This window comes from Hydrogenoanaerobacterium saccharovorans (assembly GCF_003814745.1).
Classification (GTDB): domain Bacteria; phylum Bacillota; class Clostridia; order Oscillospirales; family Ruminococcaceae; genus Hydrogenoanaerobacterium; species Hydrogenoanaerobacterium saccharovorans.
Genome location: NZ_RKRD01000001.1, coordinates 115,344 through 173,014, shown reverse-complemented (window position 1 = coordinate 173,014; position 57,671 = coordinate 115,344). Strand labels below are relative to the sequence as shown.

Sequence of the window (57,671 nt, the reverse complement as noted above, 5' to 3'; positions counted from 1 at the left end):
TTGAAACCTTGCAGTATCTGGTGGATATGCAGCGTAAAAGCAATGTAATGCCTACCTCAGAACAAATGGGTGGTATGGGCGACTGGGATTTGTTTAAATCAGGACGCCTTGGCATGATTATAAACGGTATTTGGAGCTTTCCCGATTTTGCACGCGACTGCGATTTTGAATGGGATATTGCCGTTGAACCAAGCAATACCCAAAAGGCAACTCACTTTTTCTCTAACAGCTATGTTATCAGTAAAGACAGCAAGGTGGCAGAAGAAGCTGCCAAATTTATTGCTTTTATCTCTTCTGACAAAGCAGCAACTCAAATCCGTTTAGATGCCGCTTGGGAACTGCCACCGGTAAACGATGCCGATATTATTGACCAGTACATTCAAAAAACCCCGCCGGCAAACCGCAAAGCCGTGTTTAAAAGCCTCGACTACCTCATCACACCGCCGGTGGTTTCGCAGTTTACAGAGATGCAGGATATCGTCACCCGCCATCTGAAAGATGCCGCTGACGGCAACGTTACACCACAGCAGGCACTGGATGCTATGCAGGCGGAGTGCCAGGAGAAAATCCAACTCACCAAATAGCACAGCATGCAGAAAAGCATGCCCTTAAAAAAGGAGTTTCTACATGAAAAGTTCAAAAACGACTGGATGGAGAACTGCTGCGGCATTTCTGCTTCCAAGCATGATAGGTTTTATCGTTTTTAGTGTCCTGCCAATGATTACGTTGCTGTTCATCAGCGTTACAGAGTGGGATGGATTAAGTGAATTAACAGTTTTCTCTGATTTTGGCGGGTTTATGGATAAATTTTTTGTAGGGCTCGCGAATTACACAAATATATTGCAAAGCAAAGAGTTTTATCAGGTTGTTGGCAATACCGTTAAATATGTTGGGCTTTATATTCCGCTTATTTTGTTGCTTTCTTTAGCGGTGGCAACCGTACTTAACAGCAAAATAAAAGGTGTTGGCTTTTTCCGAGTGGTATATTATATCCCGGTTATCACCTCTTGGGTTGCCGGCTCGCTGATATGGAAATGGGTACTTAGCCCTGAGTTCGGAATTATCAATGAAATGCTGCGGGTCATTGGCATAGAAGGGCCAAAGTGGCTGCAAAGTTCTTTCTGGGCGATGCCGGCAATTGTGCTGGCATCTGTCTGGAAAGATATGGGCTATTTTGGATTGATGCTGCTTTCCGGCCTGCAGGGCATTAACAGGCAGTATTACGAGGCAGCCGAGATAGATGGTGCGGGTAGATGGAATAAGTTTTTGCATATTACCCTGCCTTTACTTTCGCCAACCCTTTTCTTTGTTATGATTATCAGCCTTATCACCTCGTTTCAAATCTTCCCGCAGGTTATGATTATGACACCGGACGGCGGCCCCGGCGGTTCTACCATGGTTATGGTTGAAAGAATTTACAAGTACGGCTTTAAATACTACGAAATGGGCTATGCTGCAGCATACAGCTGGATATTGTTTGCCATTATTCTGGTGCTTACTCTTATCCAAATGAAATTACAGAAAAAGTGGGTGACCTATGATGGCTGATTCAATAAAAACAAAACGCATAGTAAGCAAAATTTTGCTTTACATTTTTGCGTTGCTGATTGCAGTTGTAGTGTGTATCCCATTTTTTTGGATGATAATAACAAGCCTGAAGAGCCGCGGCGCACTTATGAGCATCCCTGTGGAGTGGTTCCCCAAAAGCCCTACACTGGATGCTTACAAAAAGCTGTTTACAATACCAAACTTTACTTCGTCTGTCTTTAACAGTTTTTATCTTTCTATCACCTGCACTGCCGTTCGTTTGCTTTGTGCTGCTATGGCGGCATTTGCGCTGACGAAAATTAAATTTAAAGGCCGCGAAACAATTTTTAAAGTTTACATTACGGCGTTGATGATTCCCATGCAAATTACGTTTATCCCTTTGTTTATTGTAATGACAAAAATGAACCTCACCAACAGTTTGAATGCATTTATGTTTATACAGCTGTTCAATGGGTTTTCTATTTTTATGCTGCGCCAAAGAATGATGTCAATCAACGATGCTTATATTGAAGCTGCTGTAATTGACGGGGCGTCTATGGGCAGGATTTTCTTTAAAATTTTTCTGCCGTTGTCATCGGGTACATTAGCGGTTCTTTCCATTATTGTGTTTATGGATTTATGGAACGATTATTTGCTGCCGCTTGTGCTTTTAACCGAACGCAGCAAATACACTTTGCCCTTAGTACTGAGTACGCTTTCAGGGGAATATAAAAATCAATACAACTTAATGATGGCAGGCAGTTTGCTTTCCATTATTCCAATTCTGATTGTATATATTGCTATGCAAAAATATTTTAAAGAAGGATTAACGGTTGGCGGAGTAAAGGGCTAATCGGTTGGGTAGTATGATGGAGCGAATTCTTTTTGATAAAAACAAAACAGAACACAGCATGGTACTTGGCAACAGTGCGGCACAGCTGCGATGGAAAGAACAGGACGACTGTGCAGAGCTGACAATTGAGCTGGCTTACAGCCATGTTTACGGCATGGGTGAAAAATACAATGCAGTGAGCCAAAAGGGCTTGACCGTGGTAAATGAGGTAGAAGAAAAATTTTGCTATCAAGATGAAAAAACCTATTGCCCGGCACCGTTTTTCTTTACCGATACAGGCTTCGGGCTTTATGCAGATACCGCCTGCAAGACGGTGTTTGATTTTACGGGCAAGCATATAAAAGTAACTTTACCGTCAAACACACCTATAGTTGTATTCAAAGGTGAGCCGAAAGACATCATTTCAGAATACATGAACCTGTTGGGCGTTGCGAAGCTGCCCCCCAAATGGGCTTTTGGCCCGTGGATCTCCGCTAACTCTTGGAATACGCAAGAGCAAGTGGAGCAGCAGATAGAAAATCTAAAGAAATATCAGTTCCCTGCAACGGTTCTTGTAGTAGAGGCATGGAGTGACGAAGCAACTTTCTATATCTTTAACGGTGCAAGCTATCAACCAGTGGAAAAAGGCGGCGCGCTGAAATATGATGATTTTGATTTTTCTCACAGCGATTACTGGAAGAACCCCAAAGCGATGATTGAGCGTTTGCATCAAGCGGGGATTCATCTTGTGTTGTGGCAAATTCCTGTTTACAAAAAGCAAGGAAATGATGAAATCCTCAATGAGCAAAATGAACTTGACCGCGCAGATGCCGTGGAACGTAAACTATGCGTACATAACAGTGACGGTACCCCTTATACCATTCCTGAAGGGCATTGGTTTGCAGGCTCAATGATTCCCGATTTTACAAATCAGGATACATGTGCTGCATGGTTTAATAAAAGACAATATTTGTTTGATATTGGAGTAGATGGCTTTAAGACGGACGGGGGAGAATTTATATACCGCCCCGATGTAGGCTTCAAGAACGGGATGACGGGAAAAGAGGCCAAAAACCGTTACGCGCAAAGCTATACCGAGGCATATACATCCTTTATAGGTGAAGACCATGTGCTCTTCAGCCGTGCAGGTTTTACCGGCCAGCATACCACGCCCATTCTTTGGGGCGGCGATCAGCAATCCACAAACGACGAATTGAACAGTGTGCTCAGAGCAGGGCTTTCGGCTGCGCTGACAGGCATCCCATTTTGGGGCTTTGATATTGCAGGTTTTGCGGGCGCACTGCCTACTCTTGATTTATACCGCCGCGCAACACAAACTGCTTGTTTCTGCCCTGTTATGCAGTGGCATTCCGAACCAAATGGCGGGCAATTTAAGGAGCTGATGCCCGGTTATGACGGGAACAACGAGCGCAGCCCATGGAACCTTGCAGCGGTTTATAACGAGCCCCAATTTATAGATGAAATGCGATTTTGGCACAATCTGCGCATGAATCTACTGCCCTACCTTTATAGTGAGGCACTTAAATGCGTAAAACAGGCAAAGCCCATGATGCGCCCGTTGGTATACGATTGGTGCAATGACAGAATAGCAGCTGCTGTAGAAGATGAGTTTATGTTGGGAGACAGCCTGCTGATTGCTCCGTTTTTAGAGGAAAATTCGCATCAGCGTAAGGTGTATCTGCCACAGGGCGAATGGGTTTGTTTGTTTACCCTTGAGGTGCTCGCAAGTGGAGAACATAATGTTGCCTGCAATAAAAAGCAGCTTCCGGTTTATATCAAATCTGGTTGCGGAATAGCACTTAACCTTAATGAGAACAAAATGCTTGGCAGCAGCGTTGGTAACAGAACCGATTCCTATCATCACCTGCACATTTTATTGGCAGGCAGTAAGGGCAGCTACACCTTCCAAGATGATTTGGGCAACGACTTTACTCTAAACTGGGATAACGGCAGAATCGAAAAATCAGGTAAATCCGCAATGAATTACACTTATGAGTTGATAGGCTAAACCGTCGGATTTCGGTAGTTTCTAATAGCCAAATTAAAAACGATAAATCTGAGTACGGCATGATTGAGCGGTACTTTAGATTTATCGTTGTTTTTTAGGAGAGAGTTTATGAAATATAAAGCGATTATTTTCGACTTGGATGGCGTTATCTGCCATACGGATCAGTACCATTATCAAGCATGGAAAGCTTTGACCGAGCGCTTACATATCCCCTTTGATGAAACCATTAATAATCGTTTGCGCGGTGTCAGCCGTATGCAAAGCTTAAACATTATTTTAGAAAAAAGTAAAAAGCAATATACAGCTCTAGAAAAAGAGGCATTTGCGGAGGGAAAAAATAAGATCTATCGCAACCTTCTTGCAGGTATGACGCCAGATGATTTAAGCGACGAGGTGCGCAAAACATTGAAAGCATTAAAAAGCAAAGGGCTTAAACTGGCAATTGGTTCTTCCAGTAAAAATACACCGATTATTTTGCATCAGATAGGGCTTGGTGATTTTTTTGACGCAGTCAGTGACGGGAACAACATCACGAACTCTAAGCCCGACCCGGAAGTCTTTCTCAAAGCTTCCGCTATGCTGAAGCTTGCCCCGCAGGAATGCCTTGTGGTGGAGGATGCTGTCGTAGGTATTGAGGCGGCTAGCCGGGGTGGATTTTTCAGCGCGGCAATCGGAGACGCTCAAACTTGTAAATCGGCAACTTATGTGTTGCATCATTTTGGCGATTTGCTTAATATATAACAACATAGCCCTCCTTCAGCATAATCGGGGACAACGCCGTTGATTAGTATAGAGCAGAAGCCCTCTCCGTCCACGCCGACAATATTGCAAAAATCTCTGTCGGGAAATACTTGCAATAGCTTGATCTGCTCGGAACTCTGATTCTCATCTATATCCCAGTAAAATAAACCACAGTATGCCTCCCCGGCATCCGTATAGTTTTCAGCCATAATATAGACATGATGGTCACTAATTGCTGCCTCAAACGGCACAAATTCACCGGAATAATTTTTGTCAACAAAGTTATGCGGCAATTCCTGAACTGTGGCACTCTCCCTGCCATCAAAATGCAGGAGTGCCGACTGTCTGCGGTTGCTTTCATAATTTGAGGCAACAGCGAAGGCAGTTTTGCCATCGGCAGATAAGCAAAGCGCGTCGCCGTAGGGTAATTCTTGGATGCTTTGATCCTTCGGAGACAAAACAAGTAACAACAGGTCTCTATTTCCTCCTGCCTTTTGCGCAGTTAGCAAGATGTGACCATCCTCTGTTACCATAGGATTATTAGAGTACAAAGCCAATATGTTTCTTGAATACGGGGACTGGTATTCCTTCGGTATTGGGATTTCGTGAACCAATACACCTTGAGAATTAAACACGGAAAGAATTAACTGGTTGGCTGCAAAGGGGTCAGCACCCAATGATTTGTTTATCGCGTGCGTAAGAGTGTATTGTTTTTTAGTTCTGTTGTATCCAATCCCAACAACCGTGTCGTCTTTATTTGTAGAAAGCTGAAAGGAAGTGTTTATGGGGGTGTATCGGCTATCAAACAGCTGAATAGATTTCCATGTACCTTCCTGACCGCCTATTACATCGGAATCGGCAAAACCAATTAGGTTGTCATCCAGCCAGATATGATCTTGATAACCCCATTGTATACCGTTATAGTCGTGGATTCCGGCAGGATTTGTAATCAGGCTTACAACAGAATAACCGCACCATCGGGATTCCCCCGCGCCACCAGAATTGGTTTTACACAAGAGATGATTGCCGTCCGGGGACATCTGCGCATCTGAGTAATTGACCCGTGGAAAAAGCAACTCTCTATGCTCACCCGCTTTGTTAAAAAATAACAGAGCGCTGCCATCCAAACCCATTTTTAAGTACTTCGCGGCCTGTTCTGGGTAACAACTACCTTCATTACCAGCCTTATTTACAGTACCACATCCAGTCAGTGCAAAGAGCATAAAAATTAGCACACACGCTGTTACAATTTTTTTCATATTCTTTCTCCTTGAACTTCAATAATATCGTACGATTAATTTAGACATCTTGGTTTGCCCCTGCAACTGAAACATCACAAGTTTTTTCATACAAATATCTATAGATACGGCGTCCCGCGAGCAATCTTTCTGGTATTTCAATTCTAATCCATACCGCAAACAAGCTGGGAAGTTTATTAAGTTATTTGGATTTCGCAGTTTTTCTCATAATCTCCATGAGGTCATTATAAGAAATAGAGCCACAATAACAGACATATCGGTCACTGTGCTTTTCCTTTTAAGAACCAATTTTCCATATTTTAGGCAACCGTTAGTCCTCCATGATGTAATAGCGTGGTCTACCTTTGGATTTGTTTTTGTATTCAATTGCTTCTGTCGGGCAGCCGCCTATGCAGGCCATGCAGTGGGTACATTTACCATGCCATTTCGGTTTTTTATTCTCCATAGTGATGTTTCCCAGCGGACAGCGTCGAGCACAAAGACCGCAGGAAACGCAGGTATCCGACGCTGCAAAACCCTTGTTGCTAACTGAAAAGCGGTAGAACAGAGGATTGACCGGACCGCTTTCCAGCTTTCCAATCACCGAGACCTTCATTTCAGGAAAAGGTTTACCTTCCGAAATTTGTGCAGCTAAAGCAGTAATCCGAGGTTTTGCACGCTCCAGAATGACCTGCGCCTCAGCCTGCTCGGGCGTGGGGAACATTGCAAGGTAGTTTTCCGGCATCACCACAGGCGCTAATCCACAAAAGCGAAATCCATTCTCTGCACACAGTTTTTTTGTATAGGCAGCGGCATTGCCACAACTGTCGCCGCAGGTCAGCACAAAATAGGTATCCCTGCTCCCGGTAAACTCCATCGCGCGAATCCACTGTGCCACCACCTTGGGTAGCCTCCATGCATAGGTGGGTGTAACGAATACCAGTGGGCGCTCTGAGTAGAATGTCTCTTTTTTGCGCTCTTTCAGGTGCTGGTTAATACAAATAATATTGTCACCGATAGCTGCTGCAATTTGTTTTGCTGCCAGCTGGCTGTTGCCGGTTCCGCTAAAATAAAAAACCATAAGATCACTCCTTCATAAAGTCTCGCAACCAAGTTTGATAACATTGCAACTGCTCTGGTGCGTGGAAAAAACGTTTGCCCCGTTCCAGTACCGTCAGGCGGCAACCGAAGCAATCCGCAAAATTGGTGACAGTCTCCCTCACGCAAAGGTCATCGGCGGATCCGTACAGAAATATCTGTGGTACAATTGGATGCTCTTTAACATAACAATAATAGTCCCAATAGAGAGTCTGTCCAATTGGTGTAGAGATTTCCCGCGCTGATTACCGGCGTTGCTCACTAACAGAAAACCAGTTCATCATGCTTTGGATGATGCGTTCCATATCTAACACCGGAGACAGGAAAAAGGTATGCTCCTGTGTTTCATCGTGATAGGCCAGTAAGCTGAAATAACCGCCCATACTACACCCAAATAAGCTACTATTTTTATCTCATAGATGGGCTCACTCACTTTCTATTTATGTTGTACAGTAACCTTATATTGTTCAGTGTAGGTGAGTTTTCTGCCAATACGTTCAGAGCACATCAGGTTCATAGTATTCACATCAGCACTAAAAGAATCACCCAACAGCGCTGTGCAGTCGGGTACCGCTTGCAGCTCAACCTCTCGTGCCAAGGTAATGTGGGGAGAAAATCGGCGACTCTCCAGTAAAAAACCTTGTGCAGCCAGATTACGAGAAAGGGTGCTTTGCAGGTCTGTCAGCAGCTTGTTTTCAGCAGCGCCAATCCACCAGATGTCGCCGCCATCTCGCTTAAAACGACCTACTCGATCAAAGGTCAATTTTATGGGATAGAAGGGTGTGTCGTTCATAGCGCGGCACAACACCGAAATTTGGTTTGGATGAACCTCGCCTAGAAATGCCAACGTCAAGTGAAGATTTTCGAGGCGAGAAAAGTTACCCCGACCCAGCTCGCGCAAGCGACTTTGCACTGTAAGAATCTTCTCTTTTGTCTTTTCATCAAAGTTGATGGAAACAAAAAGGCGCATCCTATTTCCTCCAATAATAAAGCTGTCAAAGCAACAAAGGCTTTGCCTTGTACAGCAATTTGTTTGCTAAATCTGTAATTGCAAGGAGCAATAATATGCAAACATTTATTTTCTTAATATTTTTTCCATTACTTTCCCTTTTGCTAGTTCATCGATTAATTTATCTAGATAACGAATTTTTTGCATTAACTCGTCCTTTATTTCTTCTACACGATATCCGCAAATAACCCCTTTTATAAGTGAAGCATTCGGATTAATATGCGGTGCTTGTCTAAAAAATGTTTCCAAATCCACTCCACTTATCATCTGTTGCTGTAAGGACGGTTCATCATAACCAGTAAGCCAAAAAATAATTTCATTCACTTCGCTTTTGGTTCTTCCCTTTTTCTCTGCTTTTTGTACATATAACGAATAAATACTGGCAAAGGGCATCATAAGAATACGTGCTTTTTCCATCAGAACATCTCCTTTGTTTTTTATAAAAAACACTATATTGGAAAAACAAGTACAAATGTCATATTATCTATTTATCTTGCTTGCCTATCATAAACATTATACGAAATTCAATCTGCTACAGCTAATGCTCATAATAACATGATCATATTGCGCAATGTTGACCAGTTCCTAGCCAGACAAGAGTTCATCAATAGGCACGGAAAAGAAACATACAATCACCTTCAGGGAATCGATGCTTGGGTAGCCGCGTCCAGACTCCCATTTCGATACAGCACTACGTGATACGAACAGCGCCACCCCAAGCTCCTCCTGCGTGAGACCTTTCCGCTTTTTGTGGTGGATATTGTTTCCTGTCTGAAGCAACATCTGTTACTGTGACATGTGGATTGTGATATTTTTTTCGTTCCCGCGTATATTTTGGAAAATTGATTGCTTGCTTTGGACAGAAAGAAATACAAGCCATACACTGGCTGCAATGATGATGGAAAGTTGGTTTGCCATTTTCAAAACTGATATTATGGCAGGTGCAGACCTTTGCGCACAGTCCGCAGGAAATGCAGTCATCCCAGACAGAAAAGTATTTGTCGTTTGACGGGCAATGCTCAATAAACTTCTGCATCTTTCGTGGTGCGAGCCATCGCGTTATTGAATTGGCGTGAGGATGATTCCGTAGCTTCTTTTCAGCAATTTCTTGAGCAATGTATTCAAGCTGTTTTTCAGTCTTTGGAACGCGCTTGTCAGGATTAGGAAACGCCGGATACATTGCCACATAATTGGCAACACTGTACACTTTCTCTCCATAGGAAAGTATACAGTGCTTTTTTTGCAGCAGTTCCGCCAGTTTATCCTGACATCCTCCGTTGATCAACCCTGGCGTGGAGACCGCAAAAATGTATGCCTTCGCATTCAGCTTTACCCGTTCAACAAAATGGATCGCATACGCTGGCATCGTCCAGTGATGCACCGGGAAAACAAAACCAATCCTTTCAGCACTCTCTGACAGAACATCCTTTGGGTCACATCGCATGGAGATAATTTCAGTATCGCCTAGGCGCTCGGCAATAACCTGCGCTGCGCGAAGACTATTTCCTGTCCCTGTAAAATAGTAGATCACATTTTTCATAATATCGCCTCACAATTGTAGATGTCTCACTTGTGACATTTGATTATTTCCATTATAATGAATATACAACAGTAATTCAAGATTTCAGGGACAAGTGCTACATCTGGTCATTTTTGAGACATTTAAAGGAGCCGATATGAAAGATACACAAAATCCAATTGCTTTACGTTCTAAGGAATGGTTAACGAATGCCCTTTTGGAATTGATGAAAAACAAACCATTCCGGAATATCAGTATTTCAGAGATTGCGGAGAAAGCCGATTTGTCCCGCCGAACTTTTTATCGTTCTTTTTCCTCGAAAGAAGAAGTAATTTGCTTTTATCTGCAGACGATTTGGCGCACAGGAGTGCTAAAGCTTTCCACTGATGAAGATTACAGCTATTATCATACGATTCGTTGGTATCTGGAGCTTTGGTATGAGCATCGGGAACAGGCTCTTTTGCTTTACCGTAACGATTTGCTATCGCTGTTATTGCAGGAATACAACCATCTGTTTCGTGAAGTTTACCTGATGCGTAAGGGTAATTATCCTTTAGCTAAGCAATCAGAGGCAATGAAATATGCTCTTTCATACAGTGCCGGGGGCCTCTTAAATGTCCTCTGGCAATGGGCAAGCGAAGGAATGCAGAAATCACCGGAAGAAGTTGCAAATCTGTTGATGGTTGCCATCCAGCTACCTGATAGAGAGTAACACTAAATTACAATCTCAAGTTTTCTTCTGTACTATTGCATTTCTTATTATCCTATGTACTCTGCTATCCACTTTTTAAACATAACTAGAAGTTGCATAACACTGCTGTTTTTATGAATAGCTATAATTTCATTTGCAATATCTTAATATCTGCGCACCTGAGAAGAGGGGATTAATTAACTTTATGGTCTTATAATCTTTTGTAAATACCGGTAACTATTTGTTCGCCTTTTGCCATGATTTTTTCTGCATCAAAGCACGTAAAGCACTTGTTTTTTAACAATACTTTGCCATTACACAATACTGTATCTACTTGTAATCCCGTTCCGGCGTAAATGATATTGCTTAATCGGCAATCCTTGTTTAGTAAAGAGATATCGTGCATATCCAGCAGCAAAATATCGGCTCGGTATCCTACCCTAGTTTTGCCTAAATCATCATACCCCAGTGCTCTTGCACTGTTAGCCGTCATCATTTGGTAGCAGGTAGATACCGGCATAACCTGTGCTTTACCCGAAACGACCTTTTGCAGATATGCTCCGCATCGTGCTTCTCGAATCATATCACGGTTGGAGCTGGACGCCTCTCCGTCACAACCAAAAGCAACATTCACTTTACGCTCTAACATTTTATAAATCGGTGGAATGCCGTCACTGATTTTCATATTCGTACTGGGGCAGTGTACTACAGTTGCACCGCTTTCCGCAATCAGATCCAACTCATAATCCTCAAGCCAAATACTATGCGCCAGCATCGTTTTGGCATCCAGTATTCCATAGCGGTACAATGCCTCGCCCTCACCGTATCCGGTTTGATGCTTTACCCATTCGGTTTCTTTTTTGCCCTCTGCCAAATGCGTGTGAAAAACAAGTCCCTTTTGCTTCGCAAAAGATTTCAGCCCCTGCATCAGCTCTTTAGTGCATGCGGGTAAGCCTTGCGGTGCAACACTTGTGCGCAGCAAACCATGATTGGTGTTGTGGTATTTATGATAAATGATTTCCGCCTGTTGTAAAGCATCCTCTACACTCGTAGTGAGTGTGCTTTGGTTTTCTGCAATGTCGGTTGCACCTAACCCAAAGGTAACACGCAAATCAGAATCTTTATAAGCTTGAACTACTGCATCAATGTATGAAAAATAGGTCATTTCATTAAAAGTTGTAACACCAAAGCGCAAGCCTTGCAGTAAACCAATCAGAACACCATAGTACCATTCTTCTTCGGTAAGCCTATGCTGAGTGGATAGCATTTTAATCAGCCAATCCGTTATGCATAAATCATCCAGACAACCCTTTTGCAGCGATTGCACCAAGTGGGTGTGTGCATCGGTAAATGCAGGGATACACAGCATCCCTTTAGCATTTAAAATTTCTTCGCCCTTGGGAACAAGATTGCTGCCTATTTCTGTGATAATTCCATCTTCAATGCGGATATCACAGCTTGTTATACTCATATTGGAAATATCTGCAAGATCACATCTTCGGATAATGATGTTGTTTTTCATATCAGTTCATCCTTTTCGCCGTATCAATTGCAATGCGGTAACAAATGTCGAGTCTTTGTTTTAGTGCATCTTCGGATAATAAGGTGCCGTCTGTATAATTTTCTCCTGAAACAGCTACGGATTATGCTTATAATTTCATTGTCTGGTTACTATGTCTGAATATCTCATTATATTGCACCTGAATTCTATCAAAACAGGCTTGTATCGTATCTTTTCTCAAACCCGATAATGCCGCTTCCATGTCATTTGCAAAATCTTTTGGGATATATGCTTCTTTTCGCCTTAGCAGTCGCCCCAGGCTGCCTTTTTCGTTGAGCATATACATCCTATTTATGGCATACAGTACATGTATTAAGCTAACCGTACACCTAAACAGTGAACCGGCAGCATATAGAATATCTTCTTTTCCGATTGCCTTCCTTCCGCACTGTTGGGAAAACTCACATTCCCATAGGAATTTTTCTATGGAAGCTTTCTGGTAGTTTTCAGGGAATTCTATAAGCCTTTTTTTCTGTTCTGAAATAATGTTGTTATTGCTGCTCAAAATTTTGCAATATGCGACTTCGCCCATGTAGATAGAGTTCACGAACCCAAACGGATGACCACATTGATAGTCAATCGAGATTTTTCCATTGATGCAGTCATCGATCACGGTAATGACTTTCCGGGTATCCCTGAAAAGAATATCCACAGCAATACCATCAATATTCAGCCATCCTCCGCCATTGATCCATGGTCCCCAGTCGTCGGGATCGGTTATTACATTTTTTCGATGCTCATCATCAAGTGAGACAGCTTTTTGTTTGAATGATGAAAGGTCGAATAACGCCTTATCATAATAGATTCCTATATCTATGTCGGAATCCTTGTTCGCCGTACCTGTTGCCCAAGAACCGCCCAAAACGATGGCGTTAATACCGGTAACTCCGTTAAAGACATGTGCAATTTGTGTTAATATATTTTCTGTATTATCTTTATCAGACATATAATTCTCTCCAACTCTATTACACCCCAAAGTGTAACAAAATATCCTCAACGGATTGTTCTGGGGACTGTTCCGAGGTATCCAGCCAAAAGCCGATTTTTGGAGTCTCCTTCATGAAATCCGCATACAGATCCTCTACTGTAAAACTGGTATAACCAACCTTTTCTCGCATTGTTTCACGCTTTTTTACTGTCTCCACATTTGGGTAGAGTACTATTACATGAACAGGACGACCCACATAATTCATCCCTTAATTTTAGCATCGAAGTTTATATTCTAAAAATTTCGAATATTTTTTGTCCAAAAACCACCGATAAAATTTTTAGGTTCGTATGAAATAACAAAAGCATTAGGGACTATTTCGCTTACTAATTTGATAAGCTTTTTCTCATTGCTCCGTTTCGCCAATACATGCAGGACAAGTCGCAACCCATTTTTTCCTTCTGCAGTCCATGAAGTCACCCCGAATCCTTTTTCTCTTAATATATCTGGTAGGTCGTGGACAACAGAATCAACAATAATTTGAACATCTACATATCCAAGCGCAAGATATTGTTCTATTAAGCTTCCAACATAAACCCCTACCCCATATCCAATACAGTAAGCAATAATATTAATTGGACTATCAAGGTTTTTCAGCACAATAGTGAGTCCATATAAATACACCCCTATTTCGAATACAGAGATAATAGAAGCTAAAAGACGTTGACCTTTTATAACAAGAATTGTCCGCAAGGTATTAATTGAAACGTATACAATATTAATACCAATTATTAAAAGTATAAGTATGATTATTTCCTCCTATTTTGTACAATAAATTTTGTTAGCTCTTATTTGGGTTGACAATTTTCTTATGATAAACATATTGGGGAGTCCAAGGTTTTGTGAAAAGCCTTCTAAATATAGAAAATTGGGAGCTCACGTCGTACACACTTTATAGATAATCTTATTAGCCCCTGGTATGGGCTTTTAGTGATAATCGAACTCCTTTTTTATGTAAATAAACAAAAGTAAAGATCACAGCCGCAACAGTATATAACACTGCTAATGAGGCGAGTAAATACACATCTTTTCCAATAAAGAATGTTAAAACAAAATTAAACAAAAAATGCATCCAAAATGATAAAAATAAGTTATTACATTTTTTCATACATACACCAATTATGATTGAAAATGCAGTTAATCCAATGATAAATGAAAGAATATATATTAATAAATGCAATCCGCTATAATTTGTAGAAACAAACCATAACGGTAAATGCCAGAATGCCCAGATTAAACCTAAAATCAGGTTGCCTTTCACAAAGCCATATTTGCCTTCCATCTCTGTCATCAAGAATCCTCTCCACCCGGATTCTTCACCGCTTGCACCCTGGATAGCAGTAAATAGAATGTTGCCCAATAATCCAGTAGCTGCAAATTGGAGCTGTGCAGTTTTTTCAAAGACGGATAAAACCCCTGTTGATATCAGAAACACGCCTACTATCACTAAGGATGCAATAAAAAAAACAGAAAAATTTAGTTTTTCTTTAAAAGCCTCTTTATAAAAGTTTTTTATGGAAGTACCTGGTTTTAGCTTTTTTAGCATAATCAGAAGCACTATTGTTGGCGCCCAACTGCATAAAGTTGTTACACAACTCATACCAAAAGGCGTAACATCAAAAACAAAAATTGCTATTCCGCCAAGGCCTAAAACCATAAACCAAAACAACAGATATGTAAACATTACATATTGCCACATTGTATCCATCTTTTTAATTTTCATATTATTCTTTTCCTCTCAATAAGTGGCCTATGATTGCATGCTCTTTGGGAAATGGCTTATATCCGTTAAATTTCAATCCGCGAGCAAACATGGATCCACTTCTTTCATTATTTGCATTGTGCCCAACTGCACATCATTGCGATTAGCAAGCCCAGGTGCCAAGACCTTGGGCGTGTCCACGGTTGAAACATAATGCGCAATTTAATTAACTACAGATAATACTCATTAGCTTTAGTGTTGTTTAAAAACAATATCAACACAATCTGCTTTTGCAGCAATTGTTACAGTTCCACCGATAGGGAAAGTAACAAATGGAAATACGTGACCAAAGTCTGTATTAAAAATTATCGGTATATTTTTTAACTGCCTTTTACTTTTTACAATTTGAGTGATTTTATCAACAGTTAAGTTACAATCATCTGAAAAGCGTCCAAAGACGACTCCGTTTATTTTGCATTTGTCAATTTGTAATAATGATTGCAAATTACGTTCAAATTCACCAATAAAGTATTTGCCCATAATATTATCATCTTCAATAAATAAAATTACATCTTTCATTTTCGGCATAAATTCTGTGCCTTGCAAAAGGTTTAATGTACAAAGATTTCCACCAATAACTGTCCCTTCACAATTGCCATCCTGTATCACCACATAACGATTTGCTTCAAAAGAGGGAGTTATTTTATATTCACTATCGCTATTAACACATTTTTCAAAATACTCATATGTATAATTCCTATTATTTCCAAATCCAAAAGAACAAAAATGCGGTCCATGATATGTAATAAGACCAGTTTTTGCATGAATCGCATTTAGTAAAGCGGTTATATCTGAATATCCACAAATAATTTTGGGATTGTTCATTATAATAGAATAGTCTATGTATTCAAGAATTTGATTTACATTAAAACCTCCTATCGAGGTTAAAATCGCTTTGACATTATTGTCTAGAAACGCATTATGCAAATCCTCTACTCGTGATTTAATACTTGCAGATTCATCGTATTCAATTTCTCGGCTATTATCAGAAAAAGTAATATTATATCCTTTTTCTTTTAAAAATTTATTAGCGTTATTGTAAACGTCTTCTCTAACAACACTTAAACTTCTTGATGGCGCAATTACTCGAATTTCGTCACCAATTTTTAATTTACTTGGATACATTATTTTAATCACCTTTCTGCACCTAATATAAATTTTCGTTAGTTGAACTCTGTTTAAACATTAGACGCAATTCAATATAATTTAAATAAAATATAAAACAAAATAGTGCTATTGCATTTTTGAAAGTTTATATTTGCATTCGTTACATATTACAAAAATGAAGCTATCGTTTCTTCTGATTTCTCTAATGTCTCCTTCGTCTATCGCTATAAAATTATTTGAATATTCAAATATGGTAATATCTGCTTTTACATTCGCAAACATAATCATTCTCGTTTTTCTCACATGATTTTCAGATAGAATGGGCATATCTGGGTATAATGGACCTCTTTCTATTTTATCGCTATTTAGAGTTGCATAAATAACAATTCTATTATCTCTGACATAATTCCACAAATCATCAAAATTCATAATACAATCTCCTTTTATAAACAGTTTTTTATTTTCCCGTTGGTACTATATAAGCACAGACATTTACCTTAAGCTGGTGGTGTTTGTGCTTATTTCTTATAATAAGGGGAAAACATGGTCTGGCGTACTTCCCATTGGATTTCGCATCCGAGCAATAATCTGCCAGCCATCCCCTTGTTATGAGAATTCGATTTAGCAGGTTGAAACCATACGGCTTTCGTGTCACTAACCAATCTGAATGGTAATAAGCAAGGATGGACGCCATGTGATTCTAAGGAGGAACTTTATGATTAGTGTTGGAGTTGATGTTTCCAAAGGAAAGAGTATGGTTTGTTTTATGAAGCCGTATGGTGAAGTTCTGATTTCTCCATACAATGTGCAGCATTGTGAGAATGATTTAATGCAGTTAGTTGAACAAATACATAGGCTGAACGACGAAGTTCGAGTGGTTATGGAATCAACCGGTGCATATCATTATCCAATACTGGCATTTCTGAAGCAACATGGTGTATTTGTCAGCGTCGTAAATGCCTATCTCATGAAAAAGTACGCCATGATCGCGATTCGCAAAGGAAAAACGGATCCGCTTGATGCAATAAAGATTGCAAGCTATGGAATCGACTACTGGTACAAGCTAGTAGACTTTGAACCGACATTGGATGTTTACCAGGAACTAACGGATCTTAACAGGCAGTATCTAGGCTACCTATCCATGCGTATAAAAGCAAAGGTCTCAATGACCAATCTGACAGATCGGACGATGCCTGGGATTAAGACCGTTCTATGGAATCGCTCTGATGTCCCTGACAGGGATAAACTTTGCGACTTCATACGCGAATACTGGCATTATGACAATATAACCTGTATGCCAGAGTGTGATTTCATCGCAAGCTACAATGCATGGGCTAAAGAGAAGGGATACCATGCCAGCACACAAAAGGCAAAGACGATTTATACCTTGGCTTTAGACGGTATCCCAACGATGTCATCCAAAACCCCGTCCACTAAAATGCTCGTTTTGGAATCTGTTTGGGTCTTGCAGATGATTGACAAGACTCTTGCGTCTATTCTAGCACAAATGCGTAACCTTGTAAGTGGATTAAAAGAATACGAAGTTGTTATGGCAATGCCAGGAGTAGGCAACATTCTTGGCCCACGGATTATTGCAGAGGTAGGGGATGTGCGACGTTTTCATAGCGGCAGTGCATTGGTCGCCTACGCTGGCTTAGACGCCCCTCCCTACCAATCTGGCACTTTTATCGGGACTAACAGGCACATTTCCAAGCGAGGATCGTCCTCTCTACGCAAAACTGGTTATGAAATAATCCGTTTTGTAAAGCAGGCCAAGCCAACGACAGATACTGCTGTATATGACTTTTTGTTGAAGAAAGAGGCGGAAGGGAAACCTTTGCGTGTAGCTAAGATAGCAGCATTAAATAAATTCCTGAGAATTTACTATGCCAGAGTAAAAGAGCTTTATTGTTGAGTCACAACTCAGATCTCTATCGGCCAGCTGCCGCCGATACGGCTGGTCATCTTTGCTATACTTATTTTCAGATTCATCACAAAGTATCACCGTACCGAAATTTGTGCTTGACTTTTATTAGCAGGATTATTGCTATGATACTTGTATGGATTACATAAATAAAAGAAGTTAAATTATTCACTAAAATCAATATGTTGTCTTGGACTAAATCCTCGTTTCTTGAACTCTGAACAAAGATAATCTATTCTGGTTGGTATTATTTTAATAAGATAAAGTGGATTTTCCTTCTTTTTTAATGCCTCAGCTGGTATTCTTTTGAATGATAACATATTCAAATATTCGTCAGACCACATTTCTACTACTTCTGCTTTACCGGTTACCTGCATTCCAGCTAAAGTGTCAAAACCTTTATAGGAATCATATATTGCAAGGCTTACATTGTTGTTTTCTGACAAGGCCTTAAATTTTAAGCCTCCTTCAGAAAATATCCAAAAAGAACTTGTCTATAGCTATATTCAATAGGTGTACAGCGTACAAATTCATCAAATCCGGTAGCTAATGCGCAGGTGTTGTGTGCTAATATAAATTTCTCCATTTCCAACAAAAGTGAAGAACATTCCATTTTAACACTCTGCTTTTCTCGACTTTCCCAATATTTTGATGCTTTTATCATACTACTTTTATCCATAGTTCTCCACCTTTCGCTTTTATGATAGCATTTTGCCATAAGCAAATTCCAAACTAATCCTTTATGTTCCATAAAGTTTTTAGCCGTTCCACCGTAAATTTCCACTTCTTTTCACGCGGACGGCATACAGTATTCTGATTACCAAAAAATCCAATTTCCTTTACAGCTTGTTTTTCAGTAGTTGTTTTAGTCCATTTAATTTTAACATTATATTCTGCTTTTTCTTCATCGTCGATAGAATATAAATAATTGCCTTCAGTTGTAATATCTTTAAACCCGAGTTTTTTTCCGTTAGTATCAAATAGGGCGTTTTTAGCGAGTTGGAACTCTTCTGTAACAATACCTACTCCTACATAGCCTGTTTGAGGGATGTTAGCCCATACTCTATCCCCGACACTTAACATTTTCAAGGTATTTGAATACCATGGTCCACCGCCTCCAGAAATAAACCCGTATTTACAGGCATCGTTCCATCTTCTCTCTCCCTCACCAAACGATACGTAGTACTCGTGGTTCCAAGTATTATTTGATATATTACAAGGCATTTGAGTTTCAACATCTTCTTCAAACCAAACACGACTAATAAACCGTTTTTCCTCATATCCAAAAACATTAAAAAACAGTATGTTTATGTCAACTACATATTTATTACGCAAATACCTTATAATACGTTCGGTACTAGCATCCATTTTTGACGCTACTACAACCATTTCCACATTTTGATTTACGGAATCAGAATCAAGTTTCGTACCATATTTCTTTTCGTAAGCTTGATTTAATGTATATGTATTATTAGTGAACTCTAAATATAGTTCTGCCAGCTCTTCTAATTTCATATCTGACACGCAAGATGCGTAATCAATTACTTGGGCTGTAACTTCACGAGGTGTTAAATCTTTTTTTAATTCGACAACTACTAAATCGCCGTCATGGTCCATACAAAGTAAATCTATGTATTTGCCTGCGCTTGTTTTGACTTGACGACCTATTATAATCCAATCACTATTTAATATTTCAATGTGCTGAGCAAGTAGATCTAATACCAACACGATAGGCATCTGATTCGATAGAATCATTTACAACAGGAGCTCCCCTTACTCCGAAATAAATATCAATGTCATGATTATTTTCTATTATTTTCTCGATCAGAATTTTATCCAAACATATTTCCCCGCAATTGTCACCAATATATAGCAATGTTTTGCTTTTGGTAATATCTCGAATAAGATTCTTCGTATGGTCGATTGTGAGAATCAGATTTTCTACGTTATCAAAATAATTCATAATATCATCAAGCTTGACGCCATGAATTGGATTAAAATCGATGATATTACCTATAATTGCATACTTAATGGCTGCTTCGAAAGAAAGATTTGATTGATTAATTCTCTGTTTGAGCATGTCAGTCATATTCAAAAACATATCGTTATAGTAATTCCTTACTTCTAAATATGGATCATCATTTTTAATGTGGTTTTTCAATAATCTGAAAGTGGAACCAATTATTTCTGGATTTGTTTCCGTATAATCTATTTTGCTTAGATATCGAAATACATCTTGAAATAATACTTCCTTATGATCTGCATTTGTCATGCCGGCTACTTTAACAACTTGATTTATCAAGCAAGGTAAACAACTATAATTTATTTTCATCTAAGTCTCCTAAAGCATTGGTGATGTAATGCAGCTATACAAAATTTATAGCTGTGTAAAGTAACTGGTCTACTGCGAAGTTCATAAGTACATCTGAATGTAATGGTCAAGCAATTTTGCAACACCACTGTCTTTCAAAAAATAATTGATAATTCTTTTTTCCCCACGAGTATTCTCTTTGAAAGCGTGGAATCACAAATTGTCTTTTGGAACCAAGAAGATCTCTAATTGTTTTATCATATGGCTTAATATTCATAACATTGTCTCCTTTGATAGGTCAATTTTTTTCTTCCGCCAGCCTCTGTTGTAATGGAAATACGCATTTCCTAAATTACGCAGGTTTGCTACAATAACACGATTCATTATGAACTTCCTCTAATGTTATTACCTACAGTTAAGCGAATTGTATATTATGGTACTAATATTGTCTTACAAAATCATTGCTGGAAGCTTCCAGCTTATAATATACACTATTATCATACCATCACCACAATTAGAAATCTATAACTAATGTTACAAAATAATACAGCACAATTCTACATGTTTTGATACGGCAAAGGGCTGAGGTATTAACCTCAGCCCTTTATCTTTACACTTGATAGAATAATGAATTAAACAAACTTGGAAGTTCGCCCTCTAAGCTATGTTTCTTTCTCAGCAAATTCAGTCGATATGTAAAATAGGTGTCCTCTGTCAAGATTGGATATCTGTTACCTCTTTTTCATATTCTTCCATTATAATTCTAACTTTTGCAGTAAATTTATTCGATATGTAAAAGATGACGGACACATCGCCTTGCCGTTTGTCTGTGCGAAAATGTATCCGTCATCTTTTCTTTAATTATGTTGTTGATATTCAATTATCTTAAATAAATACAATGGTGACCATTCTGTTATGGCAATTTCAGTTTAATCAGATAAGTACGATCTTTCTTTCCAACCTGTAAGAGTACGCATATTACAATTACTTAAATGTGCGTACCCCAACATTTTTTATAGAACCTTATTTGTCAGTCGATGACTGTGAGGTTTCATCGTCATCTCTTGTTTTATGGTGGTTGCGCAAGAACAAACAAATGATAATGGTAACCAAGCTCAACATCAAGAATAGTGAGCTCCATACATCCCAAAGCACCATGGGGGCACTAAAGGTTTGTGTACATATCAGTAAAATCACACTGCCGATGGCAATAACAGTTGCAGGAATAATGCCTAACAGAGTTCTTTTTTTGCGTAGCAGTATGATAACTTCCATTGCGATTGTAAGCAGTGTACATAGCAAGTCAATTAGGCTCCATTTGCCATACACTTTACCAACATCAACAGCCTGTACATCCTGTTCCTTATTGTACACTTTTTCCTCATCAACAGCCTGTGCATCCCCCTTGCCAGCTTCTTCACCGCCATTTGAAGGATTTGGTTGAGTGGACTGAATCGGTCGGTCGGCAGAAGAACTGGCAGTGTCTACTGTGTTTTCCTCGTATGGTTCCGGTGGTGTTTCAGGCTCAATCTCCCTATCCGAATTCTTTGACGACTTGTTCACAGCCGCAATCGCAAACAGCGAAAATCGGTCGCTGTAAAAGTTGATGACTTTGCTGTCAGTTGTGAATTGCAAGTTGGAAATTTCATCCCGGTGCATGCGAAGCACCCTATATCCGCGTGGATTCATAACCTCAGGCAAAATGTTAAGCGTAATCTTCAGGTTTTCCTGCAAATTGGTTAACTTTTGTATCGTCTTTTTACCTTCGCTTTCCGTGGTCATCAGCAGGCTTATATCCATCAGGACAGAACGTCTGCCTGCCGCATTCTTTAGCCTTGTAATTTCATCTGCGGTTGCATCCCCATGTTCCGCCTTTGCGATAATAAGCTCTATTAATATTTTTTCAGCATCCGTAGGTGGATCAATAAGGCTGACCAGCATGTTCTCATCCACTTGCGCATCGACATTTAATTCATCCCTAACAACTACCTTCATCTCGGGATTTAAGAAGTTGACGATAAACGTAAATGTGTTTGTGGATTTACCTAAAGTGATTTTAATTACTGCTCTACCCGTTTCTCCCTTGGGGAAGGTTGCCAGGATGGCTTCTTTTTTCTCATCCAGCTGGGTTTGTACATTGCCTTCTGCCACCGTTACCGTAAGGTCAGAGGGCTTGCTGTCAAATATAGGCTTGATACTCAACCGCACATCATTTGCCGAGCGCAGAAGCGTAAGACTTTGTGTTTTTTCCATATTCGGCACAATTGTGGAATACACGCGTTTTAAGGTGTTCTCATCAAAAATGCGATATACTTCAAATTCATGCAGACGAATATCTTCATCCGGAATGGGCTTTTCTTCTTCGGTACGAAAGTACCATTGCTTATCCTTTGCCATGCCAAATGGCGTTTCCAACGTGTTTTCTGCCCAGTCTACCGCAAAATCATCGTCAACTACCAAGTAGTAATCTGTGCTGTGTTCCAGCAGATAAGGCAGGGTAAAGGTCACGGTTTTGCAATCACTGGAAAGCTTGGCACGACGGTTACTCGAGGAAAAATCAGCTAACAGCTGCTTATTGCTCTTGCGGTACAGTTTGATAGAGCCACCGCCCATTTTCATGCGTTCGCTGTATTCTATCGTGAACACATCCGCTATGCCTACATCAACGCTTTCATTGGATGGTTTTATGCTCACAACGGTGGGACGGATTTGATCGACCGTAAAATAAGCTTCGTATACTGTAGATACATTGCCCGCGCAATCCTGAACCTTCACAAATAGCTTTCCACGGAAATTATCCGCAACGTTTACGGTGATGGACTGGGCTGCGTTTATCTTTGTAAATGGTTCCTTGCCGCTGAGCAGATAATTTGCATCCTCTGTTTCAACAAAGCAATAGGAAAACTCAACAACATCGTCATCCGACGTATGAACCGTTACCTTGGTTGGTTTGTTGTAGAATACGCCGTTTACAGTGTTATCCTTGACGCCGAGCGTTTCCTTGCTCTTGGAGCCGTCTGTCGTCAAAATGGAATCCACAGCTGGTGCAACTTTATCAAGTTTTACGTCATACGCTTTGCTTTCATCCGTAAGGCCTTTTTTTGTGATAATCTTAAAGCGATAGGTGTGCACATTGGTATCGTTAAGGGTGAGTGTGTTATTGGCGAAATCCCAGTTCGATAAACCGTCTAGTGACATATATTCTCCGCCGTCTATGCTAACATAATATGCGTATGGCACACGATTTGCAAATACCGCATCGTTACCAAGCGTAAACGTTATATCTTGATTTGTCCATGCTCCAATTACTCCGCTTGTTTTGATGCTGAGGATTGGCGTTACACGGTCAATCAAATAATCTACACGACGCGTTTGCTCATCATACAGATTACCGCCCATTTCCTCGCCTACCACAACCTCGCCTATTGCAAGTGGACCGCCGTCAGAATCAGAATCATTCTTGACAGTAACATCATAGTTGCCATCAGGAAGAAGAATTTGATATTCGCCATTGTCGTCAAGGGTGGTGGTATGCGTGTTTCCGCCCTTATCCTTAAACTGAATTTCCCAATCCTTCTTGGTCGAAATCGTGCCGTCGGCGTTCCGTTCCTCTACCTTGCCCATGATTACCGTAAGCGCAGGGGAGTCGATGTCCAGAGTGTTATCTGCGGCGTCTGTAATGGATTTCAGTTGAAAGCGTGTTGCGGCGGGATCGTCAAAGGGGATGGTAAACATATAAGCGTCCGCACCGCTGCCATTTGTAACGGCTGACGTAATCTTTGGTTCCATCTTTTTGCCAGTGCGGTTATACAACAGGTAATCCGCCTGCATAGCACCGCTGATGGTATCGGTTGTCAGCACCTCCAAACGCATCTGCGTATCTTTCTTCACAAGGCGCATGGTAGCGTCTTTGCCCGCAAGTACCTGCTTAAACAGCGGCAAGGTATTGTCGTAGCCAAAAAGGAAGAACTTGTCCGGATTTTCGCTTGTATTGCCGGCTTCGTCGCGCGCAAATGTGTTGATTTGATATGTACCGGGCTGTGTTACAATAGGTGCATTGCTACCATTGTACACCACAGGGGTTGTTTCTGTGCCCGTTGTACCAAAGCGATAATAGGTAGAAACAGGGCTTTGTGCACGCTCCGCTTCATCTGTGGGAGGGGTTACGGTGATGATGGGGGGTTCCTTTGCCCAAGCCCGGGCATTGAGGCTGCTTACTGCAACGGCAGACATCTCAGGTTTTTGTGCGTCTACCATGCAATGATAGGCAATGCTTTCATTACCCTCAATCCCCACCATAGATACGCTTCGGAACTTATGGTAGGCATTGGAATTTATCTGGTTATTGATTAAATGCTGCGCTTCCAGTGGCATATTGATTGGCGTCCACGCCGACCATTCCGTATTGTCTTGTGAAACGGAAACCTCAAAGCGCTCAATTCCGGATAAGGTTTGCAGTTTTGGATCATCTGCAATCAGGGTAGCAATGGACGTGTTGGTCCATGTGCCAACAGTGTAATTCGCACCATCTGCATTCCCCAGCTTATGGGTTACAATGGGTGTTGCGGGTATGCAGCCATCCACATAGACACAATACAGCGTACTTTCGCTGTTGCCGTTGTAATTGGTGGCTTGAATGGTGAATTCATATCGTCCGGTATCCGTAGGGGTATTATCGTTGTGCACGAAGTCCTTCACGCCGTCCGAAATCGTAATCACCTGCGTGCGTCCCTCGCCGTTTTGCACAACGCTGATCCCCAGTTGCTGTGCCGTCACAATTTCTGCCTCGTTCTGCGGTGTGGGATAGTCTTTTTGGTAGACGGGCACACCGTTATAAAGCACGGAGACCGACTTAAGCCCCGAATTCTCCTCCAGAATATCTGCCGTGAGAACAGATTGTGTTTTAAACCAATCACGATAAACAGGCGATGTATTGCCTGTTACAGTAATAATGGGCTTTTTCACACTGATATTGAGGTAGCCGCTTACCTGCTCTGCTGATGCATTGCCGGCTTTGTCATACACCACATAGTGCAGATAGCCTGCAAAGTTCTTGCGCTGGTAGATAGTTGAGGATGATTTAAGCCTCAAATCTTCAGTCATCCACGTCGGGTTTTCCGAAGGCTTTGCAGAATTAGAGAAGTAATATTTCATATTCATCAAGCCCGAACCGCTTACGTCGTCGTTTGCTTTAATAGTGATGCCAATCTCCTGCTGGTAGAAGCCAAGGCTATCCAAAAGTGGATTTAAGGATGTTTCGTCATCCGGCAGATGATAGGTGATGTCTTCCACTGTGGGAGGAATGCGGTCTACCTGTAAATTCAGGTATTTCACAGCACTCTCATTTTTTGCATCATCTACCGTTTTGTATGCGATAGTATGTGCGCCATCCACATTGGTAGGTATAGCAGGCAAACTGATGCCGTCATATTTCACCCAATCTGCTGTTTTATCCCCAATTAAATGGTAATAGGTAGAAATGGGGCTGCCGTTGTCCGCTTGGGGAGGATGTATGGAAATTACTGGCGTATCACTAAACCACGCATCATCACTTATCGTACCTTGCGCTGTAAACAAAGCGTTTAAGGGCGGTGTATTATCCAGCTTCACGTTTACGCTGCTGGCAGTACTGCTCTTGCCCGCCTCGTTCTTTGCAAAGACAAATACTTTGCCGTTGTAATCTTCCACAATGGATAACTTGAGAGTACCTACAGCATCCAGCTTCTGATAGCTTGCACCATCGTCTATACTGTAATAGTAGGTGACAGGCGATTTCACAATGTTTGTCGGTGTTGCCGTTACCTCTGCCGTTCCGTTAATCCAAGTTTCGGCATTGCTATGCAGCGTAAAACTTGGTACGGTTTTATCAATACGTAAATTTTGATAGGAAATTTGCCCTGCGACATGGGTATTGCTTACCACGCGGGCAGAAATACGGTTGAGCCCCTCTGTCGTAACGGTCACATTGCCATCCTCGGGCACTGGCAGCCATGTGCCATCCAGTGAATATTCTAAACGCTTTATACCGGCAGTGGGCACTGCCCCGTTGTACATAATGTGTACCGTAACATCCTGTGCGTACCACTGCTCCTCCGAAAGCGGCGGTGTGGGATTAACCACCGTAATGATTGGGGCTTCGGGTGCGGTGCTGTCCACAAGATAAGCGTAAGAAGCTATGGCAGATTGGTTCCCCGCCATGTCATACGCACGCGCGTAGAGCACGCCATTAAAAGACGAAGGAATGGTTACGCTGCTGCCGGTTACCCATGCATCTTGTGCAGGCTCTTCTGTGCCGTTGATGAGCTGATATTCATATCGTTCTACGCCACTGCCTGCGTCTGTTGCCTGAAGGTTTACGGTAAAGGGCTTGCTGAACAGTTTTTTCAGTCCCGCCGCAAAGCCTTCCATCGGTTCTTGCATAACAGGCACAATCGTATCTACCGCAACCGTATACGTCTTAATGCCGCCAATGTTACCCGCTTCATCTTTTGTACGCAGCAGCAGAGTGTAGCTGCCGTCTGATGAAATGGAAATTTTGTCCCCAACAAGTGGTGCAAGCGAGGTGCGCGTATCGGTAAACAGCGCATAGTCTGTGCTTTCGGGGCTTGTGTTTTCCACCCATGTGGGACGATGTACCGTAATAATGGGGAGCTCTTTATACCAGCCGTTGGTTAAGGCTTCTGTTGCACCTGCTGTCGTATCGCCTGGGGCTGTTTTATCAATATATGTGGTAGCTGATCTGGTTGTTGTCACACTGCCATCCTCTGTGCGTGCGCGCAGCGACCAATTCTCAATTCCTTCCTTGTCAGCCAGATAGCTGTTGCTTACCGGAACAGGTACCCAACTGCCATTTTCAAGCACCTCATAGACGATTTTTTGTGCGAACCCCACCGAATTTGCAGGGGTTATGACAATAGCACGGCTATGATTGGTCCATGCGGGGTTTGCGGTTGCTGTAAAGGCAATTTCTCCCGAGCGGTTTTCCAAGCTTATAACAATTTTAGAAGTGGGGCCGACGATATTCACATTGCTTACCGCACGTGCTTCCACCGTTGTATCGCCCACTTTATCCACCAATACCGTGTTGCCACTTATTTTCTGCCATGCGCCGCCATCCAAACGAACTTCGTAGTAATCAATGCCGGCGAGGGTGCTGTTGCCGTCCGCAATGGTAACCGTTACAGGTTTGGCGGTATCGCCATAAGTTCCCGGAATATATTGTTTCTGATCGCTGTCCTTTGCGGAAAGCTTCACGGCAGGCTGTATGTTATCCACTATAAGAGCAATTGTCTTATTCGTCACATTACCAACGCGGTCTGACGATCGAACAGTTACATTTCCATTAAAAGGTGCGTTGATTTGCGCCTGACCATTTGTTGTGATAAAGCTGCTGCCATCCATGGAATATTGCGTTACGGCTACGCCGCTGCCTGTGTCTGTGGCAATCATGCTGAGCATTGCGCTGTCACGATAAAGGTTGCCTGTTACTGCCGAACGCGCCGAAAGTGACAACTGAGGGCCTTCTGTATCCAGCAGCACCGACAGAGCAGCGGATGGTACCGAATAGGTGTTGTTGCTAAACCTTGCACGGAAGCTGAAGTCTCCGGATGCTGTGGGTGTATAGGTTGTGCCGCTGATGTTCTGCCATGCGCCGCCATTAACAGACACCTGATGGTTGGCAATTGCCAAACCACCCACAATTGATGTGTTGACAGAGATTGTAGGCGCATTTTTGTACCAACCGTTCACGCCCGATGCAACGGTTGCGCTGGTTATACCTGTACTGGTGGTTAGGCTCAGCCCGTTGGAGTTAATAGTGTGTACATTGCCTGCGTGGTCGGTGATTTGCACCAGCACAATGCCTTGAAAATTGGCAGGCGCAATGAAATGTACGTTATCCGATGCAACGGTTTTTTTGCTGATGCCCATGGTAAGGCTGGGAGTTTGACTGGTTGTAGATACTAAATCATAGATTATGCTTTCCACGCCGCTGGTGGCATCTATTGCCTGCACACTTGCCCGTACATAATCGTAAAAAGATGGATAGGTTACATTGGTAAGTGCGCTGCAATAGGAAGCAATTAATGCATCACTGCTGTCAAGCAGCGTGAGCGTGGAAGCCTTTGCCGAGGTGGTATCCACTTTAACAAACGTGCTTGCACTGTCACCTAAATTGGTGGCAGCATCCTGCACCCAATAGATGATTTCATAAACACCGTCAGAATTCAGTATAATATCTGTTTTGCCTCGATAATTTTCACCCGCAAAACCTCCGCGCACTCCACTGCCGCTGACAATGGGTGTGTCTGCCTGCGAAAAAGCAACGGTACCGTTTGAAATCAGCCCCGCAAATCCGCCCGACCTGTTTGCCGAAACAGAGCCGCTTACAAGGCTTGCACAGCTGCTTAGGCTGCCGTCTGTCATTTCACCAACAAAGCCGCCTGCGTTGTTTTGTGCGGATATATTGGATGCCGACACATTGGCAGATGAAATATAGCCTTGATTATTTCGACCGACGAAGCCGCCCGCCTGATTGGTGCTTGCCGTAACAGCACCGCTTATACGTGTGCTTGCATAAGCAATGGTACCCTGATTATTACCGACAAAGCCGCCCACATTACTGCCACCCGTTGTTTGTGTTATGTTTGCACCACAGCAATAGATGCTGCCGCCGGTGAGTGCACCAATAAAGCCACCGACATTGTTACCGCCGCTGACGCTGCCGGGTTTATAAATGGCATACTGTATGGCGGTATTTGCAACGGAACCAGCTACGCCGCCTGTATAATCGCCGCCGCTGACGCTGCCAGAAACCGTGATGTTCTGCAGTGTGCCTGTGGTGTCGCTTAGTCCAACTGCACCGCCAACATTTGCGCCCGTTGCGGTTACGCCGCTTCCGTTATAGATACAGTTGCCTAGGGAAGAAGTATTTGTGGCATTGCCAACCAGACCGCCGACATTCCCGGTGCCCGATACTGCCGCTGCCGTTGCCAGATTACTTAGAGAGGAACTGCCGGTTAGCTTGCCTACTAATCCGCCTGTATTTCCACCGCCTTTAACGGTATTGTTTTGTGCACTCATCTGGCTGAGGTTGGTGTTCGTCAGAATGCCCGCCAAACCGCCCACACTATCAGAACCCGTTACGTTGCCCGATGCACTGCATCGTGAGAGCGGAATGCAGTTGTCTGCGATACCCACAAATCCGCCGACGTTGCTTGAGCCATCAACGTTGCCGAGCGCCTGACAGTGAGTTGCGGCGGCAGTGGCAATCATGCTGCCTACAAATCCGCCAACAGAATCTTTACCTTTAACGTTGCCCAACGACTTGTTGACCGTGAATACATTTCTTATATTCAGCCGCCCCGCGAAGCCACCGACATGATTTGCCAAGGGCGCGTTGACGTTGGCGGAGGTGACGTTGCCGGTATATGTTCCTGTTCCGGTGAGAAATCCTGCAAAACCGCCTATGTAGCTGCCTCCGCCTGTGGCTATGACGTTCCCGTTTGTTACGGCGCAGTTGGTAATCCCACTTGTGGAAGAACCCGCCAAGCCGCCTACATAGTTCGAACCGCTGACGTTGGCGTTTGTTACGATGCAGCCGCTAATGTTGCCGGTGTTTATTCCGCCTACCAAGCCGCCCGCATAGTCTGAGCCGCTGATGTTGACGTCTTTCACCGTACAGTTCACAATGTTGTTCGAGGAATAACCAAAGGCTCCACCCGCATATACTGCGTTCGTAATGCCGCCGCCCTGCACAAGGCAGTTGCTCACTTGGGTGCTAGCGCTGCCCACAATCATGCCAACATAGCTGTTGCCGGCTGCGTTAATGGTGCTGTTTATCACCTCGCAATTACTGATTTCAGCACCGCTCCCACCCGCGATACCGCCGATATTGTTGCTGCCGCCGTTTTTATTTGAAGCGATAAGTGTGCTTCCACTAACCGTGCAGTTCGTAATCTTCGTGCCAGCTCCCGTAAGCCCCGATACAAACGCAAGGCTACTACGCGGTGTCAAGGTGCCCTGATCTGTGAAGGTTGCGCCATTGATTTTGCAGTTTACAATCTGGGAGGTACCTTCTAAGGTGCGGGTGATGATACCGTATACTATGCCATCCGCACTGAATTGATAAACATTATCAATCTTGGGGCTTTCCAAAACAATATCGCGCACCAGCGAATTGTAGCACAGATACCCAAACATGACCTGACTTAAGCCTGTAACGGTATGTCCGTTTCCGTAAAAATTAATATTACCTTTCCCTCCGGGATTGAGCGAAACGCCTGTTAAATTGATATCGGAAGTCAAATAGAAAGTTCCGCTTGAATAAGAGGTGTTGATGAAATTTTGCAGCTGCCAAGACGTTCCAATCGCTGTGCCGGGTCCTGTGTAAGTGATCTTAGCACTATCTTTGTAGCCAATACTGCCGCTGGCGCCCACGCCTGTTGCTACCGTATCTGTAATCACAGGCGCATTCACACTGCCTGCACCGGATTCATAGGCATTCATGTTACCTGTGAATTCTGCTTTGGGGATGATGTCGCAATTATCATTGTTGTCTTTGCCCAGAGCGGTAAGACTGTTTCCATCATAGCTGCTTCCGATGATAGTCGAACCCAAGCGCGTCGGTGCACCCTGTGTACCATCCTTATTTAACTGGTACCAAACGTTGACAGGGCTGCGTCCTTCGGTAATGCCGTCCACATCCACAATATTGGTATCAAAGCGGATTGTGGGGTTGGTCACATACCAGTTTTCTTTGCCGTTGGGGCTTTCCGGTGTGATGTGCATGGTGGTTTGTCTGGGCTTTACCTTGTCAATGCAAGTTACCGGATAATCATAGTTGACTTCGGTTCCCGCATTGTTGAGCACCGTAATACGGTAAACTCTATTTTCGTCTGCGAAAAAGGCGGAGGTGTAAGCGGTAAGCTGCCCCTGCGTTACGCCTTTTACCATACTGCTAGTCAAATCCAACGGTGCAAAGCCTGCTTCAGGCGTAAAAACACTATCCTTCACCGTACCACGCTGTACGGTAACCTTTGAAATTCCCGAAATACCCACCTGCGCCTGCAATTCCAGACGCAGCGCTTGATTTGTCCACATGCCGGGCGCAAGAGGGGATTGCACTGAAATTACAGGGCTGTCGAGATCGCAGCGCAGCATAAACACATCCGACGCGCTACTCGTGTTGCCCGCGTTGCTCAGCGCATAGGCTGTTATGTCCGTTTGCACAGAAGCTGCGTATTGCTTTTCTGTAGGGAATTTTGTTGAACGGGTGGGATTTTCGTTTGGCGTTTCATAGTAGTCATAAGCATACATTCCCGACAGCGCTGAGGAGTCTGCAATACGAATTGTTACCGGTTTGTTTACCCATTCGCCGGAGGTGTATGTACCATATTCGGTAGTTGCCGTAATGTTTGGCACGGTCGGAGGGGTCAGCTCTTCCAACATAGTTTTGGTGTACAGTGCGCTTACATGCCCCGCTTGGTCTACTGCTTTTACCATCACAGCGCCTTTATAATCCTTATGGATGTAAAAGGGCTTGGTGTGGCGTACCCAGCCGTTTTCATCTGCCGCCGCACCGTCTGGAATTGTATCGCCTACCGCATCCGCTAACTTCACCAGATAATAGGCAATTCCGCTGGTTCCGTCGCTTGCGTCAATCGTCACCTTCACCGTATCATTAAATAATGCGCCAAAGGAGATTTCGTTGAGTATTTTGCGTGTGGTATCAACGGCTAAATTTACCTTGTTCACCACAGGCGGGGCGGTATCGCGGTGCAGCTCCATGGTGAGCGGTGTATTAACGTTTCCTGCCTCATCCTTGGCTTGCACGCACAAGGAATAAACTCCGTCCTTCGTAATTTCAGGAAGGAGGCCATCAACGACCACCATTTCTTTTTCCGTATCGCCCGCTTTAGTCAGGCTGTATTCAACCCGATTGGGCGATTCACCAGTCTTTGCAGCCTCCACGGTGGTACTAACTTGCAATTTGCCCGAATCCGTAACGGAATTGTACCAGCCATTGGTGCCGGTATCGCCGCTCACGGTAATCTCCGCTTGCGGCGGAATAATCGTATCTCGGCGGATGGGAAGGGATTTTGTATCCTCGCGCTTTGATTCGGATACAGCCTTAAAATCGTAAACTGTGTCCATATCTTTTCTGATATCATAAGAAACCTGTTCATTCCAGCTGACGGGTCCACCAATTTTCGTCCAGTCCTCTGTTGTTGACTCCTTTTGCGTATAGGTTAGCTTGGAGGCGACGGGTGTCTCTGAATCAATCAGCAGATTAATATCCTTGTTGATCCATTTTCCGTCATAGCCCGTTATATGAAGGGCAGGTCGAACGCTGTCCATGCGAATGATGATTTTATCCTTTGAAACCGCCACGTTACCTGCCGCGTCGGTTACACGAAGCCGCAAGGTTTGCAAGCCCATTGCTTGAATATCTTCAATGGGCTCGTTGCAGGTAAGCGGTGCGCCGACAGGTTCCACAGTTTTAAGCACCGTATTGCCGCTAATGACCTCGATTTTCGCAATGCCGCTGGCGCTGTCCGTTATCTCGGGCGTCAGTTGCAAATAGTTGTAGGTCTGATTGAGGTCAATCGGCAAACCGCCGTCCAGCGCCTTCGTCGCCCGCAGCGATTTAATATCGGGTGGGCTTTTATCAATGCGTAGCTGCCCCTGAAGCGGAAGGGGAGTACCGTCTGCCTGTTTGAATTCGCTGCTTGTTGTAGTAGTGTTGCCAAACCGGTCGTATACGGTCGCCCGTACGTCGCCGTAAATATCAAAATCCACATTGACACCGCTAAAGGAATAATCCTCCAGTGTTTTGATGGGTTCACTGCTCCCACGATTGTAGAAGGAATATTGCACTAACCTGACGGATGAATCGTCCTTTAGACCGTCAACCATCACGCGGCCATACCCGCTGGGCGGATTGGAAGTGTTCATCGAACCCATCATGATGAACCACGAATTGGGAGGATATCCCTGACCAGGGTTGGGGGATTGATACCACAAGCCGCGCGCAGTGGGCGGGTTTTTCTCTTTGAGCTTGACGTTGAGATAGTAACCCGCCTCCCACCAAATCCATTTGCTGCCCGCACTATCCAGCACCTTGATGTCCTCAATTCTCAGGTCCAGCGGGGAAGTCGTGGGCTTGTCTACTGTGATGCTGTAAATAATTTTTGTGGGGCTTGCGGAGCCCGCCGGCTCCTTGCCTGTGATTGTGGTGGGGTAGAGCTTTGTATTGTCTTTTGATGAAAACCCATTGTTGTTGACGACCAACCCCTCTTTGTCGGTCGCGGTGAGTATCAGGGTGGCTGGGAACTCATCTACATAAAGGTTATATAGATAATCCGAGTCATAATCCATAAAGGGCTGGTTTTCCGAGAGCACGCTCAGGGTAAGATCAGGGGCTTCGTTTTTCCCAATCGTGACAGTCTTGACGCTTAAGGACGCGACGCCCTGCCCCGAGACGCTGCCGTCGCTCGCTTTCAAATAAATATTTGCCTTATGCGTGGGCGAACTCTTCGGTGCCGTCGCCTGAACCATTACTGTGGTGCACCCGCCGGGGGCGACGGTTACTTGGGAGGTACCTACGTTGACCTTAACTGAGCTTGAATCGGTTGAGGCAGATAGACTTAGTGTTCTTGAGACAGATGACAAATTGACGATGTCAAAATTGAACATGGCCGTCTTTGCTGCTTCTGTTGTGTCAATTTCCTGCATGGCAGGCGACAACACGGAAATATCCTGCGCGCCGTCTCCGGTGGAAACAAAGCCGTTATATTTGTAGGTGGCTGTGCTGCCGCTGGAAAGCGTGCTTGTAATCCATTTCAGTCCAAATGCGGAGCCATTCCCCATGGAATTGGCAAACGTCTTATCTGGGGTATAGGCGGTAAACACTTTAAAGAAATAATCTCCCAGTAATCCGCCTTGATAGGCGAAAATAGGCGTCACGGGCAAAATGGAAAATACACAGTCGCCGACATAGGCGCGATAGATATTCTGGTTCCAATACTGGGCGGAATTGTTGGTATCCATGCATTCCATCAACTGAATATTCTCCATTTTTGTATGAGCCTGAAGCCGGTATTCCTTTGAAAAGGAACGGCTGCCGTTGATGTAGTGATAAAGGATGTCCAATCGGAAGTCGCCAAAGTTCCACGCAATCAGGTAGGTATTGTCGTCAATTGCTGTTTTTAAACCCGGGTCTGGAAAATACACACGGTTCTTGTTTTCAATGGCGGTGGTAGCACACGGCGTACGGATATCAATCAGCTTTCCGCTGGAATTTTTATAGCTCAAGGCAAAGCCAGACGCTATAAAATTGGTCTGCATGCCGATGCGTGTGTCATAGAGATCGATATCTCTAAACAAAGAATTGTATTCTCCTGTCCCCGTGCGGTACTGAATCCCCATGGCATTTGATTTGGTGTCATATGCAAACTGCATGGCCGAACTGCTGTCACCAAGATCGTACCCTAAGAAATTTGCTTCAAAGCTTGCCAACCTTACGCGGCTTGCGCTTTGCTCAGTGGGAGTAGCCACCGCATGCACAGTCAGCACCGGCATACTTGTGGAATCAATTTCATACACGCATTTTTCCAGTATCGGAATAAACGTGTAAATTTGTTCCTTCGCTGTTTCATCTTCGGTGTTCGTAAGCGCTTCTGTCTTATTAGGCAGCTGGATTACGCCAGACTGTACCGTGTTGGTGGTTTTTTGCTCCGATTGCGAGGCGGTACTGCTGCTACTCGCTTCGGAGGAACTTGCATTGGATGAACTCGTCTCAGAAGAGCTAATAATAGAAGAACTCGCTTCGGAGGAACTTGCATTGGATGAACTCGTCTCAGAAGAACTGATAATAGAAGAACTCGCTTCAGAGGAACTTGCATTGGAAGAACTCGTCTCAGAAGAGCTGGTAATAGAAGAACTCGCTTCGGAGGAACTTGCATTGGAAGAACTCGTCTCAGAGGAGCTGGTATTAGAAGAACTGGCTTCAGACTGCTTACTGTCAAGCTGCTTCCATTCCTGTACCATAAGTACCACTTCACGGCCTTCCGCATCCTCCGCTGTCAGATATTTGGGCAAAACGAACTCTGTAACGGGGGTACCGAAATCCACAAAAATATCCTCCGGCTGGTGTATGGAAAGCGCACCGATAATATTTGTGAAGTCGTCTGTAAGTGCTTGAATACGTGCCTCAAGCGCAGCGTCTATCTCTGGAAATGCTTCGCTTTGCACCCCATCGTCTTCCAGCTTCTCACCTTTTGCAAGATTGCTAAATAGACAATAGGTTTTTCCATCAATCTTTACTTCTTCGCCATCAATATAATTTGATGAAGTTTTCGCTTGCCCCGCAGCTGATTCCGATTGATCAGATACATTTGACTCACTTCCTATATAGGCGGACACGAGAAATAGGCTTTCGGTGCAAAAAAAAGTGAGTGCCATCAGAAACGCAATTACCTTTTTAAGTTTCAACATAAGCTGTCCTTCTTCTTTTTCTTTCAATTATTTTTATCAATCTAAAATTTTCTTTCTCCTGCAGTAAATATCAATCTTATATAAAAAGCTTTACAATTTTTTGCTCACAGATTAGCATAAAAAAAGAAAAAAATGGGCTTTTACACTTAAAAGACCCATTTTTACACTTAAAAAACTATATTTACTTAAAATTCGCTCTTGACAAATAAATTTCTACTATTTTCATTTTACGCCTATACCGCTGGCATTTATACATATCTTGAGTAAAATGCTTAAAATTGGTTTTTCATACCTTCATCTCCTATTTTAATATTTTTTTGCCAGTAGGACACTCCCACATCCAGTGAGCGGGGCTTGTTCCAAATGAAAATCGGCGAATCAGTACCAGCACTGACTAAGACCTTTAGGGGTATCGGCTCTCGGCTCAAAGGCAGTGCAAACCTGCTTTGACCACACGTTGCCCTCGGTATTGGGGGCAGCAAGAGGGCTGTCCTCATGCCAGTGGTTTTTCATTCTATTACGCTCTTTGATACACATATTTTATATAAATTTCTCTCAATAAAATACCATAAAAAATAAAAAAATGAGCCTTTACACTTAAAAGACTCATATTATCTTAAATTTCGCTGTTCACAAACAAAACTTTTCTGTTATCACACCAACAGCCGAACTCGAAAATTTCCGTTTTCGATGCTATACATCAGTTCACCATCATATTTTTTTGCAAAGGCACTGACGCTTTTGCTTCCAATTCCGTGACCATCTTCGTGGGCAATGGGATAGCCGTTTTTATCAAGGACGGTATTCTTATGGCAAGTATTTTCTATTTCTAAAAGCAGTCGTCCAACATTACGGCAGGTAAAGCGAATATAGCAAAGCTTTGTATTTTCAAGTCTCTTGCAAGCTTGTATCGCATTTTCTAACAGATTTGAAACTGCCAAACAAAGCTCCAAGGAATCCAGCGTGATGTAGCTTGGAATATCAAGTTCGATTTCGGTTTTAATGCCACTCTGTTCTGCGATGCCTGCATAATGGCAAATAGCTGCATTGACAATTGGATTTTCGCAGTAAACCTTAATTATTTTGGGCACAACTTGATTTTGATTTTTTAGCAGCTCAACCGCTTCATCACATTTTCCTTGCTTTAAAAGCTCCAACAGCACATTGTTAAAATGGCGTCGGTCATGGGTGGCACGGCTGTTTTGCACAGAAACCTCATCCATAAGCTTAAGCCTCTGGGACATATTATCTGCCGCCAATTTCAAATATTCTCGCTCTGTTTGCATTTTTTGGTTTTCATCTTTTATTCTAAACTCTCTTTGCAGATCTTTAAGAGAGATAAAAATAGAGCCATATGCGGCAAGACCAATCAATATTACCAAAAGCAGAGGAATTGCCTCTTCGGTCAGTGTAGCCACAATATTGTCAGACAACAAAACATAGTAAGTAAAGGTAATATAAACCCCCAATGCTATAGCAAAATATGCTGTCCAATGTTCCACCGCCTGCCGATACAGTGGGCGAACATAGCGTAATAAAATCAGCAAAAAAGCGCCAAACAGGAGAAATCGTAGGATGGAGTTTGCATAGACAGGATATGGCAATTTTCTTGAAATGGTAAAGCTTAATATGATGACAATGTCGCTGATGTTTTGCACTGTAAGATAGGAAAACAGCCACTGCATAAAGGTGTCCTTGAACAATGGGCGTACTGCAAAGCACAAAACAGCAAACAATATTGTGTCAATTTTTGCAAGTAGAGTTAAGTTGCCGCTTAGATAACAATAAACAGCTGTACCAAGATCGGCTCCAAGAATTCCCAACATTGTAAGTATTGTAACTTTTTTTGAGTATTTGGGTTGCAACAGGGTTATCATTAAAAGAACATTGGCAGTGGTGGATATAGCCGCTCTTAAAAAGTCTGGAAAATGTTCAATCATTTGTGTGCCCCTTTCTGCATAAGATAGTTCATATATGTATCTCGCACTGTAGCATATTGCTTTGCTGCAATGGGTACAATTTTTCCACCGCACAGTGTAAAGCTATCCTTAGAAAACAGCTCCACACGACGCATATTGACAACAAAAGAAGTGTGGCATTGCAGAAAATGCCTATCCTTCAAGATTGGAGAGCGATATTCCGAAAAATTCTCTCGAATGGTGCGGCTTAAAAATTCCTCGCCGTTTTTTAGCGTGAACAGAACAGAGTGACTGCGATATTCAAAGCAGGCGATATCCGATAAATTTATGACACGCAGACTATCGGAGGTTTTCACAGTAAACGTCTGATCCTCGGTTAAGTCCATTTTTGAGATTGCCAGTGTAAGCGTATCAAATAGCTGCTGTTTGTCAATTGGTTTAATGAGATAATTGATTGGGCTTGCCGCATATGCCTGCAGGGCAAATTGCGGTTCTGTAGTGGCGTAGATAATTTGCGCCTCACGGTCAAGACGCCGAATTTGACATCCAAGCTCTAATCCATTTACCATAGGCATAACGATGTCTAATAGGTAAATGTGAAAGTTTTCGTTTTCTATCGCTGACAGCAGTTCATCGGGGTGTGTGAATTTTTGAATTTCAGCCTCCAATGGATTAACTGTAAGATATACCTTTAAATTAGTGCAAATGGCTTCAAGCTCCTGTGGTTGGTCGTCGCAGATGGCTATTTTCAGCATAATGTTCACCTTGGTTTAAAAAATATTTTATAATATTATATCACAATTTGTCAGTATGTGTCTTCACATCAATCTGTACTCTTTGTCCTTAGAACAGCTCCTTTTTTGATTAATGTTGTTGTAGTTATCAACATTATATCATATTGGAGCTGTTCCTTTCTTTCTATCTGTCACCCATCAATTGTATCACAACAAGCATAATTGAAATCACCCTAAAAGTTTCGACTTTTAGGGTGATTTCTGATATTGGAGCTGATAATCCGAGTTGAACGGGCAACCTGCGGTTTACGATACTGCTGCTCTGCCATTGAGCCACAATAGCATATATAAGAGGGTGGGTGTTGCCACCCTCTGTTTTTATTTGTCATAAACCGCTTTTGGTTTGTAGTTTATGTGTTTTGAAATAGTCTGCCTTATCAATAATCACAGACCTGCGGTTTACTAATTAATTAAACAAGAAACCGCCATGAGGAGTGTGCTAAAAACTAAACAACCTTGAGGTCAACATATAGACTTTTGTTCTTCCGTTTCCATCAATGAATGGGTGTATACCCTCAAATTCAAGATGAAATCTTGCAATGCGTTCGATATCGTGCATTGTTTTCTTGCGGTTTGTATTTTCTATAATCAGTTCTGTCATCTTTTAAATATGGTTGTACAGGATCAGTAAACGCTCCCATAATCATTACAGGAATTCTGCGGTAAACGCCTTTATCTTCAGGTGAATTTAGTAGCACCAGTGAGTGAATTTGCTTAATGATAAACTCGTCAATCTTGACATCTTTCTTTGCAATGTCCTCAATAAATAAAATTGCATCTTTATGTCCCACAGCCTCTAAGTGGTCTTTAAGAGGTTTTTGGTCAACTGTCAGCCTTGTAATACCAGAGCTGTTTCTTTTAATGTTAGGATATTACCCTCAATAGCATTTGAATTATAAGTAAAGTCCACCATGAACTGCTCAGACAAACGTTTCAATTCGCCCTTAGTTAATGGGCGGCGACGGTTAAGCTCCTCTTTTTTTGCATCTATCAGCAGAAAAGCAGGGTCAACATCGCCCTAATGTATAAACATAATGAGCAACTCATTTAGCACCATAATACAGACTTAATTTTCTTCAATTTATTTCTTTTTCTGCTTATATACAATACTAACTCCAGCGGCTATAAACAACACATGAATAACTATGATGATTGGTGTTGAATTCAATTTTGACTATCACTTTGCTTGTCTTGCATTGCTGTTGCAGCTGCCAACGATGATTCTTGTGAAGAAGATGATGCTCGTGTGGATATATTCAAATATATTGAAACCTACTATAATACTAAATGAATTCACTCTGCTCTAGGCTGGCTAGCCCTACGCGTTTGAAATACAAAATTCTTAAATATTTAACTTTATGTCCAGTTTTTCTTAACCTTTGCAGGGCTAACTTTGCCAATGGTACGGTATTTCGAGGGTCAGATCAACTCTAATGGACTTGTTTATGAAGGCATTATTTGACGGTTACATTTAAAAAAGTTAATAAATGTGTTATAATTTTATAAATTAATATCAGTGGAAGTGAAATGGATTTTGAATTATAAAGATAAAATATTACTCCAATCAACACTAACTTTATTAATTCTAACGATTGCTACTATTTTGTCATATATCTTTAAGCATTTAGGTTTTTCAGATACCAATATTGTTGTTATTTATATTCTCTCTGTCTTAATTATTTCAAATTTTACAAAAGGGTATTTATATGGAATTTCGGCTTCTTTATTATCTATGTTAAGCTTTAACTTTTTTTTCATAGAACCTATTTATTCATTTAAAGTTTATAATAAGAGCTACTTTCTTACATTTGTCGTTATGCTTTTAGCATCTATCCTTACCAGTACACTAACAAGTAAAATAATTGAATCTTCGAAAGCCGCCAACAGAAATAAAAAAGAATTTCAAACATTATTTAAAATTTCAAGTTCACTGGCAAAGGCATCGAGTATCTCTGATGTTGCCAACATCTCATTGCAATGTATTTCTATTTTATTTGATTGTGAAGTAACATTTTTAACATCTATTGATAACATCGCTTACCGATATGATATTGTAAAAGAAAAGCGCTCTATCACTTCTCAAATGATTTCTAAAGAACAAATAGAACTATTATTAGAATGTAAAACAATCTATTATATCAAAAACCAAATAAATCAGTACGGCATACTTTGTCTCCCAAAAAATTTTGCAGTTGATGAAGAAAAAAAGGCATTAATAAATTCTATATGCAATCAAATTTTTATAGCTTTAGAGCGTGAGCGTTTGTATAGAGAAAAAGAATCTGTTAAAAACGAAGTAGAACGCGAAAAATTTAAAAGCAACCTTCTAAGAGCAATCTCGCATGATATAAGAGGCCCTCTTTCAAGCATTTCAGGTGCTTCAGAAATTTTAATATACAACATAAAAGAGAAAGAAAATTTAGAATTTGCAAAAGGTATACATGACAGTTCTTTGTGGCTTACTCAAATGGTTGAGAATATTTTAAGCCTAACAAAAGTTCAAGAAGGTTCACTTAATATAAATAAAAAACCGGAAGCTATAGAAGAAATCATTGGTGTTGTGCTGCATTATTTTTCAAAATATGCAACTGCAAATAAAATATCAGTCGATATTCCAGATGAAATTATTTTTGTGCCTATGGATGGTAAGCTGATTGCTCAGGTACTGATTAATCTTGTTGATAATGCGATTAAGCATTCAAACCCAACGGATGACATAATTATCAAAGTTTATGTTGAGAAGAAGCTAGTATGGTTTTGTGTTATTGATGATGGAACAGGAATCAATCCCAAAAATATTAATAAAATTTTTGATCTATTCTTTATCTCAGATGATTTACCGTCCGATACTAAACACAGAGGCAACGGTTTGGGTCTTTCTATTTGTAAGGCAATTGTTTCAGCTCACGGTGGAAAAATATTTGCCAAAAATAATTTAGAAAAAGGTGCTACTATACAATTCAGCTTACCATTATAGGGGGAATAATATGAATAGCAGCAAATTATTTTTAGTTGTGGAAGATGATAAGCAAATAAGGTCATTTATCAGTTTTTCGTTAAAAACTCAAGATTATAAAATTATTGAAGCATCAACCGGAGAAGAAGCGCTAAGTGCTATTACGTCAAATAACCTTGAAGTGATTATTTTGGATTTAGGTTTGCCTGACATGGATGGATTGGACATCATTAAACGAGTGCGTAAATTTTCTCAAACACCTATCATAGTAGTTTCTGGAAGAGACCAAGATAAAGAAAAAATAGATGCGTTGGATTTCGGAGCAGACGATTATATTACAAAACCTTTCAGCGTAAATGAACTTCTTGCAAGAATAAGAGTAATTCTACGGCATTCAGCGAAAGAAGAAAGCAGTAATATTACTTTATATAAAATTGGAGATTTAGAAATCAATATTTCAAATCATACTGTTTTTAAAAAAGAAATTGAAATTCATTTAACACCAATGGAATTCGATATCATAAAAATACTTGTAAACAATTGTGGTAAAGTTTTAACACACAGTTATCTTTTAAAGCAAGTGTGGGGCTCGTATTTAGAAAGCGATACTCAATCTTTAAGAGTTTTTATGGCAAACATACGCAGAAAAATTGAAGATGATCCTACCAATCCCAAATATATTATTACTGAAGTAGGCATTGGATATCGTTTTGTTGGGGAATTATGATGTATTTAAAAATAAGTAAAGCTAGTTTAGCTTTACTTATTTTTATTTATAAAATCTTAATATGAAACAAATTATCTTTATACAGGATTTATAGTATGTATGCTATTATATTTTATGAAGGAAGGTATGAATTGCAATGTTATTTTTTAACCATAAACAAGAGAATATCATTATCGCTGGCTGCGGGAAACTAGGATCTTACTTTGCTAAGACCTTATGTAACCAGAAAGTTAATGTTTCAATTATTGATGAAAATGAAAACTGTTTGGCTTTACTGGATAACAGTATTTCTTACCGTTATATTAAAGGCGATGCTACAGAACGAGAAGTTTTGGAAGCTGCCGGAATTGAGTCTGCCGACGTATTGGTCGCAGCTACCGACAGTGACAGTTCCAATATCATGATTTCTCAAATTGCAAAAAAATACTACAGAACCAATACTGTAATAGCCCTACTAAAAAATATTGAAAAAGAAGATTTATGTAAAGAAATGAATATTACCACTTTATCCCCGTTATTACTTTCTATAAAAGAATTACAATTAATTTTAGCAAATGAAAAGAAGTGATATGAATTGAACGTTATACTTTTTGGAGAAAATAAATGTACCGAATATTTCGTTAAAATTTTAAAGGATGAGGGGCACGAAATCACTCTAGTGAACTCTAACTATGATTTATGCAGAAAAATTGCAGATAAATATGAAATACCTGCAATATGCGAGAGTGATATAAATGAATTTGTTTTTAAAAATGCAAATGCACACAAAGCAGATTTAGTGATTTCGTTATATGAAAATGATGCTGATAATTTAGTAGTTTGCGAAATTTCAAAAAAGACTTTTCATGTTAAAAGCACATATGCCGTAGTAAATAACCCTGATAACATAGATGTCTTTTACAGCTTAGGCATTGATAAATGTATTAGTACCCCAACTATTTTAAAGCAAATGATTAACCAAGATAGCATTGCATATGGTATTGATAAATATTTTAATGCAAAAAGCAAAAATTATTTTGTTCGAGAGTTTCAAGTTACAAATAAATCTGAATGCAAAAATAAAAAGTTGTGGGAGCTCAACCTCCCCGAATGCTGCAATGTTGTTTCTGTTTTCAGGAATAATGAAATTATAATTCCTCAAGGCAGTACACAGTTTATTCTAGGAGATAAAGTTCTTGTTACAGTATCTGCACAAGTAATAAATCAAGTACAGAAAATGTTTACGGATAAAGATATGCAAGCAATTATTGTTTAAATACCACAAAAAAGGTATCCATTTCATATGAAATGGATACCTTTTTGTTTTGCCTAAAAGTGATAAGGCAGTTGAATAATTTTAAATTTATGAATTGTTATTATCGCAGCAATTAGTATAAGAGTTAATATGACAGCACAAACCAGTTTTACAACTAAAATATTTTCTTTAACTACATATCCGTTTTTTATAACCTGCATACTCTCATTATGGATATCGGCTTCACCGCCATGTTCTTTGCAGGCTCTTCTGAATACTCCGGAAACACGAACAATATCACCTTTGTTTTTATAATCGCCATACATTTTAATTTGTTGGGCGTCTTTAGCTTTCATCCAAACACCAATGGCATTTGTACCATCATTTATATTCACCCAGCAATAATTTCCTCTTTCCAATGGTTCACCAACAGCCTCGCCTTCTACCGTTACAGCACTGTTATCCAGTTGTTTTGCATTTTCTATTAAGCTGTTAATGTTCGTAATGTTCACTTGTGCAAACACTTGAATGGGAAATATAAAAAGCAACACAAATACGGCGAAGAAAACTCTTAGTATTTTCTGCATAGTTTCTTAACCCCTTTTATGATAAATCCTATTAAAGCAAATACCGAAATAAACTCCAATCTTCCCATATACATTGCAATGATATAATATATTTTTAGTATATTGGGCATTGATACAGATGTTACGCCAATGGATAAGCCTACATTACCAGTAACAGATGCGGCTTCAAACGCAGAACTACCCAAGGGATATCCACAGAAAATTCCCATAATTGTTCCCACAGCAAACAGCACTATGTAGCAAAGTATAATGATTGCCGAAGACTTCACGCCGCCGTCTTCTAAAACAGAATCTTTAATATGGTGATATTTGTAAACTTTTATGCTGCGTTCAGAAGAAAGAAGTTTTTTAATATCGGCAATGATGGATTTAAACACGATTGCCACTCTCAGCCCTTTAAATCCGCCTGCGGTTGAGCACGCCGAACCACCAATCAGCATTGCTATCGCCATAATCAATACCCCGATATCTCCCCATTCAAGTGCGAATTGCCTTGCATAAATATTGGTAAAACCTGTAGTTGTATGGGCAGATAGAACATTGAATACCACTCTCCTAAAATCGGAAACTGCATCAGGATAAACGTTTGATTTCGCCAGCCATAATAGAATGAGTATGCATGACAACAAAGATGTTATAAAAAAGCTGCGAGTTTCAATATTTTTAACAAATTCTTTTCTGTTGCCCTGCCAAACAGCATAATGAAGCCCAAAGTTAAACGAGCCAAGAACCAAAATTATCAGGCAAATAATTTCATATGCAAAGCTATGATAATACATCATATTTTGAGTCATGGGAGAAAATCCGCCAGTACTCCAAGCAGATGCAAACATATAAAAGCCATGGAATAATGCTGTAATAGGGTTTAACCCAATTATAATACCAGTGACCCAAAGCATAAAAGTTCCTATAGCCAGGTATACCATGCTTATTTTCCAAATTATTTTTGCTGTTCCTACCACATTGGGTACAAGTTCAATATCCTTAGCTTCCCCTACATATAACCTGTATGCGCCGCTTACCTGATTGGATATAAACGAAAGTGCTAAAACAATCATCCCCTGCCCGCCTATAAATGTCAGCAGATGACGCCACATATTTAAACCAACGGATAAATGGTCTAAATCCTGAGTTAACAGCAAGCCTGTGGTTGTAAACCCGCTCATTACATCAAAGCAAGAGTCGAGGAACGATTGCAAATGTCCGCTGAGCCTGTACGGAATTGCACAAAGCATCATCAAAACAATCCAAGTAAATGCAGCTATAATATAGCCGTGTTTCCATAGAGTTGTTGCATTTTGTATTTGAGTCCGCCTGCCAAAAATCATTAATAATATGCCTACAAGCATTGTTATGCAAAAACTAATTATAAAATCGATTAATGGTGCAAATTCTAAACAAACAATTGTAAAGAAAATTGGAATGAGCATTAATAAAGCAGTGCCAAATATAATAACTCCGCTGTAATAGCTTATTATTTCGATATTGCTTGCTGCCTTTTCATTATAATCCATTACGACACCCCTAAAATAATACAGCAATAATAAAGAGTATTAAAAGATACAAAAATGTTCCTATTATTTCTGTAATAAGCCCTAACGTGCTATCCCCTCTTTTTCGCATAACGCATTCCCCCATTACTTGATTTTTCCATGAGACTCTGCAAATTTAAATGGTCTGTAATAAACAATACTGCGTCATTTTCACATATAAGTGTATCGCCTTTGGGATAAGTTGCTTTTTCATTATTGATAATAGAAACTATCACACACTCTTGCAATGCTAAATCTTTTATTTTGCAATTACACCACGGATGATTTTGACTAATAACCACTTCAACAAGAATCATGGAGCCACGCTCAAAAGTTTGTATTACTTTATATTCTTCATTGTCAAGCTCATATTTTATCATATCGGCAATTAAGGCTGTACTGCAAACGATTCTATCTACACCAAGCGCTTTAAACATTGAAATATTTTTGGGGTTATTCACCCTTGCAATCGTCTTTTTAATATTAAAACTAACCTTTGCAATTTGGCAAATAACCATATTTTCTTCATCTGTTCCCGTTACCGCAGCCACAATTTCAGCATTGTTTATTCCTGCGTCGAGCAGTACCTCAGGGTCGGTTCCGTCTCCGCAAATAATATTTGCATCCAGCGTTTCGGCAAGTTTAAAACATGTATTATTCTCTTTTTCAATAAGTACAACATTGTGGTTTCGCTCTTTTACGGTTTTAAGCAGGTTATATCCGATTTTTCCTCCTCCTATAATAATGGCATCCATACGAGTACCTCCTTATGAAATATCTTCAAAAGCTTTTCTTTATCTTTTTTATGTACGGTGCAAATAATGATATCTCCATCTTCAAGTTTCGTGTCTTTATCGGGTATAAAGCACTTATTTTTATTTTTTATATATGAAATATTGCAGGAATATTTTTGTTGTAGATTTTCGACATTTACTTGCGAAATCCCATGATTCACTTCAATTTCAAGAAGCTGATAATTATTATCCAATTCAGCAACCACAGTACAGTTTTCAGAATCGAGCTTATCTATAATTAAATTTGCTCCAAGCTGAACAGGATTGATTGTATGAATACCCAGTTTATCGTATAATTGTTTTCGCTTCGGGTCGTTCACTCTTGCTATAACTTGTGGAACATGATAAATCCTGTTTGCAACCATTGAAACGGTTATATTAATATTGTCATCGGAAGTTACGGCAAGCAAAACGTCTGCTTGCTCTATACCTACACATTTCAAATTGTCGCTGTCAAATTCAATTCCATTCATTATTTTGCCATTAAAGCCACTGCCTAATATTTTTAAACGCTCCATACTACGGTCGATAATGCAAACATCGTGTCCATGGTCGGATAGTTCATATGCTAAATTACTCCCCATCCTACCACAACCAACTATAATTATGTACATTTCAATCACCTTGCTCATAAAAGATATTAAGGTGTTAGCATATCACTAACACCTGCTATTAGACTATCATTTATTTTATAAAGATGGTATTAAGATAATTACAAATGTGTAAATTCCTCATTAAGATTTAAAACATATTTGCCCCCAATAATAAAACAAAACAATTTGCAACTTAGCTGAACCGTCTGACCATGGTAAAAGAGAACGGTGCAGCTACTGCATCTTACACCTACGATGCAAACGGCAACCGCAAAACCTTAACCAATGCCAACGGAACTGCTGCTGATTATACCTATAACGATGCGAATTTGGTTACCGGATTAACAAACAAAAAAGGGACAGCTATACTCAGTTCATACAGCTATTCCTACAATTTGGATGGTAACCAGAGAACCAAAACAGACCATACCGGCAAAACAACGACATACACCTACGATTTGGCGGGTCGTATGACCAAAGAAGCGGAAAGCGGCGGCAATACAATAAGATTGGGGCATTTTTGTTTTGCCTGCCAAATGACATCATCAGTCTTGACATCATATCTTTTGGCAATATAATTTTTTGCTAAGATAATACGGTGAGGCTGTTCAACATCTTCGCCTACCGCTACAGGCTGCCCACGCATTTCAAGACGATGCAGGCACTCCACCGAGGGGTAGAAATTGTTTAAATCCACATGCAGTATTGTTCTATCCATTTTTTTACCTCACAAAAGAACATATGCTATCTGTAAGTCCCCTAGAAAATAGTTTTCAATAATGTTTTGTAATCAGCTCTTATTTTCTTGTATGTATCCATAAGATTGCTTAACAGAAATCCTAACATTGTTCTTTAGTGCAGAAGAATATTTATTTTGGAGAAATACCACTTTTATATATAGTTAAAATTGTCTACTTTGATCTACAAAATTAGTCTTCGTAGATGCTCTAGTTAGATTTTCTATTTCAGTGTATCTTGGTGGACCGATATCGTTAGCAGAAGCAGTAATTTATTTGTCTCAGGTAAAATTTCGTGAATACTACTACTAAGAAAGTTTGGGGTAATGTTTCCTCTACCTTCTTTTATTTGTACTAATTTGTCTTGATTAGAATCATAAATGGTTTTTTCAGTTAAACCTTTGTTGGAATAAGTTATAATGACACGCTCATCATTTAAAGATTCATAACTAACACAGATGTTATTTTAAATTTTTTCAACAGCAATAATATTCTTACAGTTTAAAATCAAGTTTTTAATTAAATTACTTGAATAAACATAATGCGCAATTCATGTCACGATGCTCATTTAATGTAGTTAGTAATCTTAAATTTTTGATTGATAAAATTGATAAAATCCTGTTTGTCAGTTTCTGTTAAAAAAGCTGAAAAAGGAACAATGTATGCCTGAACTGCTGAAAAATAAATATAAACAGCCTTGTCAGTAATACAGAATTTTTGTACGCTAGTATATCTTGTTTTACTCTCAGTAGTGGAGTTTTTATCGCTTATAAAATCATCATCAAATATAAGTGTCCCTTCTTCGGAAAAAGGGAGCTTTCCGTCTTTAGTTAGTTTTTTAATATTCTTTTTCATGCTGATAATGAGCATATTTTTAGAAAATATTATCCACACAATTGATAATATGAATAGTAAGGCTACTTCAATTAGTATTAACTCAAGATCAGCACTAGCAATAAAAAAAATTAATATTGCCAATAAAGATATAATTGGTAACATCATTCTAAAAGTCGTTAAAGATTTTTTTCCTGTGTATGAATTCAATAAATGATATTCATTAAACATTAAATAATCGTTTTCATTAAGCTTGTAGTCTATTTTAATCATGCATTAAATCTCCCGTTAATATAAATAATCTGTACTATTACATTTCTTATTATCTTATGTACTCTGCTATCCACTCATTAAGCGAAGTTCCCGCTGCACATGATCATTCAGCTATCTTTATATCCAGTCCATTTTTTAAAGAACTCCCAATCTCTAACACTTCCATTTTCATTAAGGATATTTAGAAATACTCCATCACCCTTACCAACTTGCCAAATAGCTTGTGCAGAGCCGGGTTTATCAGATATTTTACTATCTCTTATGTATTGAAAGAACTTATCTTTCCCCAGTCCATAATTATTAACAACATATGCGACTAAGTAAATATCGATTGCGTTTGCTCCTAATTCTGAAGTTCTCTTAGATAGGATGTGTTCGCAAAGAATGTATTTCCAATCAATACTATTTGACTGTAACAATTCGTCTTTTATATCTTCAATACAATATGCTTTATAGCTTCGTTTTTCCCATTGCTTTAATTTGGCATCATCACCATTTAACTTTTTTAAACTAACTAACATATTTTTAAGATTGCATACTGTCGGTATCACATTAACATTAATACTTCTACCATTCAGATTGCATGGCAAATAATTTGTCATATTTATAACCATTCCTTTCCGCTACATTACAAGACACAAAAAAGAAATAAAAACTAAGGTTACTGCACTCAGCAATGCTCCTTAAACTTATCGCTTATCTGGACATCATGACTTTGACCATCTGTTGAAAATTTAGCGACAATATAACGCTTTGTTTATTATTTTTTTCACTCCAATATGTAGTGCTACATATGCGATTATTGTTGCAACAACTATTAATTGTAAAAATCGAAAGTATGACATCACAAACAACAATCCTATATGTACACAATAAAACAATAGATAGAGAAAGCTTCCTTTTGCAGGATTATCTATTCCTTTTTTATAATAAAAACCTACTACTGTAAAAGTAATTAAATGCAAAATCGGTTCTGTAAAAAAATTTAACATCGCAGTAGGAATTACTACTTCTGTGCCACTCAAAGATACACATAATGGCAACGAAAGTTTTTCAAATGGATTAGGCAAAATAAAATTTCTAATCAGTAGGCTTAATACGAAACATTAGATGACATTTGTGTTTTCTATGTAACCGAAAGTTAGACGATAATGATAAAAAAATGTTTTACTTAGTTGGAGGTTACCTATATAATTGCAGTTTTCTATAAATTCGGTAATTTTGTCTTCAGGCACTCCTGTGGCTGCCAACTTTTTAGGGGCAAATTCGCTTTTGGGGAACATATGATCAATATGAAAATTATGTCTAAAATCTGCCCAAGGGTACAAAATTGATAAAATTACCAACGTATCACCTTGACCATATTTTGAATAAAGCAAATTATTTATATCATCTTCGCTAAATTGCAAAGCCCTGTTTGTCCCCTTGAAACGTTCAACAATTTTATCCAGTGGAAATCCGCTGGAGCTGTACTGTTTTATAATATCTCGAACCGGCTTAAGTACTCCGTCTGGTGCAAAACTAAATACACGCTTTAGCAGAGAAGATACAAACCATCGTTTAATTTTTTGCCTGTCCTCAATTTTAGATGTAGAAACATCAAAATTATTAGGAAGCCCAATGGTTTTCAAATAATACGCTATCGGTATGACAAGATTGTTGGACGTAATGTTTTCACGACTGAATCCAAAACTGCTGATTAAAGTAAGCGCATCACGAATAGCTTTGGTGATATTATCCCACTGGCTTTCTATTTTCAGCATATTAGTACGATTGAAGTTATCAACTTTGAAACTAATATCTTCAATGTCACATAACACCAAGCATGCTTTCAAAACAATGTCTTTATTTATGTTGAAACCATGCCCAATTTCGTTTATCTCATCGACAAAATCATTTATTTCTTCACGAGCATCCCTATTTTCCCATTGTGCTGTTGCAAACGACAGCAACAAATCTGAGTAGCTAAGCGTTGTTCCTCCACTGTTAACGCGAATAAATATGTTCAATACCTTGTCAAGCTCGGTACTTTGCTCCAAGTAATAGCTGATAATGGGATTTACATGGATGACTTTATGTAATTTAAACAGTGCACGATTTGCAAATTTCCCTTTTTCCTTATCAGTATTTAACAAAATACCCGACTCAAGTAAATAGTCATTTACTTCATCTTGTTCTTTTAAATCCAGAATATTTCCAACAGGGAACCAATGATGTGTGTCGTCTTTCTCGTTGGATTCAGTATCAGTTAAAAAGTCAAAATCAAATTCGCAATCTCCACTTTCTGGTTTTGAAAGCAGATTTAGATATAATCTTTTTTTCGGATAGGCCTGAGGATTGTCCCAGCGTTTATAAGATAATTTACTTGCATACGTTCCTTTTAGAGCAATATACAATGAAGTCAAACGTTGCTGACCGTCCAGAACAGCCATTACATCGTCAGTACCACTGATATTAGCCTTTGGATTATGCGTATTATCCTTTTGATGATAATCTCGCAAAAATTCATAAAATTTAAATTCCGATGCTTTATGTTTCGGGATTTTCCAGAAAAGAAATGCATTTATAGGATAGTCACGCATTAAACTGTCAAAAAGTGTTTTAATCTGTTCCTGACTCCACACGAATTCTCTTTGTATGGATGGGAGCAGATATTTTTTTGCATGTATATCGGTTATAACTTCGTTTATTGTAAGCGGTGTTTGAAATGACATAAATCTTAATTCTCCATTATAATTATAAATTTAATTTTCTGAATCTCGCATTATGGTACTAATATTGACTTACGAAATCATTGCTTAAAGGTTCTAGCTTATAACATACATTATTATCATACCATCACCACAAATAGAAATCTATAACTAATATAACAAAATAATACAGCGTATTTCTACATGCTTTAACACAGCTATTTATTTGGCTAGTAACTATGTAATTTTATCACATTGACAAATATCAATTTAATGCATAATATATATATAAATAAATATGAAATAAGTGAGGTTATGAAGACAAGTTATGATGTGACAGCAGAAGTGTTTAAAGCATTATGCGATCCGAATAGATTAATTGTGTTAGAACTTCTGCAAACAGGCGAAAAATGTGCTTGTATGCTACAGGAAGAACTTAATATCAGTCAGCCAACATTATCCTATCATATGAAAGTTTTGTGCGACTCTGGCATAGTTCAAAGTCGTAAAGAAGGTAAGTGGACTCATTATTCTTTATCAGAAGATGGATGTAAGAATGCAATGAAATTGTTACAACAAATAACAGCAGTATCACCTGTAAGTAAACGTAATAGTTGTTCCTGCCGATAAGCCATCTGTAAGAAGATGGCTTATCAATAGAATAATAAATCGACACAATTAGATTTATAAATGTGACTAGAAAAAGTATGATATTACAATGCAAATAATAGAATCTATATGGCTGTTCTTTCAAAATCAAGTTTTAGGAATGAAATGGCTCAACACACTGATTGGGAACTTGCTTTCTACAATAGAACTAGATATTACACAACGTGTTGGCGGTAGCATTCAATTTCTTTGTATGAAACGGTTAAGATTTTCGTGATGCTCTCTGTTTTGTTTTTCATCATTTCTTATATTTAAAGCTATTACCCACCGGAAAGAACAAAGAAGATTTTAGGGCGGTTCGATGGTGTTACTGCAAACTGCTTGGCAGCTTTACTCTCTCTTGTTGATTTGTGTTCGCTTATCTTACTTATGAACGTATTCGGTGCAAAAATAGCAATTGCGGATGTTATTGTTGGGCTCATTCTTGCCGTAAGAAATGTTGACATTGATGTGTGTAAAAAGCCAGTACCGCTGTGCTGCGGAAATTGTATTGAAATAAAAATAAATTAAAAGCCATTGTAGCAAATGGCTTTTGGTTAGCATAGTATATGCGTATATGCTCATATAGTGTTGTATTAGGGGGGGGTGGGTATGTGGTCGATATATTAAAAGCACTTGCAGATGAAACCAGATTGCGTATATTCGCACAGATGCTGAAGGGCGATATGTGCGTTTGTGAAATTGAAGAGTGCTTAGGATTAACACAGTCTAATGCTTCCAGACATTTAACTGTGTTGAAAAAGGCAGGTGTTTTGGATAGTTACAAGAAAGCGCAATGGGCATATTACAAAGTAAGTGAGTCTTTTGCAATCGACAATGAAGAGTTATTTGCTTATCTGAAAAGAAGACTCGCAAATATTCCGTGTTATCAAGTAGACTGTAAAAACTATAATAAGTGCAAGAAATCAAATTTGTGTAACTGTATAAAATACAAATGATGAAAGTAGATTTTCAAAGCATTAAAAACGTTGGTAAAAATCCCAAGGGATTATATGTTACCTGGATTGCAAATTGGCTTATTAAACCTTTTACAATGTATGTTTTAGCGTCATTTTTCCTGTATATAGTTTTTAAAAACTTTATTACCCCTGATCTTGCAAAACAGTACCTTGCAGGAGCGGTACTTCTTGGTTCAGCACCGTGTACGGCAATGGTCTTTGTATGGAGTGCATTAACCAAAGGTGACCCTGCCTATACAGTAGTACAGGTAGCGACAAACGACCTTATTATTTTAGTCGCATTTGTACCAATTGTTAAATTCTTGTTAGGCGTTAGTAATGTATCGGTTCCGTGGGATACATTAATTTTGTCTGTGATACTGTTCGTTGTGATTCCCCTTGCAGGAGGTATTCTCACGAGACTTCTTGTTACTAAGCGAAAAGGGCTGGAGTATTTTGAAAAACAATTTTTACCAAAGTTTTACAATGCGACTACTTTAGGTCTGCTACTAACACTAATATTGTTGTTTGCGTTTCAAGGGGAAGTTTTCCTTAATAATCCATTGCACATTGTTCTCATAGCAGTGCCGCTCACTATCCAGACTTTTATTATTTTCTTTATCTCATACTTACCCTGTAAATGGCTAAAGTTACCTCATAATATTGCAGCTCCGGCAGGAATGATTGGGGCGTCTAACTTCTTTGAACTTTCAGTTGCTGTTGCAATCGCATTGTTCGGCACAACCTCCCCTGCCGCTCTTGCTACTACTGTAGGAGTTTTAACAGAAGTACCAATCATGCTGATTCTCGTAAAAATAGCAAATAACACAAAGCACTGGTTTCCAAAAGAAACTATATGAAATTAAGAAGGTCTTAGTGCGAAAAAAATATTGAGGAGGAAAGCTACCGTGCCCCAAAACTGGAAGACAAAATTCATATTGCTGTGGTCGGGGCAAGCGGTGTCTATTCTGACCAGTTCTATTTTACAGATGGCAATTGTGTGGTATCTGACTGAAAAAACCGGCTCGGCAGCAATTCTTTCTTTTGCTACTCTTATTGGTTTCCTTCCTCAAGCAATTTTAGGTACATTTATCGGTGTATATATAGATCGCTATAACCGAAAAACAATTATGATATTATCTGATTTGTTTATTGCAGGAGCAAGTCTAATTTTGGTAGTGGTAGGCTTTTGGGGAGAAATTCCTATTTGGCTTATTATCGTGGTTCTGTTTATACGTTCTATTGGCACAGCCTTTCACTATCCGTCTTTGCAAGCTGTAACACCACTGATAGTTCCAAAAGATCAGCTAACTAAATATGCAGGCTACTCACAAAGTTTTGAGTCTGTCTCTATGGTGGCAAGTCCAGCTATATCAGCTGTACTATTTGGGCTATGGGATCTAAATATTATCATTTTACTCGATGTTTTTGGAGCTATGTTTGCAGTGTTTATGCTCTGCATTGTGGAAATTCCTAAACTGACTGCGCGAGCTGAATGTGCAACTCCTCATGTAATAAAAGAAGTACGGGAAGGTTTATCCATACTGAACAAAGAGCCCGGAACGACCGCCCTATTAGCAATAAGTGCTTTATATGCTGTAATATATTTCCCTATCGGCACATTATATCCACTAATCACAATGACCTATTTTGGCGGAACTTTTACCCAGTCCAGTGTTGTTGAGGTTGTTTTTTCTTTTGGTATGCTGACGGGCTCCTTGTTACTTGGTATTTTAGGTAGAAAAATAAACAAGATAAGGGCTATTTCAGGTTCTATTGCCGTCTATGGAGCAGGCGTTTTGTTGACAGGACTTCTGCCTCCAAATGGATTTTATGTGTTTATAATACTTTCTGCTATTATGGGAGTATCTGTTCCGTTCTACACTGGTGTAGAAATCTCCATTTTACAAATGAAAATAAAAGAAGAATATCTAGGACGTATTTTATCTCTTTCAGCAAGCATTAGTATGGTGGCAATGCCTTTAGGTCTTGTGCTTTCCGGAACTTTTGCTGAGGTAATCGGAGTAGAAAAATGGTTTTTATTTTCTGGAATATTTACCCTGATTCTTGCAGTAGTTTCGTTAATAATTCCATCGTTAAAACATTGCTGCGACAATTAATTTAAGGCTTTTATCCAATTGACTATCAACATAAAACAATCAACAATTAAGGAGGTCTTTCTATGAAAAAAATGATTATCTATGAGCCGGCGATGTGCTGTTCTACCGGCCTTTGCGGGGTTTCTGTTGACCCACAGCTGCTTAGAATTTCCACCGTACTCAGCAGCTTAAACAAAAATGGTATTAAGGTTGTTCGCTATAATCTCTCCAGTGCTCCGCAGGAGTTCGTGAAAAACACAGAAGTCAATAAATTGATGTCTGTTGGGGGCGTTGAAGTGCTTCCGATTACCGTTTTAGACGGTGAGATTGTAAAAAAAGGCAGTTACCCCACCAACGATGAGCTGGCTCGGCTTTTGAATGTACCCAAAAATTATTTGGGTGTTGAAGCCGCAAAAGTAAAAGTCACACCTAAAAAGAATGATGGCGGCTGTAATTGCAAAGGTGGTTGTTGCTAATGGAAAAAAACTTTAATCCGCAAAAAATAGCATTGACAAAGTATCTGTTTTATACAGGCAAAGGCGGAGTTGGCAAAACTTCTATCGCTTGTGCTACGGCAGTAACTCTTGCAGATAGCGGGAAAAAGGTGCTGTTAATCAGCACTGACCCTGCTTCTAACTTGCAGGATGTGTTTAATACAGAGCTTAATGGAAAAGGGACACCCATTCAAGATGTTGCTAATTTGGTAGTTGCCAATCTCGACCCTATTCAGTCTGCTGCTGAATATCGTGAAAGTGTCATTGCTCCTTACCGTGGCAAATTACCGGATGTTGTTCTGAAGAATATGGAAGAACAGCTTTCAGGTTCCTGCACAGTGGAGATTGCAGCTTTCAACGAGTTTTCTAACTTTATTACAGACAAGGCAATAGCCCACGCATACGATCACATTATCTTTGATACTGCACCTACCGGGCATACTCTTAGGATGTTGCAGCTGCCATCTGCATGGAGCAATTTCATCAGCGAAAACACGCATGGCGCTTCCTGCCTTGGTCAGCTATCCGGTTTAGAGGATCGAAAAAAGATATATAAAAACGCTGTGTCCACTTTAGCTGATGGCAAGATGACAACGCTTATTTTGGTTTCTCGTGCCGAGGGTGCACCACTAAAAGAAGCAAACAGGGCATCGGCAGAACTGCGAGAGCTTGGTGTGAACAATCAAGTATTGGTCATCAACGGCGTGCTTACCAATTTTGATGATCCGATATCTGAAGGTCTGTTCCGTAAGCAACAAAAGGCATTATCAGAAATGCCCGACAGCTTAAAGCAGATAGTAACATACCAAATTCCTCTCAGAGCCTATAACATCATGGGACTATCTAATATCCGCGCTTTGCTTACATTGGATAAGTATTTCATAAGTGAGGAAATTTTGCATGCAAGTGTTGTTCCTCAGCTTAAAGATGTGATTGAGGATATTCATCATACAGGTAAGAAAGTTATCTTTACAATGGGCAAAGGCGGTGTAGGAAAAACGACAGTAGCTGCCGCTATTGCATTGGGCTTGGCACATAAAGGTGTAAAGGTTCATTTGACAACCACTGACCCCGCGGCCCACCTTAAATATGTAATTGATGAGCAGCCCAACATCTCTATGAGCCATATTGATGAACAAGAAGTTCTAGCAAAGTACAGAGAAACTGTATTAGCTAAGGCTAGAGAAAATAACCTGAATGAGGATGACATTGCCTATATTGAAGAAGATCTTCGTTCCCCTTGCACACAGGAAATTGCTGTTTTTCGTGCCTTTGCAGATATTGTGGAAAGGGCAGAAAAACAAGTTGTTGTGATTGACACAGCACCCACAGGGCATACGCTACTCTTGCTTGATTCTACCCAAAGCTATCACAAGGAAGTACAGCGCACCATGGGCGATACGCCTGAATCTGTGAAAAAGCTGCTGCCGAAGCTTCGTGATGCCGAGCAAACAGAGGTTATTATTGTTACATTGGCGGAGACTACGCCAGTGTTTGAAGCGATGCGTTTGGAAGAGGATTTACATCGCGCTGGTATCCACAGCAAATGGTGGGTTATCAATTCTTCTCTTTACGCAACCGATACAAAAAATCAGATGCTTAGAGCAAAAGCAAGCAACGAAATACAGTGGATTAATAAAGTTGGAGATCATGCAAAGGGAAACTTTGCTGTAATTCGATGGAGCAGCGAGGAAATAAAAGGAGATAAACTGCTGGAACTGTAGTTAAGTCCATAATTCCTGCCGCAGTCAAATTGCAGAAGCATTGGGCAAACACCTTGCCGGAAATGTGTTGGACTGTTATTCTGCAGGTGCAGAAAGGCAACCTCAAATCAATCAAGATGCTGTACGCCTGATGAAACAACTTTATGGCATCGACAGAACATACTCAATGCTCTAAGCTCATTTCAGAAATTCCACCTATCGATATTGTGATAACTATGGGGTGCAACGTTACGCACCTGTTTTTA

At 40.3% G+C, this 57,671-nt stretch carries 48 protein-coding genes and 3 pseudogenes (2 of these 51 cut by a window edge); 19 read left to right on the top strand and 32 right to left on the bottom strand.

Features of this window, described 5'->3' with window-relative positions:
* The 5 genes from EDD70_RS00755 to pgmB all read left to right on the top strand — a co-directional run.
* Positions 1 to 584, top strand: the 3' portion of a protein-coding gene (locus EDD70_RS00755; RefSeq protein WP_092753973.1) for an ABC transporter substrate-binding protein. The gene continues 709 nt to the left of window position 1, outside the view; only the last 584 of its 1,293 coding nucleotides appear in the window; its start codon lies beyond the left edge, outside the window; its stop codon occupies positions 582 to 584.
* A gap of 43 nt (positions 585 to 627) precedes the next feature.
* Positions 628 to 1,548, top strand: a complete 921-nt coding sequence (locus tag EDD70_RS00750; protein WP_092753975.1) for a carbohydrate ABC transporter permease — start codon at positions 628 to 630, stop codon at positions 1,546 to 1,548.
* Positions 1,538 to 2,380: a carbohydrate ABC transporter permease gene (locus EDD70_RS00745; RefSeq protein ID WP_092753977.1), complete on the top strand. Its 843-nt coding sequence runs from the start codon at positions 1,538 to 1,540 to the stop codon at positions 2,378 to 2,380. The genes EDD70_RS00750 and EDD70_RS00745 overlap by 11 nt, the downstream gene beginning before the upstream one ends.
* A gap of 13 nt (positions 2,381 to 2,393) precedes the next feature.
* Positions 2,394 to 4,388 (top strand): glycoside hydrolase family 31 protein, encoded by a 1,995-nt coding sequence (locus EDD70_RS00740; protein ID WP_242943113.1) that lies wholly within the window; start codon positions 2,394 to 2,396, stop codon positions 4,386 to 4,388.
* Between the two features lie 108 nt (positions 4,389 to 4,496).
* Positions 4,497 to 5,129, top strand: a complete 633-nt coding sequence (pgmB, locus tag EDD70_RS00735; RefSeq protein WP_092753979.1) for a beta-phosphoglucomutase — start codon at positions 4,497 to 4,499, stop codon at positions 5,127 to 5,129.
* Here the strand turns inward: pgmB and EDD70_RS00730 are convergent.
* The 6 genes and pseudogenes from EDD70_RS00730 to EDD70_RS00705 form a co-directional block, all read right to left on the bottom strand.
* Entirely contained in the window at positions 5,102 to 6,388 is a 1,287-nt protein-coding gene (locus EDD70_RS00730; RefSeq protein ID WP_092753981.1) for a hypothetical protein, read from the bottom strand. The genes pgmB and EDD70_RS00730 overlap by 28 nt on opposite strands.
* Positions 6,389 to 6,698: 310 nt before the next feature.
* On the bottom strand, positions 6,699 to 7,448 hold the full coding sequence (locus tag EDD70_RS00725; RefSeq protein WP_092753983.1) for an EFR1 family ferrodoxin: 750 nt from the start codon (positions 7,446 to 7,448) through the stop codon (positions 6,699 to 6,701).
* A gap of 453 nt (positions 7,449 to 7,901) precedes the next feature.
* Positions 7,902 to 8,435, bottom strand: a complete 534-nt coding sequence (gene thpR, locus EDD70_RS00720; protein ID WP_092753985.1) for an RNA 2',3'-cyclic phosphodiesterase — start codon at positions 8,433 to 8,435, stop codon at positions 7,902 to 7,904.
* A gap of 105 nt (positions 8,436 to 8,540) precedes the next feature.
* Positions 8,541 to 8,891: a DUF2200 domain-containing protein gene (locus EDD70_RS00715; protein ID WP_092753988.1), complete on the bottom strand. Its 351-nt coding sequence runs from the start codon at positions 8,889 to 8,891 to the stop codon at positions 8,541 to 8,543.
* Positions 8,892 to 9,062: 171 nt separating this feature from the next.
* Positions 9,063 to 9,257 (bottom strand): annotated as a pseudogene (locus EDD70_RS00710) (helix-turn-helix domain-containing protein); the annotation flags it as partial.
* Positions 9,166 to 10,014, bottom strand: a complete 849-nt coding sequence (locus tag EDD70_RS00705) for an EFR1 family ferrodoxin (RefSeq protein WP_123810989.1) — start codon at positions 10,012 to 10,014, stop codon at positions 9,166 to 9,168. The pseudogene EDD70_RS00710 and the gene EDD70_RS00705, both read right to left, overlap by 92 nt.
* Positions 10,015 to 10,150: 136 nt before the next feature.
* On the opposite strand from EDD70_RS00705, the gene EDD70_RS00700 reads away from it, so the two are divergent.
* Positions 10,151 to 10,705 (top strand): TetR/AcrR family transcriptional regulator, encoded by a 555-nt coding sequence (locus tag EDD70_RS00700; RefSeq protein ID WP_092753995.1) that lies wholly within the window; start codon positions 10,151 to 10,153, stop codon positions 10,703 to 10,705.
* A gap of 190 nt (positions 10,706 to 10,895) precedes the next feature.
* Here EDD70_RS00700 and EDD70_RS00695 read toward each other — a convergent pair whose 3' ends face one another.
* From EDD70_RS00695 to EDD70_RS00665, 7 genes are all read right to left on the bottom strand, one after another.
* Positions 10,896 to 12,206, bottom strand: a complete 1,311-nt coding sequence (locus EDD70_RS00695) for an amidohydrolase family protein (protein ID WP_092753997.1) — start codon at positions 12,204 to 12,206, stop codon at positions 10,896 to 10,898.
* 127 nt (positions 12,207 to 12,333) lie between these two features.
* A complete protein-coding gene (locus EDD70_RS00690; protein WP_092753999.1) occupies positions 12,334 to 13,191 on the bottom strand; it encodes a nucleotidyltransferase domain-containing protein in 858 nt (285 codons plus the stop codon).
* A 19-nt stretch (positions 13,192 to 13,210) separates the two neighbouring features.
* A complete protein-coding gene (locus EDD70_RS00685) occupies positions 13,211 to 13,429 on the bottom strand; it encodes a phosphotransferase (RefSeq protein ID WP_242943114.1) in 219 nt (72 codons plus the stop codon).
* Between the two features lie 38 nt (positions 13,430 to 13,467).
* A complete protein-coding gene (locus tag EDD70_RS00680) occupies positions 13,468 to 13,986 on the bottom strand; it encodes a DUF2179 domain-containing protein (RefSeq protein ID WP_092754003.1) in 519 nt (172 codons plus the stop codon).
* Between the two features lie 154 nt (positions 13,987 to 14,140).
* On the bottom strand, positions 14,141 to 14,956 hold the full coding sequence (locus EDD70_RS00675) for a CPBP family intramembrane glutamic endopeptidase (protein ID WP_242943115.1): 816 nt from the start codon (positions 14,954 to 14,956) through the stop codon (positions 14,141 to 14,143).
* A gap of 231 nt (positions 14,957 to 15,187) precedes the next feature.
* Positions 15,188 to 16,132, bottom strand: a complete 945-nt coding sequence (locus EDD70_RS00670; RefSeq protein WP_242943116.1) for a S66 peptidase family protein — start codon at positions 16,130 to 16,132, stop codon at positions 15,188 to 15,190.
* Between the two features lie 96 nt (positions 16,133 to 16,228).
* A complete protein-coding gene (locus EDD70_RS00665; RefSeq protein WP_092754007.1) occupies positions 16,229 to 16,531 on the bottom strand; it encodes a hypothetical protein in 303 nt (100 codons plus the stop codon).
* 286 nt (positions 16,532 to 16,817) lie between these two features.
* On the opposite strand from EDD70_RS00665, the gene EDD70_RS00660 reads away from it, so the two are divergent.
* Positions 16,818 to 18,017, top strand: a complete 1,200-nt coding sequence (locus tag EDD70_RS00660; protein WP_092754009.1) for an IS110 family RNA-guided transposase — start codon at positions 16,818 to 16,820, stop codon at positions 18,015 to 18,017.
* Positions 18,018 to 18,190: 173 nt separating this feature from the next.
* Here EDD70_RS00660 and EDD70_RS15280 read toward each other — a convergent pair whose 3' ends face one another.
* From EDD70_RS15280 to EDD70_RS15265, 11 genes are all read right to left on the bottom strand, one after another.
* Positions 18,191 to 18,472, bottom strand: coding sequence for a hypothetical protein (locus EDD70_RS15280; RefSeq protein ID WP_341465119.1), 282 nt, complete (start codon positions 18,470 to 18,472; stop codon positions 18,191 to 18,193).
* 11 nt (positions 18,473 to 18,483) lie between these two features.
* Positions 18,484 to 18,705, bottom strand: a complete 222-nt coding sequence (locus EDD70_RS15275) for a hypothetical protein (protein ID WP_341465120.1) — start codon at positions 18,703 to 18,705, stop codon at positions 18,484 to 18,486.
* 53 nt (positions 18,706 to 18,758) lie between these two features.
* On the bottom strand, positions 18,759 to 19,781 hold the full coding sequence (locus EDD70_RS00650; RefSeq protein WP_123810988.1) for an endonuclease NucS domain-containing protein: 1,023 nt from the start codon (positions 19,779 to 19,781) through the stop codon (positions 18,759 to 18,761).
* Positions 19,720 to 20,358: a damage-control phosphatase ARMT1 family protein gene (locus tag EDD70_RS00645; RefSeq protein ID WP_092754013.1), complete on the bottom strand. Its 639-nt coding sequence runs from the start codon at positions 20,356 to 20,358 to the stop codon at positions 19,720 to 19,722. The genes EDD70_RS00650 and EDD70_RS00645 overlap by 62 nt, the downstream gene beginning before the upstream one ends.
* A 106-nt stretch (positions 20,359 to 20,464) precedes the next feature.
* Positions 20,465 to 20,614: a DUF262 domain-containing protein gene (locus tag EDD70_RS14840; protein WP_162840873.1), complete on the bottom strand. Its 150-nt coding sequence runs from the start codon at positions 20,612 to 20,614 to the stop codon at positions 20,465 to 20,467.
* Between the two features lie 746 nt (positions 20,615 to 21,360).
* Entirely contained in the window at positions 21,361 to 35,832 is a 14,472-nt protein-coding gene (locus EDD70_RS00640) for an Ig-like domain-containing protein (protein ID WP_123810987.1), read from the bottom strand.
* A 378-nt stretch (positions 35,833 to 36,210) separates the two neighbouring features.
* Positions 36,211 to 36,345, bottom strand: a complete 135-nt coding sequence (locus EDD70_RS15195; protein WP_278320594.1) for a hypothetical protein — start codon at positions 36,343 to 36,345, stop codon at positions 36,211 to 36,213.
* A gap of 140 nt (positions 36,346 to 36,485) precedes the next feature.
* Entirely contained in the window at positions 36,486 to 37,772 is a 1,287-nt protein-coding gene (locus EDD70_RS00630) for a sensor histidine kinase (RefSeq protein ID WP_092754017.1), read from the bottom strand.
* Positions 37,769 to 38,506: a LytR/AlgR family response regulator transcription factor gene (locus tag EDD70_RS00625; RefSeq protein ID WP_092754019.1), complete on the bottom strand. Its 738-nt coding sequence runs from the start codon at positions 38,504 to 38,506 to the stop codon at positions 37,769 to 37,771. The genes EDD70_RS00630 and EDD70_RS00625 overlap by 4 nt, the downstream gene beginning before the upstream one ends.
* Positions 38,507 to 38,984: 478 nt before the next feature.
* Complete coding sequence (locus EDD70_RS15270; RefSeq protein ID WP_341465124.1) at positions 38,985 to 39,104, bottom strand: Fic family protein; 120 nt, start codon at positions 39,102 to 39,104, stop codon at positions 38,985 to 38,987.
* Positions 39,067 to 39,336, bottom strand: coding sequence for a hypothetical protein (locus EDD70_RS15265; RefSeq protein WP_341465125.1), 270 nt, complete (start codon positions 39,334 to 39,336; stop codon positions 39,067 to 39,069). Before EDD70_RS15265 ends, EDD70_RS15270 begins: the two co-directional genes overlap by 38 nt.
* A gap of 743 nt (positions 39,337 to 40,079) precedes the next feature.
* Here EDD70_RS15265 and EDD70_RS00610 point away from each other — a divergent pair.
* From EDD70_RS00610 to EDD70_RS00595, 4 genes are all read left to right on the top strand, one after another.
* Complete coding sequence (locus EDD70_RS00610; RefSeq protein WP_123810986.1) at positions 40,080 to 41,522, top strand: DUF4118 domain-containing protein; 1,443 nt, start codon at positions 40,080 to 40,082, stop codon at positions 41,520 to 41,522.
* A gap of 10 nt (positions 41,523 to 41,532) precedes the next feature.
* Entirely contained in the window at positions 41,533 to 42,228 is a 696-nt protein-coding gene (locus tag EDD70_RS00605) for a response regulator (protein ID WP_092754023.1), read from the top strand.
* A 136-nt stretch (positions 42,229 to 42,364) separates the two neighbouring features.
* Positions 42,365 to 42,796: a potassium channel family protein gene (locus EDD70_RS00600; protein WP_092754025.1), complete on the top strand. Its 432-nt coding sequence runs from the start codon at positions 42,365 to 42,367 to the stop codon at positions 42,794 to 42,796.
* 6 nt (positions 42,797 to 42,802) lie between these two features.
* A complete protein-coding gene (locus EDD70_RS00595; protein ID WP_092754027.1) occupies positions 42,803 to 43,483 on the top strand; it encodes a potassium channel family protein in 681 nt (226 codons plus the stop codon).
* Between the two features lie 53 nt (positions 43,484 to 43,536).
* Here the strand turns inward: EDD70_RS00595 and EDD70_RS00590 are convergent, their stop codons facing one another.
* The 8 genes from EDD70_RS00590 to EDD70_RS00550 all read right to left on the bottom strand — a co-directional run bounded on the left by EDD70_RS00590 (position 43,537) and on the right by EDD70_RS00550 (position 51,526).
* A complete protein-coding gene (locus tag EDD70_RS00590) occupies positions 43,537 to 44,049 on the bottom strand; it encodes a hypothetical protein (protein WP_092754029.1) in 513 nt (170 codons plus the stop codon).
* The gene (locus EDD70_RS00585; protein WP_092754031.1) at positions 44,034 to 45,563 is read right to left on the bottom strand and encodes a TrkH family potassium uptake protein; all 1,530 of its coding nucleotides are present in this window, start codon (positions 45,561 to 45,563) and stop codon (positions 44,034 to 44,036) included. The genes EDD70_RS00590 and EDD70_RS00585 overlap by 16 nt, the downstream gene beginning before the upstream one ends.
* 89 nt (positions 45,564 to 45,652) lie before the next feature.
* On the bottom strand, positions 45,653 to 46,336 hold the full coding sequence (locus EDD70_RS00580) for a potassium channel family protein (RefSeq protein ID WP_092754033.1): 684 nt from the start codon (positions 46,334 to 46,336) through the stop codon (positions 45,653 to 45,655).
* Positions 46,318 to 46,989 (bottom strand): potassium channel family protein, encoded by a 672-nt coding sequence (locus EDD70_RS00575; protein WP_162840874.1) that lies wholly within the window; start codon positions 46,987 to 46,989, stop codon positions 46,318 to 46,320. The genes EDD70_RS00580 and EDD70_RS00575 overlap by 19 nt, the downstream gene beginning before the upstream one ends.
* Before the next feature lie 430 nt (positions 46,990 to 47,419).
* A complete protein-coding gene (locus EDD70_RS00565; RefSeq protein WP_341466716.1) occupies positions 47,420 to 47,614 on the bottom strand; it encodes a Y-family DNA polymerase in 195 nt (64 codons plus the stop codon).
* A gap of 655 nt (positions 47,615 to 48,269) precedes the next feature.
* Positions 48,270 to 48,812: a YcxB family protein gene (locus EDD70_RS00560; protein ID WP_092754039.1), complete on the bottom strand. Its 543-nt coding sequence runs from the start codon at positions 48,810 to 48,812 to the stop codon at positions 48,270 to 48,272.
* Between the two features lie 107 nt (positions 48,813 to 48,919).
* Positions 48,920 to 49,414: a hypothetical protein gene (locus EDD70_RS00555; protein ID WP_242943117.1), complete on the bottom strand. Its 495-nt coding sequence runs from the start codon at positions 49,412 to 49,414 to the stop codon at positions 48,920 to 48,922.
* 504 nt (positions 49,415 to 49,918) lie between these two features.
* Entirely contained in the window at positions 49,919 to 51,526 is a 1,608-nt protein-coding gene (locus EDD70_RS00550; RefSeq protein WP_092754044.1) for a DUF262 domain-containing protein, read from the bottom strand.
* A gap of 291 nt (positions 51,527 to 51,817) precedes the next feature.
* Here EDD70_RS00550 and EDD70_RS00545 point away from each other — a divergent pair, with 291 nt between their 5' ends.
* From EDD70_RS00545 to EDD70_RS15085, 8 genes and pseudogenes are all read left to right on the top strand, one after another.
* Entirely contained in the window at positions 51,818 to 52,132 is a 315-nt protein-coding gene (locus EDD70_RS00545) for an ArsR/SmtB family transcription factor (RefSeq protein ID WP_092754046.1), read from the top strand.
* Between the two features lie 88 nt (positions 52,133 to 52,220).
* Positions 52,221 to 52,603, top strand: a pseudogene (locus EDD70_RS15095) (permease); the annotation flags it as partial.
* A gap of 161 nt (positions 52,604 to 52,764) precedes the next feature.
* Positions 52,765 to 53,109, top strand: coding sequence for an ArsR/SmtB family transcription factor (locus EDD70_RS15300; protein ID WP_205408596.1), 345 nt, complete (start codon positions 52,765 to 52,767; stop codon positions 53,107 to 53,109).
* A complete protein-coding gene (gene arsB, locus EDD70_RS00525; RefSeq protein WP_092754052.1) occupies positions 53,106 to 53,969 on the top strand; it encodes an ACR3 family arsenite efflux transporter in 864 nt (287 codons plus the stop codon). Before EDD70_RS15300 ends, arsB begins: the two co-directional genes overlap by 4 nt.
* 48 nt (positions 53,970 to 54,017) lie before the next feature.
* On the top strand, positions 54,018 to 55,229 hold the full coding sequence (locus tag EDD70_RS00520; RefSeq protein ID WP_092754054.1) for an MFS transporter: 1,212 nt from the start codon (positions 54,018 to 54,020) through the stop codon (positions 55,227 to 55,229).
* 62 nt (positions 55,230 to 55,291) lie between these two features.
* Positions 55,292 to 55,684 (top strand): arsenite efflux transporter metallochaperone ArsD, encoded by a 393-nt coding sequence (gene arsD, locus EDD70_RS00515; protein WP_092754056.1) that lies wholly within the window; start codon positions 55,292 to 55,294, stop codon positions 55,682 to 55,684.
* The gene (arsA, locus tag EDD70_RS00510) at positions 55,684 to 57,426 is read left to right on the top strand and encodes an arsenical pump-driving ATPase (protein ID WP_092754058.1); all 1,743 of its coding nucleotides are present in this window, start codon (positions 55,684 to 55,686) and stop codon (positions 57,424 to 57,426) included. Before arsD ends, arsA begins: the two co-directional genes overlap by 1 nt.
* 28 nt (positions 57,427 to 57,454) lie before the next feature.
* A pseudogene (locus EDD70_RS15085) lies at positions 57,455 to 57,671 on the top strand (low molecular weight phosphatase family protein) (its annotated part continues 57 nt past the right edge of the window); the annotation flags it as partial.

Coding starts and splice junctions, on each gene's coding strand:
- EDD70_RS00750 (WP_092753975.1), top strand. CDS start 628: ATGAAAAGTTCAAAAACGACTGGATGGAGAACTGCTGCGGCATTTCTG.
- EDD70_RS00745 (WP_092753977.1), top strand. CDS start 1,538: ATGATGGCTGATTCAATAAAAACAAAACGCATAGTAAGCAAAATTTTG.
- EDD70_RS00740 (WP_242943113.1), top strand. CDS start 2,394: ATGATGGAGCGAATTCTTTTTGATAAAAACAAAACAGAACACAGCATG.
- pgmB (WP_092753979.1), top strand. CDS start 4,497: ATGAAATATAAAGCGATTATTTTCGACTTGGATGGCGTTATCTGCCAT.
- EDD70_RS00730 (WP_092753981.1), bottom strand. CDS start 6,388: ATGAAAAAAATTGTAACAGCGTGTGTGCTAATTTTTATGCTCTTTGCA.
- EDD70_RS00725 (WP_092753983.1), bottom strand. CDS start 7,448: ATGGTTTTTTATTTTAGCGGAACCGGCAACAGCCAGCTGGCAGCAAAA.
- thpR (WP_092753985.1), bottom strand. CDS start 8,435: ATGCGCCTTTTTGTTTCCATCAACTTTGATGAAAAGACAAAAGAGAAG.
- EDD70_RS00715 (WP_092753988.1), bottom strand. CDS start 8,891: ATGGAAAAAGCACGTATTCTTATGATGCCCTTTGCCAGTATTTATTCG.
- EDD70_RS00705 (WP_123810989.1), bottom strand. CDS start 10,014: ATGAAAAATGTGATCTACTATTTTACAGGGACAGGAAATAGTCTTCGC.
- EDD70_RS00700 (WP_092753995.1), top strand. CDS start 10,151: ATGAAAGATACACAAAATCCAATTGCTTTACGTTCTAAGGAATGGTTA.
- EDD70_RS00695 (WP_092753997.1), bottom strand. CDS start 12,206: ATGAAAAACAACATCATTATCCGAAGATGTGATCTTGCAGATATTTCC.
- EDD70_RS00690 (WP_092753999.1), bottom strand. CDS start 13,191: ATGTCTGATAAAGATAATACAGAAAATATATTAACACAAATTGCACAT.
- EDD70_RS00675 (WP_242943115.1), bottom strand. CDS start 14,956: ATGAAAATTAAAAAGATGGATACAATGTGGCAATATGTAATGTTTACA.
- EDD70_RS00665 (WP_092754007.1), bottom strand. CDS start 16,531: ATGAATTTTGATGATTTGTGGAATTATGTCAGAGATAATAGAATTGTT.
- EDD70_RS00660 (WP_092754009.1), top strand. CDS start 16,818: ATGATTAGTGTTGGAGTTGATGTTTCCAAAGGAAAGAGTATGGTTTGT.
- EDD70_RS15275 (WP_341465120.1), bottom strand. CDS start 18,705: ATGGATAAAAGTAGTATGATAAAAGCATCAAAATATTGGGAAAGTCGA.
- EDD70_RS00650 (WP_123810988.1), bottom strand. CDS start 19,781: ATGATTCTATCGAATCAGATGCCTATCGTGTTGGTATTAGATCTACTT.
- EDD70_RS00645 (WP_092754013.1), bottom strand. CDS start 20,358: ATGAAAATAAATTATAGTTGTTTACCTTGCTTGATAAATCAAGTTGTT.
- EDD70_RS14840 (WP_162840873.1), bottom strand. CDS start 20,614: ATGAATATTAAGCCATATGATAAAACAATTAGAGATCTTCTTGGTTCC.
- EDD70_RS00640 (WP_123810987.1), bottom strand. CDS start 35,832: ATGTTGAAACTTAAAAAGGTAATTGCGTTTCTGATGGCACTCACTTTT.
- EDD70_RS15195 (WP_278320594.1), bottom strand. CDS start 36,345: ATGAAAAACCACTGGCATGAGGACAGCCCTCTTGCTGCCCCCAATACC.
- EDD70_RS00630 (WP_092754017.1), bottom strand. CDS start 37,772: ATGATTGAACATTTTCCAGACTTTTTAAGAGCGGCTATATCCACCACT.
- EDD70_RS00625 (WP_092754019.1), bottom strand. CDS start 38,506: ATGCTGAAAATAGCCATCTGCGACGACCAACCACAGGAGCTTGAAGCC.
- EDD70_RS15270 (WP_341465124.1), bottom strand. CDS start 39,104: ATGCACGATATCGAACGCATTGCAAGATTTCATCTTGAATTTGAGGGT.
- EDD70_RS00605 (WP_092754023.1), top strand. CDS start 41,533: ATGAATAGCAGCAAATTATTTTTAGTTGTGGAAGATGATAAGCAAATA.
- EDD70_RS00600 (WP_092754025.1), top strand. CDS start 42,365: ATGTTATTTTTTAACCATAAACAAGAGAATATCATTATCGCTGGCTGC.
- EDD70_RS00590 (WP_092754029.1), bottom strand. CDS start 44,049: ATGCAGAAAATACTAAGAGTTTTCTTCGCCGTATTTGTGTTGCTTTTT.
- EDD70_RS00585 (WP_092754031.1), bottom strand. CDS start 45,563: ATGGATTATAATGAAAAGGCAGCAAGCAATATCGAAATAATAAGCTAT.
- EDD70_RS00580 (WP_092754033.1), bottom strand. CDS start 46,336: ATGGATGCCATTATTATAGGAGGAGGAAAAATCGGATATAACCTGCTT.
- EDD70_RS00575 (WP_162840874.1), bottom strand. CDS start 46,989: ATGTACATAATTATAGTTGGTTGTGGTAGGATGGGGAGTAATTTAGCA.
- EDD70_RS00565 (WP_341466716.1), bottom strand. CDS start 47,614: ATGCGTGGGCAGCCTGTAGCGGTAGGCGAAGATGTTGAACAGCCTCAC.
- EDD70_RS00560 (WP_092754039.1), bottom strand. CDS start 48,812: ATGATTAAAATAGACTACAAGCTTAATGAAAACGATTATTTAATGTTT.
- EDD70_RS00555 (WP_242943117.1), bottom strand. CDS start 49,414: ATGACAAATTATTTGCCATGCAATCTGAATGGTAGAAGTATTAATGTT.
- EDD70_RS00550 (WP_092754044.1), bottom strand. CDS start 51,526: ATGTCATTTCAAACACCGCTTACAATAAACGAAGTTATAACCGATATA.
- EDD70_RS00545 (WP_092754046.1), top strand. CDS start 51,818: ATGAAGACAAGTTATGATGTGACAGCAGAAGTGTTTAAAGCATTATGC.
- arsB (WP_092754052.1), top strand. CDS start 53,106: ATGATGAAAGTAGATTTTCAAAGCATTAAAAACGTTGGTAAAAATCCC.
- arsD (WP_092754056.1), top strand. CDS start 55,292: ATGAAAAAAATGATTATCTATGAGCCGGCGATGTGCTGTTCTACCGGC.
- arsA (WP_092754058.1), top strand. CDS start 55,684: ATGGAAAAAAACTTTAATCCGCAAAAAATAGCATTGACAAAGTATCTG.